Raw genomic sequence first — 55,933 nt, forward strand, 5'->3', positions numbered from 1 at the left:
CGGAAGTTAAGCTCTTCAGCGTTGATGATAGCCGGGGGTTCTCCCCCCGTGAAAGTAGATCGCTGCCGGGCTTTTTTATTATATTCCGCAGTAGCTCAGTGGTAGAGCAATCGGCTGTTAACCGATTGGTCGCAGGTTCGAATCCTGCCTGCGGAGCCACTGGAGAGCTGTCCGAGTGGCCGAAGGAGCACGATTGGAAATCGTGTAGGCGGCATTCCCGTCTCGAGGGTTCGAATCCCTCGCTCTCCGCCATACATATTCATTTCAAAGGCCCGTTGGTCAAGTGGTTAAGACACCGCCCTTTCACGGCGGTAACACGGGTTCGAATCCCGTACGGGTCACCATTTCTGGAGGATTAGCTCAGCTGGGAGAGCACCTGCCTTACAAGCAGGGGGTCGGCAGTTCGATCCTGTCATCCTCCACCATTTATTATATATCGCGGGGTAGAGCAGTCTGGTAGCTCGTCGGGCTCATAACCCGGAGGTCGTCGGTTCAAATCCGTCCCCCGCAACCAATAGGGCCTGTGGTGTAGCGGTTAACATGCCTGCCTGTCACGCAGGAGATCGCGGGTTCAAATCCCGTCAGGCCCGCCACTTTACTTTTATTCATATTGACAAACAAAATGAATAAGGTATAATTTCATTCGAGTCGTAAACATTCACTCGAAATCAATTATTCAATAGGGCTCGATAGCTCAGTCGGTAGAGCAGTGGACTGAAAATCCTCGTGTCGGCGGTTCGATTCCGTCTCGAGCCACCATTTAAAAAACGCCGGTCTAGCTCAATTGGTAGAGCAACTGACTTGTAATCAGTAGGTTGGGGGTTCAAGTCCTCTGGCCGGCACCACGTGGAGGGGTAGCGAAGTTGGCCAAACGCGGCGGACTGTAAATCCGCTCCTTCGGGTTCGGCGGTTCGAATCCGTCCCCCTCCACCACTTATACAGGGGTATAGTTTAATGGCAAAACAGCGGTCTCCAAAACCGCCAATGTGGGTTCGATTCCTACTACCCCTGCCATTTTTAATGTGTTATGTTCATATGGCGGTTGTGGCGAAGTGGTTAACGCACCGGATTGTGGTTCCGGCACGCGTGGGTTCAATTCCCACCAATCGCCCCATATTGGATAATGGGCTATAGCCAAGCGGTAAGGCATCGGGTTTTGGTCCCGTGATGCGCTGGTTCGAATCCAGCTAGCCCAGCCAATTGCGGAAGTAGTTCAGTGGTAGAACACCACCTTGCCAAGGTGGGGGTCGCGGGTTCGAATCCCGTCTTCCGCTCCATTATTAACATAAGCATTGAGCCATTCTCTGGAATGGCGGTATAGCCAAGTGGTAAGGCACGGGTCTGCAAAACCCTTATCCCCCGGTTCGAATCCGGGTACCGCCTCCATTATTAAAGAGAAGCAAACGCCTGCCGGGGTGGTGGAATTGGTAGACACACAGGACTTAAAATCCTGCGGTTGGTCATCAACCGTGCCGGTTCGAGTCCGGCCCTCGGTACCATTTTTCAATTAAACGGCGAAGTGGCGGAACCGGTAGACGCGCTTGACTCAAAATCAAGTGTCCTCTGGACGTGTGGGTTCGAGTCCCACCTTCGCTACCATTTAACGAGTCAGGAAAACGTTTCTAGAGGGAAGCGTTATTTTTATGTGTAATTTTAAATACAGAAGCTGACCATAAACAAAAAGTCTTTCCTTTTCAAAAAAGGAGAGACTTTTTTTATAATCATGAGGAGAATTCCCAAACAGGAGAAGCTGCCCGCAGCAGTCGGCTTTCTGAAGTGCCACCGTGTATTTGGGTAAACATTTCCCCGACCGCCTGGGTGAGTTCAGCAGCAGACTCTTTGGAAAGCTGCGGCCGCATAAAGGTTAATTGTATTGCTGTTGTAGTTGAACGACTGGTCCGGCTGTAAAGACTTGGCCCGCTTAATGAGCCCAATGTTTTCTTGCGGTCCTTGGCTATAATCTGTCCGTACATCGGATGGACATGGTTTTCACTGATCTTAAGCTCGTCCTGTTCAACACCGAAGCCGATTTTCAAATAATCGAAGACAGTATCTGCATCGATTAATATAATCGGGGTTTCATACTGAAGGTTAAAAAAATGAATGAGGTCTTCACCGGAATGCTCGGAGGGAGTGATATTATCTTCCTGTAGGTTTTTGTACAGCTGCTCGTGAAGAGGTGGGAGAGACCGGTCGATAAGTCCTGCCTGTTCTAATATTTGTTGCCACTGCCGAACACCTGTATAGTCATAGATAGACTGGTCAAGCAGGTCCATCTGGATTTGTTTATGAAAAAAGTCCACCCGCCCCCGAAGCATCCCCGGGGAGTCATCAATAACGATGTCACGGTAAATGTTGACGCCGCATTGAAAAGAAGGAATAATTTTAAAAATAGAAGAAGAAATAGAAATGTCTTTGATCATATACATCCCCCTTTGTGTCTAGCTCATAGTGTATCATATCACTTTTACAGACTCCGGCGAAACGATTTATAAAGGAGGGCCGTCCATGCGAACGGCAGAGGAATTAAAAGAGGAGATTCAGGTGTTTGCAGAGTCTATCGGTATTGATAAAGTAGGCTTTGCCTCAGCTTCTCCTTTTGTGACTTTGAAAGCGAGGCTGAAAGAACAGCAGCAGCTGAACTACCAGTCGGGCTTTGAAGAAGATGACATTGAAAAAAGAACGCACCCTGAGCTGCTCCTGACTGAAGCAACAACGATTATCTCTATTGCCCTCGCATATCCGACAAAGCTTCCGGAGGCTCCAAAAAACCGTCCGGGAGCACGCAGGGGCCAATTTTGCAGGGCCTCCTGGGGTAAGGATTACCATGACGTTCTGCGGGATAAATTAAACCAGCTGGAGGCCTTTATACAAGAAACGGTGCCCGGGGTCGAATGCAAATCTATGGTTGATACCGGTGAACTATCGGACCGGGCGGTTGCAGAGCGCGCCGGGATTGGATGGAGTGGGAAAAACTGCGCCATTATCACTCCTGAGTTCGGCTCGTATGTTTATTTAGGCGAAATGATTACAACACTTTACCTGCCTGAGGATAAACCGCTGATGGATCAATGCGGCACGTGCAACCGCTGTGTGGATCTATGCCCCACGGATGCTTTGATCCAGGGTGGGCAGCTGGACGCGAAAAAGTGTATCGCTTATCTGACGCAAACGAAGGAAGCACTGCCGGAGCGCTACCGCCATAAACTAGGCAATAGATTATACGGCTGTGACACCTGTCAGCAGGTGTGCCCGGAAAATAAAGGTGTGGATTTTCATAATCATCCAGAGTTTGAACCTGAGCCGGAAGTGGTTAAGCCGCTGCTTGAGCCACTATTAACCATTTCTAACAGAGAGTTCAAAGAAAAGTTCGGGTATATTGCGGGCTCCTGGAGAGGAAAGAAACCAATTCAGCGTAATGCGCTGATCGCCCTCGGCCATATGAAAGAAAAATCCTCGATACCAACGATTATCGAACTGCTCCAAAACGATCCGCGGCCGGTTATTCGTGGTGCCTGCGCCTGGGCTCTGGGAGAAATGCCTACAGAGGAAGGGCTGGAGGCCTTACACAGCGCTAGCAGCAGTGAAAAAGAAGCAGAAGTGCTTGAAGAAATCACAAAAGCATTGGATAAAACCTCCCCGCAACGAGTATAATAGAAGAAAACGTAATAAGGAGGGTCTTCATGGAGGCTTGGGCTGCATCACAAGCAATCGATGGTATTGGTGAAGTGACCGTAGTATTATATGAAGCTCGTGTCTGTATGCTGCACTTCGGTTCTGTGGAAGAAAATGAAGACCGGATAAAGCTTTGGCTGAAAAAGCATATCGGTGCTTCATGCGGACTGCGGGCAGATTTGCACCCTGTTCATAATGAAGTTTTCCGGGAGCTTAAAGAGTATGCGGCGGATGAACGAACGACGTTTACCGTACCGATCGATATGAGGGGGACGGCTTTTCAAAAGAAAGTATGGCAGGCACTTCAGAACATTCCGTATGGAACGACAAAATCATATGCAGAAATTGCTGCAGAGGCCGATTCCCCGAAAGCTTTTCGGGCGGTCGGAATGGCTAACAACAAAAATCCAGTTTCCATCATCGTTCCGTGCCACCGGGTCATTGGAAAAGATGGGAAAATGGTAGGCTTTGGCAGCGGCGTGCACGTGAAAGAAGCCCTGCTCGCATTAGAAAAAGCGCAGGCAGTTTCGCGGTAGGAAAAGAAGGAGAGAGCGACTTGGCGTTACATGTAGTATTATTTCAACCAGAAATACCGGCGAACACCGGAAATATTGCAAGGACATGTGCAGGAACAGACACGCACCTGCACCTGATACGGCCGCTTGGCTTTTCCACAGAAGACCGGATGCTGAAGCGGGCCGGCTGTGATTACTGGCCGAATGTACAGATTCACTATTATGATTCACTGGAAGAATGGATGAACACGTATCCGGAAGCGGAGTTCTTCTTTGTAGAAACAGTAGGCTCATCGTCGTATGCCGTGCATGACTATTCAGACCCTGCTAAAGATTATTTTTTTGTGTTTGGGCGTGAAACCACTGGTCTGCCGGAATATGTAACAAAAGAGTATCAGAAAAAGTGCATCCGGATACCCCAGAATGATAAAGTCCGTTCCTTGAATTTGTCCAACACGGCCGCTATTTTAGTTTATGAAGCACTCCGCCAGCAGGCATTTCCACAATTACAATAACGAAAGAGGGATCAAGATGTACGTTGTTATAAATGAACTCGAGGTACCAGCAGAAGCGAAGGAACAAATCCAGGAACGTTTTGGTGCTAGCGCTGAAAAAATGAACCAGGTACCGGGATGTCTGGAATTTTTGTTTTTAGATGAAGCGACCGAAGACGGGAAACAGCTCGTTTTCACCAAATGGGAAACCAAAGAAGATTTTGAAAACTGGCTCGAAAGTGACTCTTTTAAGTCCTCTCATCGTGCAGGAGGACAGGAGAAAAGAGAGAGTGCTGCTACCGGTAACCAGATCCGCCAGTTTCGCGTAGTCCATGCCAGTTAAACCTGGAGGCTCGTGGTGAAAAATGCATATTTAACCAGCCACTTTCCGATTCTTGCTATTTTATTTTTTTGCTTATCCTTTGGCATTTGGTCGCAGCAGTATATTGCCGCCTTTTTAGAATCAGCCGGCATTTATCAGGGAATGCTCGAATTTTTCTCAGAAAGTGGAATTAAATTGACCATGCTTTTTATGCTGATACTTGCATTTTTTATGATTATTGCTGCATTAAAATTAATTTCAGACACGATGATGGGGCTGTCACTGTTATTTTTTCTGAGTGAAGAAAAAGGGGATACCCGCTCCTATCTTCAGAGCTGCGCCTGGATTTATTTAATAGCAGGGGGCGTGTCGCTGTTCCTTACTTCTCATCTCTATGTACTCGGAGGGCTTTTCATAGGAGCGACGCTTGCGTCCTTTGTCTATTTGATTATCCGACTGGCTCCTTCCCTTCGTTTTGCCGGAGTGGCTGGTTTTTTGCTTCTTCATCTATCTTTCTGGGGGCTTTTCATTTTTGGTACAGGGTACGCCGGTTTGCGGCTGTACAATAGTTTTCTACATAGCTTGCCAGTATAAAAAAAGCGGACGGCTAAGGCTGTCCGCTTTTTTCGTAAAGCAAGGGGTACATCGTTTTCCAAAAAGAGAGGGCACTGTCCTCAGGGTTTAAAGGCCGGGGGTCGTCGTATCCTTGCCAGACTCCCATGGTATATCTGCTGTCATAGCCGGCAAACCAGCTGTCTTTAGTGTTGTTTGATGTACCGGTTTTCCCGCTGACGTCTTCAAAATCTTTCAGGGTTGAAGCCGTCCCTGAAACGGCAGTGGTGCGAAGGGCTTCACGCATCTGGTCATTTGTTTCCGGGGACCATACAATTGTTTCCTGCGTTTCCCACTCAAATAAAATCTCTCCATCTGCATCCGTAACAGAAGTGATAGCGCGTGGCGGATCATACGTGCCACCGCTGGAAAATACGGTATAAGCACTCGTTAACTCTACCGGGGAGACCCCTTGTTCAATACCACCGAGGGCGGCAGCATATTGCCTGTCTTCCGGGGTTAATTTTTTCCACTCAAATTTTTCAAGATAGTGAAAGGAAGATTCCAGTCCGGTTTGATGCATGAGACGAAGGGCGGAGGTATTGTAGGAAAAGGCAAGGGCATGCTCAATCGTTACCCTATCCTTTGCCGTCCCGCTTTCATTTGCGGGACAATAGGAATCTACACAGTACTTCTTTGTGGAAACCAGGTCGCTAATAGAGTGCTCTTTTTCTTCAAGGTATGGTCCGTAGACGAGCAGCGGCTTCCACACCGAGCCTGGCTGCCGGTAAGCCTGAAAGGCCCGGTTAAATTCATATTCCCGATAATCTGCCCCGCTGCTTATTGCTGTAATTGCATTGGCCTGGTGATCAGCAATAACAGCCGCACCTTCAATGCCCCGCTGCTGCCAGTAAGAGCGGGATTTTTCTGTGAGCATGGTCTGGAGCTCAGAATCCATGGCGGTATGGATAGTAATACCGGACTGAAGAAGTTGTTCTGTTCGTGTGTTAAGCTCTGCGGAAAGAGCTTCTTTTTCGCTTTCTGATGCCTGACTGATCCGTTCAGTCCAGCCTTCGTTTTGAGCAACTAGCTGCCTGAATTCATGTTTTACATAATCGGTGTAATCAGGGTAAGGGTTGGCTTTGGTTTTTTGTAGCTCTACAGAGACAGTGTCCTGAATGGCCCGTGAATTTTCCTCAGCAGTTACAGCACCGGTCTCTTCCATTTTATCCAGAATCCACTGCTGCCGCTCCCGGGTATGGTCCGGATGAGCCATGGGGTGGTAGTAGGACGGATTAGCTGGAATGGCAGCCAAAAAAGCTGTTTGTGCAAGCGAGAGGTCACTGCTTGGTTTGCCAAAATAAGATAGACTCGCCGTTTCAAATCCGTAAATCCCTTCGCCAAAATAAATAGTATTCATATACATTTCCAGAATTTCATTTTTTGTATAGGTTTGTTCAAGCTGATAGGCAAACAGCACTTCGGCAACCTTTCGTTCATACGTCTGCTGGTGGTTAAAATAAATATTTCTTGTTGCCTGCTGGGTAATCGTACTTGCGCCTTCTTCAATACCTCCGCTGCCGGCATTGCTTATAAGAGCCCGGACAACGCCTAAAGGATCAACGCCCTGATGCTCATAGTACTTTTGGTCTTCCGTGGCAATAAAAGCGGCTCTTGCACGTTCAGAAAAATGGCTAAGGGATACGTATCTCCGGTTTTCCCCGGACTGAAATTCAGCAATTTGAGCGCCCTTCCGGTCGATCACGTAGCTGTTTTGAGCAATTGGCACGCCGGATACATCAATCTGTTCTTCGAGGAAAGAAGAGAGAGCCTGAGTACTGTTCATTTCCTTTGCAAAGAGCCAGGAAAAGATGGTCCCGCCGATGATAAACAACAGTATCCATAGAAGCCCTAAAAGTTTTCTCATGTGTGTAATTCCTTCGCTTAAGGATATTTATTATATCGACAAAGAGAGCTGTAAGGTTTAAAAAGGAAAAGAAAGTATATAGATAAATATGATATAATGCCTCTAGTCTGCGCGGATTTTCGGTTTGCCCGCCTGCAGAAACCGTGCTAAAGTAAAAAGGCAGATAGAAACGGAGGAAGTCGGTAATGACGAATTGGTCAAAAGAATTATGGGATTGGATTAAAGTAATCGTCGTCGTCGTTTTAATCGTCGTCATTGTGCGCGGCTTCTTGTTTGCCAACTATGTGGTCAGCGGCCCTTCCATGCTTCCGACAGTGGAAGATGGGCAGCGGATGATTATTAACAAGATCGGATACGCCTTTTCGGAGCCCGAACGCTCGGATATCATTGTTTTTCATGCGAATGAAAACAGTGACTATATCAAAAGAGTGATCGGCCTTCCAGGGGATACGGTGGAGTACAGGGGCGATACGTTATACATTAACGGAGAAGTTCGGGAAGAGTCGTACTTAGAAGAATTTCAAAACGAAACGAGCGGGGAGTTCACCCAGGATTTTACGCTTGAAGAAGTGACCGGCGAAACCACCGTGCCGGAAGACAGCTATTTTGTAATGGGCGACAACCGCCCTCGTAGTGAAGACAGTAGAGCTGGCGCAGTCGGTTTTGTAGATGAGGATCAAATTGTCGGAGAAGCGAGTATCAGGTACTGGCCGCTCGATGATTTCACCTTCAGTCCATAAAAAGAGCTTCCGCAGGCAGCACCTGCGGAAGCTCTTTTTGATGGCTTATAATTTTTATTAATTTCCGGGAGAACTGTCCCAGTGCGCTTCAATAAATTTGTCCCGGCCGGAGAGGGCGCGGTCCTTTTTATAGGCTTCCCGTTCTTTCTTATAAAAGTTCTGGTGGGATTCTTCAGCCGGATAAAAAGGCTCCGCCGGCCGGATCTCCGTAACTACAGGGTCACGGAACCGGCCGCTTTTTTCTACCTGCTGCCTCGATGCTTCCGCCAGCCGGCGCTGTTCTTCGGTATGATAGAAAATGGCCGTTTGGTATTGAGGCCCTCGGTCGTGAAACTGACCATGGGGGTCTGTCGGATCAATTTGAGGCCAGTATAGATCGAGGAGCTGCTGATAGGAAAACAGTGCAGGGTCAAACTCAATCTGAACTGCTTCCCTGTGCCCTGTTGTGCCGGCTTTCACCTCGTCGTACGAAGGATGTGCGACGCTGCCGCCGGTATAGCCGGACGTAATGGATATAATGCCGGGAAGCTCGTCAAAAGGCTGCACCATACACCAAAAGCAACCGCCGGCAAAGGTTGCCAGTTCTTTATTTTTTGTCTCGTTTTGCTGGGTCATTGCGAACACCGTCCATCACCTGTATAGTATTTTTTGTATTTGTGTAAAGTATAGCACAGCAAAAAGCAGTCGTAATTCAAAAAGCCTGAACACGAAAGACAGATAAAGGAGGGAAGATATGCTTACCGGCCAAAAAATTCTGCCAGCAGCCCGCAATGAAAGGGAGTTTGAAAAAGCACTCAAAACCTCCGGGCAGTACGTCGTCATTTTGAATGTGCATCTGGCGAAGCTTAAAAGCCTGATTCAGTTAAGCAAGCGGGCAGATAAAAAAGTGCTGCTGCATGCAGATCTGGTCCAGGGACTTGCTCATGATGATTCCGCGGCCCAGTTTTTATGCCAGAATATCCGCCCGGACGGGTTAATCAGTACCCGAAGGCAGATTCTTACAACTGCTAAAAAAAATAATCTTATTACGGTGCAGCGTTTGTTTTTATTGGATTCACTGGCACTTGAAACAAGCTTTAAGCTGCTTGAAGACATTAAACCGGACATGGTAGAGCTTCTGCCGGGTATTGTACCGTCCATGATTAAGGAAGTAGCCGAAAGTAAAAATGTACCTGTTATTGCAGGCGGTCTGATTCGTTCGCAGCAAGAAGTTTCCGCCGCCTGGAACGCAGGAGCATCGGCCATATCGACGACGGAAAAATCATTATGGCCAATATAGAGAATAGACAAGTGGAGGAAACAACGATGACTGAAAAGAAATACATTCTCGCAATCGACCAGGGAACAACCAGTTCAAGAGCTATATTGTTTGACCAGGAAGGCCGGATTGCAGGCAGCGAACAGCGTGAATTGGAGCAGTACTTCCCCCGTGCCGGGTGGGTGGAGCACAATGCTAATGAAATCTGGTCCGGGGTGCTCGGCTGCATTGCCGGAGTGCTTGAAAACAATGAAGTTTCTCCAAAGCAGATCAGCGGTCTCGGTATTACTAATCAACGTGAAACTACAGTAGTGTGGGATAAGCATACGGGAAAACCGGTGTATCACGCGTTAGTATGGCAGTCGCGGCAGACCGCTTCTATCTGTGAGGAGTTAAAGCAGCAGGGATATGAAAAAATGGTAAGAAGCAAAACGGGTCTGCTTCTTGATCCTTACTTTTCGGGAACGAAAGTAAAATGGATTCTCGATAATATTCAGGGAACAAAGGAAAAAGCAGAACAGGGAGATTTGTTGTTTGGTACGATCGATACGTGGCTGATCTGGAGGTTAACCGGCGGAAAAGCTCATGTAACGGATTATTCCAATGCGTCACGTACGATGATGTTTAACATTTATGATTTAACCTGGGATGAGGAGCTTCTGAAAATGCTTGATATTCCAGAAGCGATGCTTCCTGAAGTGAAGTCGTCGTCGGAAATATACGGCTATACCGTGGATTACCACTTTTTCGGCGAAGAAATACCAATCGCTTCGGCTGCGGGAGATCAGCATGCAGCGTTGTTTGGGCAGACATGCTTTGATGAGGGCATGGTAAAAAATACTTACGGGACCGGCTGCTTTATGCTGATGCAGACAGGAGAGACTCCGATTCATTCTGACAATGGACTGCTTACCACCATCGCATGGGGGCTCGACGGAAAAGTGAAATATGCCCTCGAAGGAAGTATATTTGTAGCAGGCTCAGCTGTGCAGTGGCTGAAGGACGGCATGCGCCTGATTGACTCCTCCTCTGCTTCTGAAACCTATGCCCTGCGTGTGAACGACAGTGAGGGTGTGTACGTTGTGCCAGCCTTTACCGGCCTTGGGGCCCCTTATTGGGACAGTGAGGTCCGGGGCGCAGTATTTGGCCTTACCCGCGGCACCGAAAAAGAACATTTTATCCGGGCGACCCTTGAGGCGCTCGCATATCAGACGAAAGACGTGCTTGATGTTATGAGGGAGGACGCAGGCATGAAAGTGAAAACATTACGTGTCGACGGCGGCGTTGTACCGAATAACTTCCTCATGCAGTTTCAGTGCGATATGGCTGAAGTCCGGGTGGAGCGCCCGTACGTACTGGAAACGACGGCACTTGGGGCGGCTTATCTTGCAGGCCTTGCTACAGGCTTTTGGAAAAACAAAGAAGAGCTTATGGATAAATGGGAGCTCGAAAAATCGTTTGATGTGCATATGGAAGACGAAAAGCGGGAAGAACACTACGCAGGATGGAAAAAAGCGGTTGATGCAGCACGTGCGTTTAAGTAAACATATCGGTTGCATTTGAATGAAAGAGCGATTACAATTAGGTTAAGTTAATAAATGGTCGGAGATGCAGAGAGACCGCAGATACCCTTCACCCTAGAAGAGGAGATCTGCGGTCTTTTTTACTCTCTGATATTGTAAAAGGGGATGAAATGAATGGCAGATCAGCATTTTTCAGCACTATCACGTAAATCACGTTTGAAAAATATGACAGAGACCCACCTCGACGTGCTAGTTATCGGAGGCGGCATTACCGGAGCGGGCATTACACTGGACGCCACAGCCCGTGGCCTTAACACGGCCTGCATTGAAATGCAGGACTTTGCAGCAGGTACATCCAGCCGTTCCACTAAGCTTGTACACGGAGGACTGCGTTACCTTGAACAGTTTGAAATTAAACTTGTAGCCGAGGTAGGAAGAGAAAGGGCCATTGTGTATGAAAATGCGCCTCACGTAACCGAGCCGGAGTGGATGCTTCTCCCGATCGTGAAAGGCGGAAACCTTGGGAAAACATCTACCTCTTTCGGCCTGCAGGTGTACGATCGTCTGGCTCAGGTAAACAAGCACGAGCGCCGCTACATGCTCAACAAAAAAAGAACTCTGGAAAAAGAACCACTGCTCCGTGAAGAAAACCTTCTCGGCGGGGGCGTCTATGTTGAATACCGTACGGACGATGCAAGACTGACCCTCGAAGCAATGAAAAAAGCAGTGGAGCTCGGCGCAGACGCTGTTAACTATGCCAAAGCAACTGATCTTTTATATGACAATGGCAAGCTTGTCGGTGTCGAAGTGAAAGACTTAATCAATAATGAAACCCACCGCATTTATGCGGATCATGTTGTGAACGCTGCCGGCCCATGGGTGGATACGCTCAGAAAAGTAGACGGCTCCAACAAAGGCAAACTTCTGCATCATACAAAAGGCATCCATCTTGTGTTTGACCTCAGCCGCTTCCCGCTCCGCCAGGCTACGTATTTTGACGCTCCAGACGGACGGATGATCTTTGCCATCCCAAGGGGGAATAAAGCGTACGTAGGCACGACAGATACGGATTACGGTGCAAACCTGGAAGAGCCTCGCGTGTCCCGGGAAGACCGCGACTATATTTTAGAAGTTACAAATTATGAATTCCCAACCCTGAAGCTGAAGGCAGAGGATGTGGAATCGAGCTGGTCCGGCATTCGTCCGCTCATTCAGGAGGAAGGAAAATCAGCCTCTGAAATTTCCCGTAAAGATGAAATTTTCATTTCTGAGTCCGGACTGATTTCCATTGCAGGCGGTAAACTGACCGGCTACCGCAAAATGGCAGAGCGGATTGTCGACGTAGTAGTTGATAAGATGGGTATCCACGCACCGTGTCCAACCCAGGATATCCGGCTTTCCGGCGGTGAAGTGGGCGGGTCTTCCGGCTATGAAACCTTTGCCGTTAAAGAAGCGTACCGCGGCGAAGCGCTTGGTATGACCAGAGATGAAACAGAAGACCTGTTCCGCTTCTACGGGGCGAACGGCCTGAAAATGCTTGAACTGCTCGAAGAGAACCTTGAAGAAGCGAAAAACAGCGGTATGCCGTTAAAGCTCGCTGCACGGCTGTTGTACGCGCTCGAGTACGAAATGGCAGTTACGCCGCTTGACTTCCTGAACAGAAGAACGGCCTTCCTGTTCTTTGACATGCCGGAGCTGAAGCGCTGGAAAGAACCGGTAACGGCATTTATGAAAAAATCGTTGAACTGGTCCGAGGAAGAAACGAAAGCCTACACTGAAGAGCTTGAGTCCGAAATTGCCTATGCGACGAAGCCTTATGAAGACGTGGAGGATCAGAAAGCCAGGGAAAAACAAGCAAATTAATGAAATTGCATAAAACGCCTGCTCTTTAACCGGAGCGGGCGTTTTGTTTTGGAAAGGAGAAAAGAACGAATGCCGGAAAACCATGGTAGAAATGCGTGCTTTCTTATATACTGGTAACAGACATATTTACTGAGAAATACAATAAACGCTTCAGGAGTGATTATACATATGAGTTGGACGGACCATTGGAATCGATGGAAAAACCATGCTTTTATAGAAGAAGCATGGAAAGAAAAGCTTCACGAACTGGACGAAACAAATGCAGAGGATTACTTTTATCAATATCTTACATTTGGGACCGGGGGTATGCGCGGAGAAATCGGGCCTGGAACGAATAGGATGAATACATATACGATCCGCCGTGCAGCAGAAGGTCTTGCGCGTTATATTGAAAATGCCGGTGCTGAAGCAAAATCCAGAGGAGTGGCTATTGCGTTTGACCCGCGCCACTATTCGGAAAAATTTGCCCTTGAAACAGCACAGACGCTCGGGGCACATGGTATCCAGGTATACTTGTTTGAAGATCTGCGCCCGACCCCGGAGCTTTCATTTGCGGTGCGTAGAACCTATGCATTTGCCGGTGTAGTAATCACAGCAAGTCATAACCCACCGGAATATAATGGGTTTAAGGTCTACGGTGAAGATGGGGGCCAGTTCCCGCCGGGGCCTGCAGACGAATTGGTCACCTACGTGGAATCGGTGGAAAATGAGCTGGAAATCCGGGTGAAGGACAGTGGGAACATGCAGGAGGAAGGCCTGCTCTTAATGCTGGGCGAAGAAACTGATGCAGCTTACGACAAAGCGCTGCAGTCCATTCTGCTGCAGCCGGAGATGATCAAAGAAGGCGGAAGCGATTTGAACGTAGTGTTCACCCCGCTGCACGGCACAGCGAAGGACCCGGTGTTGCGGGCACTCGCTGCAGCTGGTTTTCACAACGTATCGACAGTGGAGGAGCAGTTAACGCCTGATCCGGAATTCTCCACCGTGCAGAGCCCGAACCCTGAAGAAAAAGAGGCTTTTGCAAAAGCTATCCAAGTAGGTGAAAACAGTAACGCAGATATACTGATTGCCACCGATCCTGATGCGGACAGGATTGGTCTGGCGGCAAAAGACAGCAGCGGTGAGTTTGCGGTGCTCACTGGAAACCAGACCGGGGCGCTTCTTCTTGATTATCTTCTCATGCAAAAGAAAAAGTCAGGGTCCCTTCCGTCAAACGGCATAGTGATGAAAACGATCGTTACCTCTGAACTGGGAAGAGCTATAGCAGAACATTACGGTCAGGCATGCAAGGATACGCTCACCGGGTTTAAATTCATTGGTGAAAAAATCAAAACCTATAATGAAACAGGGGAATACGCCTTTCAGTTTGGTTATGAGGAATCCTACGGATATTTGATCGGAGACTTTGTACGCGATAAAGATGCGGTGCAGGCGGCGCTTTTAATCTCGGAGATGGCCCTGTGGCACAAAAAGCAGGGGCGCACTGTGTATGAAGGGCTGATGGATATTTACAGTCGTTATGGATATTTCATGGAAGGGCTGGATTCTTTAACGAAAAAAGGAAAAGAAGGCGCTGTGCAAATCGATCATCTGATCGAAACGTTCCGCAAGGAGCCGCCTGAACGGGTAAGTGATGCTTCTATTCAGAAGGTGGAGGATTACAAAACGGGAGAACGTACGTATTTGCTTGAAAATGGGAAAACAGAACCTATTCAGCTTCCGTCTTCGAATGTGCTGAAGTTTTTTACAGATGATGAATCCTGGTTCTGTCTTCGTCCTTCAGGCACAGAGCCGAAAGTGAAATTTTATTTCGGTGTTAAGGGAGAGACGTTCAAACAGACAGAGGAAAAGCTTCTTCAGCTGAAAATGGACGTTATGGCAATGGTGCATGAACGTCTCGGAGATTAAAAAAGGCTGTAGAGCAAAAAGAAGGTGCCGCCTGTTTTTACCTTCTGACGAATCAAAAGGAGGTCACTTTGCATGCAGTCATGGGTAGAAGACTATTTACACATTTTGAAGCTGAAAATAGAACAGCCGGATGTTCGGTTTTTGACAAAGTTGATTCGCTCCCATCTGCAGCAGTTTCCATTTGAAAACGTAGGTAAATTAATTGAAGCAGGGGAGAACGCAGAAAACAGGGTACCGATGTCAGTTGATTCATTTTTGTACCGGCGCCAGGTATACCAGATGGGGGGAACATGCTATACGTTGAATAGCCACTTTCAACAGTTGCTGGAGGCACTGGGGTTCTCCACCCGGCTCATTTATTTGAATGAAGACCACGTGTCAGTACGGGTGGAAACAAACCAGCCAGGGTCTCCCCCTTATTTTGTAGACGTAGGCACGACCGCTCCGTTATTTGAACCGATCCCTCTTCGCAGAGGAATGGAACGCTCAAAAAAATTTGACGGCGAGCAGCTGATATTTCATTATCAGAAAGAGGCACGGCTGTACCGTTATATACGTATGAAAGACGGCAAACAGGCGGATGAGTCGTGGATGTTTGACCCTGACATAGAAGCAGGGGAGGGAGATCTGCGAGAAAAGGTCGGCAGATCTTACGGCCCGGGCGCGCCGTATATGAACCAGCTGCGTCTGCAGCTTTGGGTCCCGGAAAAATATCTGCTGCTGTCTTTGAAAAACAATAAACTTATTGCCCGAAAAGCAAATGGCGCTACTGTGACAAAGTATATACATGATTTTCCGGCTCTTCAACGAGTGGTCCAGGAGGATTTTCGTCTGCATTATCTCCCGGTTCTTCAGGCAGCTTCACAGCTCGAAAAACGTATGTCCTGGGCGTTCTAATAAAAAATGCTCCAGCTGGTCGTTCCAGCTGGAGCATTTTTTATTTAATTAGAAGCGGACGTCAAAGGACTCGTTATGGTCGACAGAATCAATGTCGGACGTTTCGAGGCGCTCCACGGTGGAAAAAGGGCTGCCTTCCTGTACTGCGACAAGAAAGCGATCCATATCCTGGGGCGTTCCTTCAGCTTCAATTTCAACAACTCCGTTTGCTTTATTGCGAACCCAGCCGTGAATGTTGTGTTTAACTGCTTCTGACTGGGTGAACTGCCGGAAGCCGACGCCCTGGACGTTCCCGTGTACTTCTACATGATAGCGTTTCATGTGCATGCTCCTTTCCGTGGTTCATACTTTTTTAAAATGCTGCTGAAACCAGTGGTCCTGTTCTGGCGAAGGATGCTCACTGATTACATGCATCACGTCTTCTTCGTCGGTAGCCATCCAGACTCCGCTTTCATCAAAAAAGCCCGGGTATATATAGCCGTGACGAAAAAGCAGCTGCGGCGGATAGATTTCGATGACATCCATTTCGACGTGCTTATAAACACTTTTCGTGCATTGAAATAGTTCCAATATGGTCACCTGCTTATTTTCGGTCTGGTAGCCGAAAACATATTTAAGCCTGGGGAGCGCGGTGGCGGTAGGCAGTGTGGTTTACAGAACCAACATGTTCGTTCAGGCGGAAGGAATCCTGAATAGAAGCTTGAATGAACTGTTTTGCTGTATGAATTGCTTCCCGTACGCTCTTTCCGTTTGCAAGCTCCGCAGTAATAGCAGCAGAAAACGTACAGCCGGCCCCGTGAGTATAATCCGTATTAATCTTTTCGGATTCGATATATTCAAAGCTGTTACCGTCATAAAGCACGTCGATTGACTTCTCTGCTCCGGTTTCTCCTCCGCCTTTAATAATAACAAAGGACGGGCCGAGCTGATAAATTTTTTCGGCAGCTGCTTTCATGTCTTCAAGTGATTGCGGCAGTGATACCTGGGCGAGCTGGGAGGCTTCAAATAAATTAGGAGTCACAATAAATGCCTTTGGCACAAGCGTATCCCGCAAATAAGCATCCATCTCCGGATTAACTGGCTCATCGGCGCCTTTACATACCATCACCGGGTCCACCACCAGCTGTTCTATCCGGTGCTCATCTAATTTTTTTGCTACCAGCTCGATGACTTCTTTTGAGCCGAGCATCCCTGTTTTTGCGGCTTGAACCCCGATCCCTTTTAACACTGTATCAAGTTGTGCCTCGAGCGTGGCCGTGTCGATAGGATAGACGCGGTGAAACCAGTCATTATCAGGGTCCTGGGCCACAATGGTAGTCAGGGAGACCATTCCGTAAGTGCCGAGCTCCTGAAATGTTTTTAAATCTGCCTGGATGCCGGCACCTCCACTTGTATCGGAGCCGGCTATCGTCAGCGTTTTAGGTAGACTCATAATAATCTCCTTTCAAAAAATGATAGAAAAGCTATTCTGCCCATTCGCCGTTCCGGAATACAGGCTCTTTCGTACCGTCGGGGAGAATGCCGTCTATATTCATGTTTTCATTTCCAATCATAAAATCAACATGGATGATACTTGTGTTTAAACCAGCCTGTTCCTTTTCCTCTTTGTTCATCTCCGGGCCATTTTCCACATTAAAAGCATATGCACTGCCGAGCGCAATATGGTTGGAGGCATTCTCATCAAACAACGTATTGAAAAATAAAATGCCGGACTGTGAGATAGGGGAGCTGTGAGGAACGAGGGCTACCTCCCCAAGACGGGCGGCACCTTCATCTGAATTGATCAGGTGACGGAGAGTTTCTTCTCCTTCGCCGGCTTCCATATCCGTGACAGCACCGTTCTTGAAATGCAGCGTAAATCGGTCAATAACGCTGCCGCCGTAGTTCAATGGTTTAGTATTGGTTACGTGGCCGTTAACGAAATCCTTATGCGGAGCAGTAAATACTTCTTCTGTCGGCATATTCGGAATGAACGAAACGCCCGAAGTATTGGTACTGCCGCCGCCGGCCCAAACGTGTCCTTCCGGGAGGCCGATTTCAAGGTCTGTGCCTGGAGCAGTATAATGAAGTGATTTATATTTTTTAGCATTAAGCCAATCAACCTTAGCCCGCAGAATACGGTTGTGGTCGTCCCACGCCTGTACCGGGTCTTCTGTGTCCGCCCGCACAGCGCTGAAAATTCGTTCCCAAAGCAGATCGATAGCCCGGTCTTCTGGTTCGTCCGGGAAAACTTTTTTTGCCCATCCTGCAGAAGGGGTAGAAATCACAAGCCAGCTGACGCGGTCAGCCTGAATATAATCCCGGAACCCTTCCATGGCAGCACCGGCTGCGTTGTTCGCATTGGCAATTTTATCAGGGTCAACGCCCTTCAGAAGATCGGGATCGGTGGATTTGACCGTGATAAAAGCTGCTCCTTCACGGGCCAGCTGTTCCCTGCTTTCAGCACGCCAGGAAGGGAATTCATGAAAGGCTTCTTCGGGCGCTTTCTCGTATTTAATTTTCGTTAATTCATCGTCTGCCCATTCAGGGTAAACATGTTTTGCACCGGCATCGTATGCTGCCTCGGCCAGTCTTCTGACAAAAGGAGCAGCATCAATCGGAGCTGCGATAACTAAAGTCTGCCCCGGCTGGATATTAACCCCTTTTTCCACGGCAAGTTTTGCGTAGTTGTGAAGTTTTTGTTCGAACGTTTTCATGTCTGAAGCTTCCTTTCTGATACAGTACTGGTTAGACGAAGACAGTGGTCTCAAATGTCTTTCATCATTATAACACGTGAGGATTCATCATTCTTTTGCCGTGTACTGCTTTTTTTAAACAGACTGAAGATATAAAAAAGCCCTGCCGGAATATCCGGGCAGGGTACAAAAGGTATCGTACAGGTAAAGATGCATTCATCTAAGGAGAACCTGCCTGTTCAGAGTAGCACAGAATGAATAATAGCCTAATGCCGATGAGAGCTTGTCTCCGCCTGTTTTCAGGGATAAGCGGAAAAGAAACAAACTCAACTCAAAAAATATAATTATATGCATATTTAAATTATACAGACGTTTCCGCCTTTGTTTCAGCACTGCTCCCGGGAGCAGAACTCTGTCCTGGAAGAGGATTGCGGGTTTTAAAATGATGCAGCTCTGCTACAAACCTGACCGGAAACGATGATATTTTTGTATTGTATTTATCAATCGTATTATTGTAAACGCTTGAAGAATGAATGATCTTATTTTGCGCATCGTCAAACTGCTCACGCATCGACTTCAGCTCGGACTGCAGCTGCCTATCATCAGGCATGGAAGCGTCAAACACCTCGTGAAGAGTGTCTTCAATGCGGGAGTTAATGTACAGCTGCTCTTGTCTGCTCGATTCCGGGGATAACGCTTCGCTTCTGTATTGTACTAGCGTTTCCAGTTCATCCTGCTTGTGACGCCATGCTTTTTGGGCAGATTCCACAAAGTCAGGAATTAAGTTCATCCGTCGGTGCAGTTGAAATTCCACCTGGGTCCAGGATTCTTCCACCCAGTTTAAATATTTTATTAAGGCATTGTAGCCGATAATCCAGCTTATAATAGCAGTAACAATAACAATACCGAGAATGATACCGAATATACTCATATCGCCGCCCTCCTTCTTTCGGGGTTTTTACTTAGATAATGGTAATTAGTATAGCATGTTTGTACCGTCAATTACACAGCCTTACTCACAAACACCTATCCTTTTTTTACAGAATTGAGAGTGATTTTCCAATACGTGTATTAAAAAATCAGCAGTGTTTCCTGTCGAGATCCGGGTGCCGTTTTCCGGCAGATAGTCTTTTTCATAGCGCCAGGAAGCAGTATTTTCTCCATCCGGCAGAAAAGTCGGACAGACAACGGTCCAGCAATAGGACGTCTCCTTAATGTATTCATAGGAGGCCTTATGATCCTCTGCGGCCATAGTGCTCCGGCGTTTGGATTCTGACGACTCGAACCGGTAAAGGTGCGGTTCTGTCCGCGACTGAAGAATTCCGGCAGTTCCTACGGTAATTAAACGGGTAATGCTTAAGTCGTTCATTTCTTTCAATAAAAGAGGCGTGAAACTGCTCAATACGTTCTGTTTATCCGTGCCCAGGGCACTAACGACTACATCCGCGCCCTGCATTGTTTTTCTAATTTTCGCCTGATCCAGGGCATCGCCTTGTATCTGCTCCGCAGAAGCAGGGAGGCTGCCTGCTTTTTCCGGTGAGCGGACAAGTATTTTTAATTCGTGTCCGGCAGCGTCAGCCATAGATGCAAATTGGGAACCGGTGCGGCCGGTTCCGCCAAATAAAGCTATTTTCATTTGAAGCACTCCTTTTTGTTTCACATATCTAAAAGCTATGTAAAAATAGATATACACCCCTATTCCCATTCTATAAAAGGAAAAACGTCGGGAGGCTATGAGAGATGCAGTGGACTACGTGGGAACCCCCTATTGTTCAATGGAGAACTAACGCGCTTTATCACTGGACTAAAGCACTTGGACTGAGTGATACGGAAGAACTGAAAACACATGCCGCCATTGATGTTTCCTGGTTTTGGCAGCAGGCATCTAAACGACTTGAAACCCGGTGGTTCAAACGGTATAAGGAAGTGGTTGAGCTTTCGCAAGGAAGACGGAAAGCTGGCTGGTTTTACAAAGGTAAAATGAATGCTGCAGAGCAGCTGACAAATAAATCAAAAGAAGTAATGGAGCAGACTGCTTTCATTGACGAAAGCGGAGAGTGGACATATGAGAGGCTGGCCGAGGAAGTGCAGGAAGCTGCAGGAAGGCTGAGAAAAGCCGGTGTGCAAAAGGGTGGACGGGCAGCTGTACTGGCCCGGGTTGATAAACAGTCGGCGGTGGTTTACATGGCATTGCTGTATATCGGTGCTGCTGCTGCTCCGTATAATCCCTGCTGGACAACGGCAATAGCTGATGAGGCTCATGCGCAGTTCCAGCCGGAATGGCTCATTGTTGGTGCAGGGAGTTCTACGGCTGAAGCTGAAGAAAGGTTCAGTATGGAATCTTCGCAAATTATTCAATTGAGCGGGGAGGTGTCCTCAAGACATAAGCAATGGGAAACTATGCCGGCTGGAAAGAAAAAGGAGAAGCCTGAAAAAACAGATGGAGCTGATGCTGCACTTATCCTCTTTGGTGAGAGTCCGGGAGAGCCTGTACAGGGGTACGTCCTCAGTCATACCAGTTTGTTTATAAAGTCAGGAACCGAAATTGGTTTAGTATGGGACATCCGTCCCGGCGACCGAGTCTGGTGGCTCGCCCGGGAGTGGGGATTTGAGCAGCTGTTTGCTATGGTTGGAACGCTTGCAAATAACGGCCAATACGGCCTGTTTTCCTGGGACGATAAGAGCACTGATGCCGGCAGTACGATTGAAGCATATGGAATTACACATATCGGCGTGGATTCGCTGTCAGCCCAGACGGCTTCCTCCCAGACGCAAAGTAAGTGGAAGGAATACCATCTCCATTCGCTGCGATACGTACTGACGTGGGAAGCAGATTGGATGCGGCGTGACCTGCAATGGGTAATGGATGTATTAACCCGGGGGAGAATTCCGCTTTTAAAAGCCTTCGGGGGCGCGCATGCCTCTGGAATGATTATTGCAGATTTGCCTGACCGCAGGGTGCATCCTGAAAAATACAACAGCCGTCTTCCAGGGATGGTGATGGATACCTGGGACAGCGAAGGATATGCGGTGCGTCATACTCCCGGCAGAGTAGTGGTAAAAAAACCATGGCCGAACAGCCTGGAGGTGATGGTTGATGGGCAGGTGCAGTACGACAGCTCTCCGTGGTCCTTGTGGAAAGACGTATGGGCCGACGACGGATTTTTAATAGCTGACGGAGAGTGGTATACGTATGCAGGGGAGTATTCAGACATTAATAAGGTGGAACAGCAGAATGTTTCTTTGCTGCCGCTTGAAAAATGGCTTGAGGGCATGGACTCAGTGGAAACGGCGCTTTTGCGCTGGAGCGGGGGAAGTGCGGAGGCGGTCATAGCGCCTGCTGAAGGCTGGAGCGGTACTATAGGCTGGAAGCAGGATCTTTCGGAAAGGTGGCTCGAAGCGCAAAAGTTTCCCTTGAAAAGCATACAAATAGTTTCAATACCTCCGGATAATGTGAATAAACGGATATGGAGAAGTGCATTCAAACGCGGGAAATTCATCATAGAACGCGAGGAATTTATTTTTATCGAAGAGAAATAACGTTTAACTAATAGACGACTGCCAAAGGAGCAATCACCATGAACGCAGTTATTACAATTATCATTATGATCGCTATTGGGGCAGCCATCGGGGGAGTAACGAATTCACTTGCGATCCGGATGCTGTTCAGGCCGTATAAGCCAGTGTACATAGGCTCTGTACGGGTGCCGTTCACCCCGGGGCTGATCCCAAAAAGACGTAATGAGCTCGCCGGGCAGCTCGGACGGGTCGTTACAGACCATCTGTTGACCCCGGAAGGCCTGCAGACAAAAATCCGCAGCGACATGTTTTCCCGCCAGCTAAATGACTGGGTCACATTGGAGATGAAAGAGTATCTTTATTCTGAGAAAAGCTTATCCGATTATGTGGAGAAATGGACAGGGCTGAGCGATGTTCGCGGCTTTCTCCGCGAAACGTTAAGAGAAACGCTCGACATAAAATGGGAAGAGGCTAAGCACCGTCATGCTGATACTCCAATTAAAGAACTGCTGCCCCCAGGAGCGGTCCGTCAATCGGAAGTGATGACTAAAGAGCTTACACAGCTAATAATGGTGAAGGCCGGTGATTATTTTCGGTCAAGTGCAGGCAAGCAGCAGCTGGCGCTTTTGCTCGAACGTTTTTTAGAAGGTAAAGGCTCGATGATGAACTTTTTTGGTACAATGATCGGTAATGACCGGCTCGTTGACCGTATTCAACCAGAGGTACTCCGTTTTTTTGAAGACCCTGGAACAGAAAAAATGATTTCCGGACTGCTGCAGCAGGAGCGAAAAGCGCTGTTTGAAAAACCGGCAGCGGCGGCTTTTGCCTATGTGGATTCCCGGGCAGCGGTGGATTACATTGTGGAAACAGTTGATAAACATGTACCCGTGATGGAGAGGCTCGAGCAGCCTTTAAAGGAATGGGCTCCCGCATATGAGACGAAATTGCTGGAGGAGTGGATTCCAAAAGCAGTAAAAAAAGGCCAGGGCTCCATTGCGAAGAGACTTCCGAATTTGTTTGAACAGCTTCATCTTCATGATGTAGTTAAAGAGCAGGTGGATACGTTTTCGACAGACCGGATGGAAGCTATGCTGCTTACAATTTCCGGAAGGGAGTTTAAGCTGATCACATATCTGGGGGCACTGATTGGCGGTTTTGTAGGCTGTGTACAGGGAATAGTTGTGCTGTGGATAGTGTGAATAAAAAAATGCCATTGATTCTTCCGGAATGGATGAATTCTGCTGGCGGTTCATGTTATGCTCATACAGACAATCTTAAAGGAGGACTTATATATGTCCAATATTCATGACAAGGCTTACGAATTATCAGGTGCGCTTCGTGACAGCGAAGAATTCCAGCAACTTAAAGAGCTTCATAACGAAGTAGAGCAGGACGAAGTCGCAAAGCGTATGCTCGATAACTTCCGCAATGTACAGCTTGAACTGCAGCAAAAACAAATGCAGGGAGAGCAGCCTTCGGAAGAAGAAATTACTCAGGCTCAAAAACAGTTTGAAATGGTGCAGCAGCACGAAGTTATTTCGAAGCTGATGCAGCAGGAGCAGCAGCTCAGCACAGTCATTTCTGACTTGAATAAAATTATTACGGAGCCGCTTGAAGAACTCTACGGTGTACCGGAAGAGAATAACGGCCAGCAGTAATAACAAAAACTTTCCCCGCCATGGGGAAAGTTTTTTATTTGCCTTCTCGTTATAGATTCTGGCTGAAACGTGCTACAATAAATATGGCGGTATTCGTCTTTAGCCACTAGTTATGTTAACAGGAGGGGACGCTGTGCGCCCGCAGACCAAGCGTTATCGATACGTTTACTTAATTACAGCAGTGACAGCTCTACTCACAGCAGCTATTGTTTTTATTGCCTCATCAGTGCAGGACGGGAGCACACCGACATACAATTCTCAGGAAGACTTTGCGGAAAATGAAGTTCCAAAAGAATATATTTCTGTTTACAAACAGGCGGGAGAAGATTATGATATTCCGTGGACCCTATTAGCAGCGGTTCATCGGGTGGAAACTGTTTTTTCCACGATGGAAAACCTGGAAAGCCCGGTTGGAGCGATAGGACATATGCAGTTTATGCCATGCACATTTGTAGGATGGAATTATCCAGGCTGCGGTGGAAATGGCAGTACTGATATACCGGAACAGGAATTAACCGATCCGGAAACGATTAATGAATACGGCGGCTACGGTGTTGACGCTGACGGCGATGGCACAGCCGATCCATATGTTCTTGAAGATGCGGTTTACTCGGCAGCGAACTTTCTTGCGTCTAACGGAGCAGCGGGCGGTGAGGTGCGGCCGGCAATATATCAATATAACCAGGCGGACTGGTATGTAGACGATATTCTTAATTATTACAACACATATGATGAAGAAGTGGAACTGGTAAGTCTTGAAGAAAATCGCTTAGCAGAGGAGGGGGGATAAGTTGTTTTTTATTGAAACGTTCGCAGAAATAAACTGGGTGGAATGGCTGCTTCTTGTAAGCGTGCTCATTACAACACTTTGGATCGTCAGCCAGCATCTTACGAGTACGAATGCTTATTCCCTCCATCATGAGGAAGCAAATGTCTGCTATGACGATTACAGCCGGGTGCCGGAAATGGCTGCTCTTCGCTTTGTTACTGTACAAAAGAAGATCCCGGACCGCTCAGACAGCAGGCATGATGATGAAGACTCTTCTTATTTTTCATCATAAATTTAAAGCATGAAAAATAAGAAGGAGTGAATGTAGTGAATAGTAAGTGGAAATTAATAGCAATGCTAAGTATTTTAATGCTGGTGCTCGCCGGTTGTGGAGGCGAACAGGAAGCTATATCAGAAGACAGTGAGGGAATTTGGAATCGTTTCTTTGTATACCCGTTTTCATGGCTTTTAATCACGATCGCCCAATTTTTTAATGGGGACTATGGTCTTTCAATTATTGTAGTGACGATTATCATCCGTATTGTGCTGCTTCCATTATTTATAAAACAGCAGAACAGCGCGGTGGCGATGAAACGGCTGCAGCCGAGAATGAAAGAGCTGCAGGAAAAATACAGCTCTAAAAACCAGGCGGAAGCACAGAAGCTTCAGCAGGAGATGATGAAGCTGTACCGGGATGAAGGCGTAAACCCAATGATGGGTTGTCTGCCTATTCTGCTGCAGATGCCGATTTTAATGGCTTTTTATTTCGCCATTCAGCGGACAGAAGAGCTCGCAGCCCACAGCTTCTTATGGGTAGACCTTGGAGAGCCGGATCCATTTTTCATCTTCCCGATCCTCGCCGGGCTAATGATGTTTTTGCAAACAAAAATCACGGCGAAGGATATGCCTGAAAACATGCGACCAATTATGATGCTGATGCCGGTGATGATGATTGTAGCCGGAATCTTTCTGCCGTCTGCCCTTTCTCTTTACTGGGCGACAGGCGGTGTGTTTATGATTTTCCAAACCCTCGTGTTCACTAAGCGCAAAGAAAAACTGGAACAGAGCCAGCAGGAAAAAACTACAACGTAACCACGAAGAAAAGCCGCCTGCAGGTAAGCAGTGCGGCTTTCTTTATAGAAACATTGATGTATAAATACCGTCTAACACAGAGGAAAGTGGAAACTGAGTAATAATACTGCTACGATAATAGCAGATGAATACGTATCTTCAGAGGAAGGAACGAGATAAATGACGACTGCATATACAATTTATTTAGTGGAAGATGAAGAAAACCTTTCCGGAGTTTTGAAGCCATACATGGAGAAGGAAGGGTGGGAAGTGACCGTCTTCGATAACGGTACGGATGCCCTTGAGGCTAAAGAAGAGCCCCCTCACCTGTGGGTGCTAGATATTATGCTGCCTGGAACGGATGGGTACCAGATATTAAAAGAAATTCGGTCTTCAAAAAAAGGGGAAGTGCCGGTGATTTTTATTTCCGCGAGAGATCAGGATCTTGACCGGGTGCTCGGTCTTGAAATGGGAAGCGATGACTACCTGGCGAAACCATTTCTTCCCCAGGAGCTGATTATCCGTGCTAAAAAACTGTTATCTAGGGTTTACGGCGAATCGCAGACCGAATCAAAAAAGACAGAAGTAAATAATTACTACATCGACCCGGAAGCACGTACTGTAACGGATGCTGAAAATAATGATGCCCATATCGAACTGACGACAAAGGAGATGGACTTAATTCTGCTTTTAACCGAAGAAGTAGGCAAAGCCCTGTCGAGGGAAGATATCATTGAACATGTGTGGGGCGAAAACTATTTTGGCTCGGAGCGGGCCGTAGATGACGTTGTGCGGAGAGTCCGTAAAAAAATGCCCAGAATTCATCTGGAGACCCTGTACGGATACGGATATCGTGTTCTGCCGTCATGATGAAAGTGAATTTAACCCAGCGCATTTGGCTCTCTTTCATTGCCATTATTGTTCTGGTCGGTCTGACAGTCATTATCGTCTATCCTATTTCGATCCGTGGAACGCTGACGGAAGAAACGTACCGGATTATAGAAGAAGAACAGGCACAGCTCGTTAATCCGCTGAGTGATTATTTCACGCCTCCGGAGTCAGATGATCTGGATTTCATTGAAAGACGGGAAGCAGAGCGATCGGTTGGCCACGTTTTTGTTACTGAAAATGAAACGGTAAGCGGGGAGCCTCGTCCGCCGGCCGAGGTGGAAAAAGAAATGCTTGAAAATGCCGGCAATCAAAATGCGGAACGGGAGAGGTATGAGCTCACTTTTAATGATGCTACACTTTTTTATGTGATCACAAAAGTAGAGTCGGACGGAGAAGAAGCGTTCCAGATTTCCTACATGTGGGATACGTATAGAGACACAATGGTGAACCGTTTATGGACCCGTCTGGTGTACATACTGCTCATCACAAGCGTCGTAAGCCTGCTGCCGGCGATCTGGCTGAAACGCTACCTAAGACAGCCGCTGCGGGTGCTCGGTAACCGCTTTGAGCAGATTGCTGAAAGAAATTGGCGGGAGCCCTTTAACTGGAAAGGGGACCAGGACTTTCAGAAGCTTTCCGAGCAGTTTGAACGAATGCGGCAGAATTTAATCCGTTATGATAATTCACAAAAAACATTTATCCAGCATGCTTCCCATGAGCTTAAAACACCAATTATGGTGGTTAAATCCTACGCGCAGTCTGTTAAAGACGGGATATTGCCGAAAAAAGACATGGAAAAAACGATGGATGTCATTATCGATGAAGCAAACCGTATGGATAAAAGGGTCAGGGATATGCTGTATTATACAAAGCTTGATTCGTTGAAAACAGAGGCGATTGAATACGAAGAAATCATATTCGGTAAACTTGCTTATGCGATTGAAGAACGTTTCCGTCTGCAGCGCAGCGATATCCGCTTTTATATTGAAGGGGCAAGCGTACGTATGTACGCGGACGCTGAGCATATGCGGGTGCTGCTCGAAAACTTAGTGGAAAATGCGCTGCGCTACGCAGAAGACAGTATTTGGATTAAAGCAGTAAAGCATCCGGACGGCCGGGTGGAAATTACTGTCGAAAATAACGGTGAAAATATTAATGAAGAAGAACTGGAATACATTTTTACGCCGTTTAGAAAAGGGAATAAGGGCCAATTCGGGCTTGGTCTTGCGATTGTAAGCCAAATCGCTGAACTGCACGAAGCGTCAAAAGAGGCTGCTAATACGGATACAGGAGTTCGGTTTACGATCACGCTCCCCGCAGAAAACGAAATAGATACACAAAAAACCGAGGCGTAATCGCCCCGGTTTTTTATATAAAAATGTCAGCTGCCTTAGCTCTCTTCACTTGCCTCAGTGAATGTCTGCACCCAGTCCTCGTAATCTTCGTTTTCGACGTTAATGTCAGCGTCCTGCCTAAGTTCATTCAGCACCTGCTGGCCGTCCTGCTGCTCTTCAGCTTCAAGCGTCTCTTTAATATCGTCTTTTAATTCTTTATAGCTTTCTTTTTTGCCGGTGACATTGATAACGTGAAAGCCGTGCTCCGTTTCGACAGGTTCTTCAGAAATGGAGTCCGTATCCATGTTAAAGGCAGCTTCTTCGAAAGCCTCTGTCATTTTACCTTTACCAAAATAACCAAGCTCTCCGCCGCTTTCACCAGAAGCAGTATCGATAGACTTTTCTTTTGCAAGCTCAGCAAAATCCGCGCCGCCTTCGAGTTCTTTGATTATTTCGCCTGCTTCTTTTTCACTTTCAACAAGAATATGGCTTGCTTCGACCTGCACAAGATCGTCTTTATTTTCTTCGTAGTAATTTTTCATTTCTTTTTCGGTGACGTCAACATCCTGGGAGCTCAGCTCATCAACCACGATCTGCGGCTTTACGTACTGCTCCTTGAAAGCTTTAACGCTCTCCAACTGGACACCCATATTTTCCTGTACAGTCTGAAGGAATTGTTCATTATCGTCTACGCCGTACTGTTCTTTCATAGATTTAAATTCCTGAGTTACCTGTTTATCTGAAATACCTAGATCCTCGGCTTTATCATTTAATACTTTTTGTTGAATGAGATTGTTTAAGGCACCTTCACCGTAGTTGTCCTTTAAATCATCCATTAACTCCTGCTCAGAGATACTCTCGCCGTTCACTTCAACAATCGCGCCGTCTCCCGCTGCGTTTCCTTCATTGCTGCAGGATGCAAGTAGAAGGGCTCCGCTGATCCCTGCGGCTGTAAAAATATATTTTTTCATTTCTCCAGCTCCCTATGTATGTTCATGGTACTCAAATAGTATACCATATTAAAAAATTAAAAATGTCGATAAATGTAAAAATCCTATTGCATTATACAATAGGATCGAAATTCTCAGCTTCAGGCTGCCAAAAGAAGTTCAACATACGATGAAATCAACAGGATGGTCACAAGTATGTTGATAGTGTTGAAGACCTTCGGCTGTTTTTCATCCGGGACTTCCCGCTGGGTTACAAACTTATTGGTCATGGAGTTCATGATAAACAGATAAGCAACAGCGAATACAATAAAGAAAAGAATAAACATAAAATTCCCCCATTCCTAACGATACTACCATAACAAATCCTGGGGCAAAAAGATAGGAAGAACCCGGAGGAGTAAAGAAAAAAAGATATTATATCTATAACGTTTTTGCCTGACATGATATAGTGAAAAAGCAGTTGTTACAAGAAAAAAGGAGTGGATCTGCTTGGCGCGGAACATATGGAAAATTTTATTCATTCTGCTTTTAGTTATCAACGTTATTATCATCGGTGCTGTAGTCTTCTGGTGGGCCTCTCTGGACCAGGAGAGCGGGTCGAACGAAACAGAACCGCAGAGTTCTGAAGAGGAAGAATTTCAACCGTACTTTACCGGGGAAACAAATTCTGCCCAGGTGAATAATATTTTGGAAGCAGAAATGGAAAACGAAAGAGCCGACTTAGTGGTAGAAGACGGTCAGTTTAAAATTATTTCTGCGCTCGAGCTTCTCGGCCGCGAAATTGATATTGAGCTGAGCTTTGTGCCGGAGGCCTTGGAGAACGGAAATGTCGAACTGCAGAAGGATGATTTCTCTATTGCAGGGCTTCCGCTGCCGGGTCCCGAAGTGCTGACAGTTGTACAGGAGCAGTCGGAATTTCCGGAGTTTGTCCAGATCAATCCGGAGGAAGAAACGATCAGAATACGCCTTGATCAGTGGAGTGAAGATGAAGAGTATACTGTACGGGCGGAAAGAGTCAACCTGGAGGAAGACGATATTGTCTTTGTCGTAGGAAGATAAAAGAATCCCGGTGCCAATCCGGCACCGGGATTCTTTTTACTTAAGAAGGCTGCTTCAGTACAATATCCATGCCGTCAAGCTTACGTTCCACTGTACAGTGTTTTGGAGCTCTTACCAGCTGGCGGATAAAAGCAAAATCGTGAAGGGCCATGCCGCTGTTTAATGAAAAAATAATAAGAAAATAATGCATATAGCCGGGCATCAGTACGACCCCTGCAATACTTGCGGCCCCAAGAATTATAAACGGACTGAGCATAGCGGTAACGTACATATTTCGCGATACTGGTTTACTGAAGCTGTATTTAATCACAGGAAGCTGCTTCCTGCGGTCTCTGTCGAATTTCCAGGTTGTGGCGATACCAATCATCCAAAGTGGTACGGCGTGCAAAATAGAATGCAGGGGGTAGATCATAAGCAATATTAAAAGAAGAACTTCCAAGCCGATGCCTTTTAGCTGTGTTTCCGGCTGCAGCGAACTAAAGATTAAAAAAGTAAACATAAAAGTTAAAAAGGAAAATCCTACCGACATGATTGTCATTTTTGTTGTGTTGTTTTCTTTTCGTAGATTTACTGATTTCCAGCAATTCATGCGACGGCCTCCTCTCTCTCCAAACCCCAACTTTGAATAATGTAATACCAACAGAAGAAAAAATCAATAGGGTTATAAAAAAAATATATAGAACGAAATTTCTAACAATTCGCTCTACAGAAGAGAAAAGAAGCCAATATGCTGATGCAGGAAGCCTGAGCATAGCAGGTGGTCTGTAAAAGGTTTATTTGGCAGATCTGTCCGCTGGAAGGAGGGTTCCGTCTTTATCCATAAAATCATTTTCAAACGACTGGAGGGACTCTTCAAACAGATGCATAAATTCTTCTCCATAAATGTAGCGTACGATGGTCATAAGTTCAGAAAACTCGGGAAACTTTCCGTACAGCTCTTTGATGGGAAGGGCTCCTTCAGAAACCTGAAACGTTTCTTTTTCATAGGACTCGAGGATGGAGAGAAGCAGGCTTTCGCCGTCTTCTGTCAGTTCGATATACGTATTGCGCTTATCATTCGTTTTCTTTGAAAATTTTAATAGGCCACGGTCTTCCAGCTTTTTCGAAAAATTAAAGGCTGTTGATACATGCATAACCCCGAACTTCGCAATCCCGGAAACAGAAGCGCCCTCTAACTGGTGCGCGACCCAGAGAATTTGAAATTCATTAATATTTAAATTATAGGGTTTAACCCATTCCTGCCAATCTTTTTCCACCGATTTCCATAATGCTTTAGACAGCTGTGCAGCACGGAGACTGAATAGTATCGACTGCTTGGCATCAAATGAAGAGTCCAATTAAAGAACCCCCTCTCTTATAAGCTGGGTCATCAGTGACTAGGAACGCCTGGTTTCTTTTTTGATTTGCTTATTTAATTGAGAAATGGAATCAGAAATTTCTTTTACCTGTTCCTGAATAGAGGCGACCTCGGGTTCAACTTCCTGCTTGTACCGTTTATAGGTTTTTTTCATTTCTTTGGTCAGCACATCAAATGCCTGGAAACCTTCTGTAGCAGCATACTGCCAGTCTTCCATGGCTGATTTCTTTGTCGAGGATTTCAAGCCGGGGCGACTCCATTCCGAGTGCTTAATGGAATGTCGTACAGCAGGACCGGAAGCAGGCGTAGTAAAAAGTATAATTAAACTGCTAGCTAACGATCCTGTGAATATACCGGCAAAAAGAGATTTCAAATCCATCCGCCTCATTCCTTCCTTGAAATACATTTTTAATATATTATTCTTTAATAGTAGTATAGGCGAATTCAGTGAAAAAATAAACAATTTCAAACAATTTCGGGTATCTCAAACGAAAAGACGCCTATAAATTTTTATTTTATAAAAATAATCAGCGGATAATTCCGCTGATTAAAAACTACTGATGATTTTTTTGAAAGGTAAGCATAAAGTCCTGTAGAGCCTGGCAGCTCTCCTTGGAAACAGCGTTATAAATGGAAGCCCGGCATCCGCCGACAGAGCGGTGGCCGTTTAATCCGACAAAGCCGGCCTGCTTAGCTTCAGCTAAAAACTGTTTGTTCAAATCTTCCGTAGGAAGATTAAATGTGACGTTCATGGAGGATCGGCTGTCTGTTTCAGCATGACCCCGGTAAAACCCATCGCTGCCATCAATAGTGTCATACAGGAGAGCGGCTTTTTCCTTGTTGCGCTGCTGCATGCCAAGGACGCCCCCGCGTTCTTCCACCCAGCCGAGCACTTCATTCAGAAGGTAAACAGCAAATGTTGGCGGGGTATGAAAAAGCGAATTCTTTTCCGCATGGGTGTCATAGCGGAGCATGGTTGGGGTGTGTTCAGGAGCCTGGTCGACCCAGTCTTTTTTGACGATAACGACGGTAACGCCGGACGGGCCGAGATTTTTTTGAGCGCCCGCGTAAATCGCTCCAAACGATGAGACCGGGACCGGACGGCTTAAAATATCGCTCGACATATCGGCGACCACGGGGGAAAGCCAGTTATAATCAAGCTCCTGCCACTGCGTGCCGAAAATAGTGTTGTTTGTGGTAATGTGTACGTACTTGTCCCGGCTGTCGAGCTGAAGGGCGTCAACATCAGGAATATGAGTGAAATTTTGCTCTTTTGCCGAAGCCCCGACCCGGGTCTGTCCGATCATCTGGGCTTCTTTTAACGCTTTTTCCGACCAGGAGCCTGTTAAAATATAGTTAGCCGTTTCCCCGGATCGGAGCACGTTCATCGGAAGCATTGAAAACTGCAGACTCGCTCCTCCCTGCAGAAGCAATACGTCATAATCATCCGGAATATCGAGTAGATGCCGGAGCCTTTCCTGGGCCTGGTTATGCACTTGTTCGTAATCAGAACTCCGGTGGCTGAGCTCCATGACGCTCATGCCTGTATTGTTGAAATCAAGCATTTCCTTCTGGGCTTTTTCCAAAACTTCGTCCGGCAGGGCGGCCGGCCCTGCGTTAAAATTATATGCGCGTGACATATGATCTCTCCTTTAGCCATCCATATTTATTTATCTATAAACGATCGGCAATCCCTTTAGCCATATCGGCTAAATCAGCGCTTGTATACTGTTCATTATTATCGGTAAATGTAAAAGAGAACCCATCGTTTTCTGTATAACGTGGAATGAAGTGAAGATGATAATGAAAAACGGATTGCGATGCCACGCTGTTATTATTGTTTAGAAGGTTCATGCCTGCTGGTTGAAAGGCTTCTTTTATAGCGTTCGCAATTTCCGGGGCTTTTTTAAAAAGTGCCGCCGCAGTTTCGGGACGCAGTTCATAAATATTTTCCTGATGATCCTTCGGGATTAAGAGGGTGTGGCCTTTCGTGGTCTGCCCCAGGTCCATAAATGCCAAAAGGTCCTCATCCTCATAGACGACAGAAGCAGGAATCTCCCCGGCTGCTATCTTGCAGAAAATGCATTCATCATTGTGTGCCATAGTGTTGCTCTCCTTTCTAAACGTAAGTATATCTACTCTCCTATTATACGGAGTTACAGTTTAGAGTTAAATGGAAATGTAAGAAGAAATGAATTCCCTGCAAAAATATACAAAATACAGTGAAACTGTGTAGAATATAAAAAGACTATATTTTACTTAGCTGAAGGAGCGTTTGTATGACAGCATTACTTACTATCGATCATATTACCGGCGGTTACAATATTCATAAGCCGGTGCTCCATGACTTGGAATTTGATGTGGGCCCCGGGGAAATTGTCGGCTTAATCGGTTTGAACGGCGCCGGGAAAAGCACAACAATCAAGCATGTTCTTGGACTGATGGAACCGGCGGAGGGCGAAATTTATATTAATGGTAAAACCATTCATGAGGATGCGGAAGCTTACCGGAAACAGCTGGCATACATTCCTGAATCGCCTATATTATACGAAGAAATGACGCTCTGGGAGCATTTGCGCCTGACAGCAATGGCTTACGGGGTGCCAGAAGGCGTATGGGAAGAACGAAGTGAAAAGCTGATGGAAACCTATCAGATGAGCCGGCGGAAAAACTGGTTCCCCAATCATTTTTCCAAAGGAATGAGGCAGAAGGTGATGATCATGTGCGCCTTTTTGGTAGAGCCGAAGCTGTACGTCGTCGATGAACCGTTTGTTGGGCTCGACCCGGTAGCCATTAAATCACTGCTCGATATGATGGTGGAAATGAAAGAAAACGGAGCGGGAATTTTAATGTCGACGCATATTCTGGCGACCGCAGAACGCTATTGTAATCGTTTTGTACTGCTGCATGAAGGCCGGGTCGCTTTGAAGGGAACTATGAAGGAAATACAGGAGCAGGCGGGTATGCCGGGAGCGAACCTTGATGATTTGTATATTGAAGTAACCAAAGGAGAAATTACATCATGACCGGGCAATGGTGGAACGAGCGGGCAGGGGCTTTCTGGGGGAAGGCCGGCCGTTACCTGCGGTTAATCGGAAACAGCGGGTTTATGTTTGCATTGTATATTCTCCTGTTTGCCGGAGCAGTATTTTACCCGGCTTTTCTGGACTGGCTCCCGCAGTCTCCGTGGGTGGTGATTGCTCTCTGGCTGATTTTTTCTGTATTAACGCTTCGCGGACCGATTCGGCCGTTTGTCCAATCCGGAGACCTTGTATTTCTGCTTCCGCTTGAAAAACGGATGGCGCCATTTTTTAAAAAGTCCATTCGCTACTCAGCGGCTCTGCAGGGAGTGGAAGTACTGGCTGTGTATATCGTTCTCGGCCCGGTTATTCAGGAGCGTACCGCCGCCGGGGGCGCTGGTTATATCGGCATGCTGCTGCTTTTGCTCGTAATAACCTTTTTGACAACATTCATTAAATGGGAAGAATGGAAATGGCACAACCATACTCATCGTTACATATCCACAGCGGTCCGCTGGGGCTGGCCGGCTCTTTTAATGCTCGCTGCCTGGTGGGGGAACATTTTTCTGGCCGGAGCTGGTCTCCTTGGTTTGATCGGGCACTGGCAGCTGGTAAAGAGGCGTTCTGCTTCCCTGCTGCTGCGCTGGGAAGTACTTCTCGAAGCCGAGAATCATCAGCTGGCGAAGTTTTACCGGTTTGTTCAGTCGTTTGCGGAAGTCCCCCATATTGAAGTGAAAATTAAACGCCGACGCTGGCTGGCATCACTCGTGGATAAATTTTCCCACAAGCAGGAAAATACGTATTTGTATTTGTACGGAAAAGCTTTTGTTCGTTCAGGAGAATACGCAGGTATGTTTATCCGTTTGCTTGTCGTATGCGGATTGATTATGTACGCCTTTGCTCCGGAATGGATGCGGCTTGGGATTGGCGGATTGTTTCTTTATATGACTGCTGTACAGCTGCAGGCTCTGAAAAGCCACTATGCCACCATTGACTGGCCGGATCTGTATCCCGTCCCTGGCAAGTGGAAGGAAAAGGCATTTATTACGTTTACGAGGGCTCTTTTAACGGTGCAGGGAGCGGGAATCGTTCTGCTTCACGCCTGGATCGGGCAGTCGCTTTTAGTAACGGCAGCACTTGTTTTATTTGTGGCGCTGCTTCTTCTGTACTATCCCCGGTGGGTTTCCCGGAGAAAGCAAAAAGAGATGGTATAAAAGACGACAGGCCCCCTTTCCGCGAGGAGAAAGGGGGCCTGTGATTATGAAGAAGTGTCGGGGTATTCCAAAACGGCTCTTCCGATGACCTGGGCTGCGGTGAGCATAGCTCGTTCATCAATGTCGAATTTCGAATGGTGGTGCGGATACGTCGTTTCCCAGTCCGGATGGCCGGCTCCTGTGAAGAAATAGGTTCCTTTCACATGCTGGAGATAATGCGCATAATCCTCTCCAGCCATCGAGGGGCTCATATATTCTGTCTTCTGCACCGATTCCGTTTTTTCAGCACATTCAGCAATAAACTGAGCTTCATTATGGTGGTTGTCTACCGGGGGATAGCCGCGCAAATATTCATAGTCGGCTTCGGCTCCGGCGGCCTCACAGGTGCCGTGGACAATTTTTCCGATTTCTTCTTCGAACACGTCCCGCACGTTTTCATCAAAGCAGCGGGTAGTGCCGGTAAGCTTCGCGCTGTCGGCAATCACGTTAAAGGCGTTGACAGCTTCAAAAGAGCCGACGGACAGGACTCCGGAATGAAGCGGATCAAGGCGGCGGCTCACAATCTGCTGAAGGCTGGTGACCACCTGGGAGCCGATTACGATGGCGTCTTTGGTAAGGTGCGGCTGGGCACCGTGTCCGCCCTTGCCGCGAATCGTAATATGAAAACGGTCAGAAGCAGCCATCATCGGTCCTTTGCAGTACTGCACAGTCCCGTAGGGCACCGTTGCCCATAAGTGCGTGCCAAAGATGACATCCACCCCTTCAAGGCAGCCGTCCTGGATCATCTCAATCGCACCGCCGGGAGCATATTCCTCTGCGTGCTGGTGGATGAAAACAATGGTGCCGCTTAAGCTGTGCTTTTCTTCCTGAAGGGCTTTAGCCAGGACAAGCAGATACGCGGTATGGCCGTCATGACCGCAGGCATGCATCACGCCTTCCGTCTTTGAAGCGAAAGGAAGACCAGTGTCCTCCTGGATGGGCAGGGCGTCAAAATCCGCCCGGAGAGCAATAACGGGACCGGGTTTTTCGCCACGGAGCACTGCGGTGACACCGCGCCCTCCTACATTGGTACGCACCTCGTGCCCCAGCTTCCGGTGATAATCGGCTATGTAGGCTGGCGTCTGTTCTTCCTCGAAAGACAGCTCAGGGTACTGATGCAGATACCTGCGAATCTCGACCATTTCTGGGTAAAGCTCTTCTAATCTGCTGAATAAATTATCCACAAAGGTTCACATCCTTTATTGAAGCGTAATGAACAGAATGAAAATAGGTGTGTCTCCATTCAGGAGTAGCGTATAATGGGTATACAAGCTGTATAGTATTTTCTTATCATACATGATCCTTTCAGGAAAATAAAACAAGGAAAACTGGAACGGGCGGACATCCTGCTGCGTATATTTATAAATAAACAGAAGAAGGGCGGAAAGAAAGCATGAGCCAAAGAACTGGTTTTATAGGACTGGGTATTATTATTGCCGGCGTAAGTATCGTGTCCTCCCAGCTCGGTTTTGACGCGAGTTTATTCATATGGCCTATCATAGCATTAAGCCTTGCCTGCTTTTTTGTCTACCAGCGGAATTACTGGCTCAGCGCCATGTTTGTCGGTCTCGCCCTGCTGCACGTATCCAACCGGGCGGATGTGCCTTTTATATTTACAGCGGTCATCACTGTGCTCTTCCTTACGGGTATTATTCTGTTTTATTTCTGGTGGAGCAGCTCCCGCAGAGAAATAGATATCGATAAAGACCTGAATACGTCTGAGGAAAAAAGCCGGAACCAAAGAAGCACCTCCTATGCACATGAGGTGCGCCAGGCCGGGCAGGAACGGGAGCTTCCGTCACAGCACCGCTTTTTGGCAGGGCAGTGTGTTTATATAAAGAAACCTTTCAGACTCCGTGAAGCTGCCGTCCAGTACGGAGCAGGCGAAGTGATTATAGATTTTTCGAAAGCTAAAACAGAGGAAGAGACAGTGCCTGTACGAATCAGCGGCATGGTTGGGAGCATTAAGCTTTTTGTCCCGGAGAACTGGGACGTTAACGTCGACGCAAAAACACTTGTTGGCGAAACGAAGGTACTTGGCTATAAGGAAGAGGGCCTGAAGGCAGCGATGAAGGTCGAGCATAAGGCGAAAGAGCAGACACAGGTAACATTAAATATTGAGGCAGAGCTTGTCGTCGGCAGCATTCAGGTGAAGTATGCAAAACATCCCGCTGTTTCCGTGTAACTTAACGAAATGTCTGCCGACTAAAGCAGGATAGAATATTTGTGTAAAAAGCGAGGGTGGCAGAGCTCATGAATAAACGGAAATGGGGAAAACGGCTGCTGATAGCTGCGGCGGCTTTTCTTCTGATTTTTGGCATATATTTATCCTCCGTTGTTATCGGCGCTGCTGCGATCAGTGAAAAGCAGCTGACGATGAATGAAACAACGACAATAGTTGATGACAGCGGGGAACAGTTAGCGGAGCTGTATTCAGAGGATAGGGAAGTTATCGAGGAAGAACAGATACCGGATCATGTAAAAGAAGCATTTATTTCCATTGAAGATATTAGGTTTTATGATCACCGCGGCATTGATCCGAGGGCGATTGCGCGTGCGCTGTATCGTGATATTTTAGCCGGCGGAATTGTTGAGGGAGGAAGTACGATTACCCAGCAGCTGGCGAAAAATGCTTTTCTCTCGAGTGACCAGACCTTCTTACGTAAAACGAAGGAAGTGCTGATTGCTATGGGGCTTGAAAAGAAATTCTCCAAGGATGAAGTAATGGGCTACTATTTAAACCAGATTTACTTCGGTCACGGAGCTTACGGAATCCAGTCTGCCTCTCAGCAGTATTTCGGGAAAGACGCTTCCGAATTGAACGTTGAAGAAGGCGCTATGCTTGCGGCTATGGTAAAAGGGCCGAGCAACTATTCACCGGTGGATGAGCCGGAGGAGGCCAAAGAACGAAGAGATACTGTCATTGCTATTATGGAACGTGAAGGGTACATATCAGAAGAAGAAAAAGCGACAGCAACTTCTGCGTCTCTTCCTTCCGGGCTTCAGGAGCAGCAGACCCATCCGGAGTACTACACGTATGTGGATATGCTCATGAAGGAAGCTCAGGAGAAATACAACATTGAACCCGAAGAAATTTACAAAGGCGGCTATACGATCCAGGTACCGATGAATGAAGATATGCAAAAAGCTTCCTACAGCCTGATGCAGGAAGATACGTATTACCCGGACGGATCGGAGGATGCGGAAAGTGCCTTCTTTATGATGGATCACAGCAGCGGCGGAGTTGTCGCGGTGCAGGGCGGCAGGGATTACGAACGCCAGGGGATGAACCGGGCGGAAGTGCAGCGGCAGCCGGGATCTGCTTTTAAGCCGCTGGCCGTATACGCACCTGCGCTCGAATCCGGGGACTATGAGCCTTATTCGACGCTCCAGGATGAACAATCCGATTACGATGGCTATTCCCCGAAAAATAACAGCGGAGAATATCAGGGCGAAGTGACGATGAGCGAAGCGATGGAGCAGTCCATCAATACATCAGCAGTATGGCTCTATGACAAGCTTGACCGCAGCACCACGAATGATTTTTTAGAGGAAACAGGTATCGAGTCCCAGGGGAACGGACTGGCAACGGCTCTTGGCGGTCTTGAAAACGGGGTTACCCCGGCGCAGTTAACTGAAGCATATACGACGTTTTCAAATAATGGAACAAAAACAGAACCGTACTTTATTACAAACATTAAAGATCGTAACGGAAATATTATTGTGGAAAATGAAACAAAAGAGCAGGAGGTGATGGACCCGCAGAATGCATGGTACATGACCCGTATGCTCGAAAACGTAGTGGAAAACGGAACAGCATCAGCTGGGAGCACCTCCTACGATTTAGCTGGCAAAACAGGGACCACTTCCTTTGAAGCAGTCGAAGACGGGGCGAGAGACGCCTGGTTCACCGGCTACACGCCGCAATGGACAGGCACGCTTTGGATGGGGTATGACCAGACAACCGAAGACAATTATTTAACCGGCGGCAGTTCCCATGCGGTAGAGCTGTTTAAATCCATTTTGAACGAAACCCCTGCTGGAAGCAGTGCTGTAGAATTTGAAAAACCCGAAGGAGTACGTGATTTGGAGGAGCCTGTGGAGCTTCCGGAAATTGATTCGCTTGAAGGGGATCTTACATTTGCCGGTGATGGTTTCTTAAACGTGGAGCTTACGTGGGAAGCATCTGAAGACGATCGCGTTAATTACACGATTTACGAAGTGACAGACGGAGAGCGCGAAGAAATCGATCAGGTCCGCGGAAAGGGAAGCTACACGATCCAAAATGCAAACCCATTTAATTTAAGAGAGTATATTGTCGTTCCTTCCTATGAACCGACAAATCAGGAGGGGGTAGAGTCGAACACGGCAGAGGTAAAGGCCCGTTCTATTTTTGGAATAGGAGGGTAACAAAGAAATGGAGGCAGCCTAGGCGGGCTGCCTTATTTGCGCTGGACGTTCATGAATTTTTTATGAATGTTGTCGAAATGCACTATACATGACAGGATCGGGCAGGTTATGGTAAAAACAGAAAAGGTGATTGTGCGAACTTGAGTGGTGAGCAGGCAGAGAGGAAGTGCCCAAAAATGAAAGAAACCTTATACAATAATACTTTTTTAGAAGCAGCAGAAGGGAACTATACTGGACACGTGCCGGTATGGTACATGCGTCAGGCAGGCAGGTCACAGCCTGAATACCGTAAATTAAAAGAGAAGTATTCGCTGGTGGAAATTACTCATGACCCTGAATTGTGTGCATATGTAACACGGCTTCCGGTGGAGCAGTATCAAAACGACGCGGCTATTTTATATAAAGACATTATGACACCGCTGCCGTCTATCGGCGTAGATGTAGAAATAAAGCCAGGCATCGGTCCGGTGATTGACCGCCCGATTGAAACGCTGGCCGATGTAAAACAGCTTGGAACGCTTGAACCGGAAAAGGATATCGACTACGTGCTTGAAACAATCAAGCTTTTGCGTCAGCAGCTGAATGTGCCGTTAATCAGCTTTAGCGGGGCCCCATTCACCCTGGCGAGCTACATGATTGAAGGCGGCCCGTCGAAAAACTACCATCGGACGAAAAGCTTTATGTACTCGCAGCCGGACGCCTGGTTTGCCTTGATGGAAACGCTTGGCGATATGGTGATTCGGTACGCCGGTGCCCAAATAGAGGCCGGTGCCCAGGCTATTCAAATCTTTGACTCCTGGGTCGGTGCTTTAAACACCGCCGACTACCGGCAGTACGTGAAGCCGGTCATGAGCAGAATTTTTGCGGCTTTAGAAGAAAAGAACGTGCCGGTGTCCATGTTTGGAGTCGGTGCCGGCCATCTGCTTGAAGACTGGAACGACCTGCCTCTCTCTATTATTGGACTGGACTGGAGGACCTCCGTTCTTGAAGCAAGAAACCGGGGCATCACTAAAACGCTGCAGGGCAACCTGGATCCGAGCCTGCTGCTTGCTCCGTGGCCGGAAATAGAGAAAAGAGCTGCCGCTATTATTGATGAAGGCATTCAGTATCCTGGCTTTATTTTTAATTTGGGGCACGGTGTATTCCCGGATGTGAAGCCTGATACGTTGAAACGTTTAACAGCTTTCGTTCACGAATATTCGAAAGAACAGTTGGAGGGAAGACGATGAAAAAGAAAACCGGCCTTTTGGTGATGGCTTACGGAACTCCGAGAAGCCTCGACGAAGTAGAAAGCTATTACACCCATATCCGGCGCGGAAAAAAACCGTCCGAAGAAGCTTTGGAGGATCTTGTCTCCCGTTATAAAGCAATCGGCGGGGTGTCCCCGCTTGCAAAAATTACGGAGGATCAGGCCTATGGCCTGGGCGAGGTGATGAACGAGCGTCACCCGGAACGGGAATTTCACGTCTATATCGGTTTAAAGCATATTGACCCGTTTATCGAGGATGCTGTTGCTGAAATGAAAGAGGACGGCATCGAAGAGGCGTACAGTATCGTCCTCGCGCCGCATTTTTCAACATTCAGCGTAAAGTCTTATAATGGACGGGCTCAGGAAGAATCCTCCCGCATCCATGGCCCGGCGATTCACAGTGTAGAAAGCTGGTATGACCAGCCGAAGTTTCTGCACTACTGGGCAGAACGGGTGCGTACTATGCTTGACGGGCTCGATGAAGAGAAAACGTGTGTTATTTTTTCTGCTCACAGCCTGCCGGAAAAAATCATCGCCAAAGGAGACCCGTATCCGGAACAGCTGAAAGAAACCGCCGAATGGATCGCAGATCGTGCCAATGTTCAGCACTATGATATTGGCTGGCAGAGTGAAGGGAACACCCCGGATCCATGGCTTGGACCGGATGTGCAGGACTTAACAAAGGACTTGCATCATCAATACGGCTATGAGTCATTCGTTTACTGTCCGGTAGGATTTGTAGCTGATCATCTTGAAGTATTGTTTGATAATGATGTTGAATGTAAAGACGCCTGCGACAGTGTAGGAGCGGCATACTACCGGCCGGAAATGCCAAATAGCCAGCGTGAATTTTTAGAGGCGCTTGGTGATGCGATTGATGCTTTAGTGGAACAGAAGGTTTCCTCGTAATATAAAAAGGGCGTCCTTTCAAAGATGAAAGGACGCCCTTTTGTATGGCTATGCTTTTCCTTCCTGCTTTAATCTGCCGGCGAGTACATAGAGTACAGCCAGTGTGACAAAATGGGAGGAAAAATCATTATGGTCCTGCTGCGGATAGACTTCCACAAAATCCATGCCGCAGACTCCGTGTATACCGAATTCATGAATGAGAGTCAGCAGCTGCTCGGGATGGAGACCGTTGGCGTCCGCCGGGCCGCCCGGATTGTAGGCATAATCTAAAATATCGCTGCAGATACTTAAATATACTTCGTCGGTTCCCTCAGAAGCGGTGTCATAGACTTCTTTGGCAAATGCCTTTAAATCCGGGGCATTGCGAATTTTATCGATGGTAATCGTAACAGCGCCCGCTTCTTTGGCGGATCTGCCATTGACAGCTTTATTGCGCGGGCCGTGAATGCCAAGGTGCACGAGGCTTTCATTTCTCACCTGTTCATATTCATACAGGCGGGCAAACGGGGAACCGCGCCCGAACTCGTCGCCCATCGATTCGTCGTTATTATCAAAATGGGCATCGATATGAATAATACCGATTTTTTTTCCGGTAGTTTCACCAAGCGCCCGCACGACCGGGTAGGTGATGCCGTGGTCGCCTCCTAGGCCGACAGGAAAAGTACCGGATTCCCATAAAGAAGAAGCGAAGGACTGAATTGTTTCCATCGTGGCCGGGACGTCGGCCGGCGTGGTGGAAACGTCGCCGGCATCTGCGAGGCTGTAGTGGCTGAGTACATCGATGCCGTCAAGCTCAGGCAGATAGCCGCTGTAGCGCTCGGAGCACTGGCGAATCACCTTCGGGCCAAGCTCACAGCCTGTATAAGCTCCCCAGGTTACCGCTCCCTCCCATGGCACGCCGTAAATAGTTGCCTGATAGTCTGCTGCTTTCGATAAATCCTTTGCTACTGAAGAAGCGTGAAGGAAGGTCGGTGTATTTCCGTAAATGAGTGGTCGATTCATATGTCAGCACCCTCTCTGTGTATGATTTTTAATGTATAGGGAGTGAAGAAGTGTACATGCCCGGATACGTTTACCACGTGACATGTGATACAATAAAGTGTACCATATGTGAGTAGTTTTACGTTTGAAGCAGTGTAACAAACTGTACGGCAGCGGCGCAGTGAAGTGGAAAGGCGGTAATTCCTATGAACGCTGAAGAGAAATTGGACGTATTGAAGCATTCCCGTCATGACTGGATGAATGTCCTGCAGCTTCTGAAAACACACGCTGCGCTTGGTAAAGTGGAAGAGCTTCAGAAAGTGATCGAAAAAACGACCTTTAAAGCTTCCCATGAAGCCAAGCTTTCAAATGTCCAGGCTCCAACGTTCGCTGTCGAACTGATAACGTTCCACTGGCAGGAACACTGGTTTTCCATTGATTTTGAGGTGGAGGATACGTTCAGTGCCAAACTGAACGATCAAAAATGGACTGGTTTTTTTCAAGGGCTGGCAGCGTGCATTGATGAACAGGCCGAGCGAACGAGAAGTAACCATCTCGAAATTTCCATCAACCAGAACGATGGTGGGCTTCCGTGTCTGGAGCTCGATTTTGAAGGTGAATTAAAGAGTCCCGAGAGGCTTGAACAGTGGATACGAAAAGAGTCCGTAATGATAGATATGATTGAGTATATAGAAGTAAGCACAGAACACCTATATTGCGTCATTGTCGATCAAGCAGGCGGTCAGTAAGAATACTAATGAGGTGAAAGAGTTGTTTGTAGATCACGTAAATTTATATGTAAAAGGCGGCGATGGCGGAGATGGCATGGTCGCCTTTCGTCGGGAAAAGTATGTCCCGGACGGCGGACCGGCCGGAGGCGACGGAGGCAGAGGCGCAGATGTAGTTTTTGAAGTGGATGAAGGGCTTAGAACATTGATGGACTTCCGGTATCAGCGCCATTTTAAGGCAAAGCGCGGAGACAATGGAAGGTCCAAAAACCAGCACGGCAGAGGCGGCGAAGATTTAATTGTCCGTGTACCGCCGGGTACTATTATCCGTGACCGCAGCTCTGATGTTATGATTGCGGATTTAACAGAGCATAAACAACGTGTGGTAGTGGCAAAGGGCGGCCGTGGCGGCCGTGGGAACACACGATTTGCTTCTCCTTCCAACCCGGCCCCGGAAATCAGCGAAAAGGGTGAGCCGGCGGAGGAAAAAGATATTCAGCTTGAGCTGAAGGTGCTGGCAGATGTTGGTCTCGTCGGTTTTCCGAGCGTTGGTAAATCCACGCTGCTTTCTATTGTATCAGCGGCACGGCCGAAAATTGCCGATTATCCATTTACTACACTAAAGCCGAACCTCGGCGTTGTGGATGCAGGAGAAGGAAAAAGCTTTGTCATGGCGGACCTCCCGGGACTTATTGCCGGAGCCCATGAGGGCGTCGGGCTCGGAGCCCAATTCTTACGGCATATTGAACGGACAAGGGTGCTTGTGCATATCGTGGATATGGCCGGCGAACTTGAAGGCCGTGACCCGTTTGAGGATTTCCAGCAGATCAATTCGGAGCTGCGGGAGCACAACCTTCGTCTGCTTGAACGTCCAATGGTGGTAATGGCTAACAAGATGGACATGCCGGGCACGGAGGAACAGCTTGAAGAGTTTAAAAAGAAGCTTCCGGAAGGTATTGAAGTGTTTCCTGTATCTACCCTTAGAAAGCAGGGAATTCAGCCGCTTCTGCAAAGAGTGGCGGATCTGGTGGAAACGACCCCTGCCTTTCATTTATATGATGAAGAAGATCAGGAAGAAAAAGTGGTGTACACGCTCGATGAAAAAGAAGCTCCGTTTTATATCGGCCGTGCCGATGACGGCGCTTATGTACTGTACGGACCGGACATCGAAAAACACTATAGAATGGCAGATCTCTCCCACGAAGATTCGATGCAGCGCTTTTCAAGGAAAATGCGCAACATGGGCGTCGATGAAGCACTGCGCGAGCGCGGAGCTAAGCACGGGGATACAGTGAGGCTGCTGGACTTTGAGTTTGAATTTGTTGATGGGTAATCAGTCAGTGTAAATCAGAGTATAAAAGAGTGTGGTGAAAGCAGTGGCAGACAGAATTGATCATTTCTATCTTGTACGGGAAGATCTGTTAACAGATGCAATGCAGAAAACGTTGGAAGCAAAAGCACTGCTCGAAAGCGGGAAGGTGCACAAGGTGGCAGAAGCGGTACAGCATGTGGATCTGAGCCGCAGCGCATTTTACAAATACCGGGATGCTATTTTTCCGTTCCATACGATGATACAGGAGCAGATTATTACATTATCGATCCAGCTTGCCGATCGTTCAGGCTCCCTCTCAGAGCTGCTTCGTATTGTAGCGGCAGCGAATTCAAATGTGCTGACTATTAATCAGACGATCCCGCTGCAGGGACGGGCAAATATTACGTTAACTGTTGATACATCGGCGCTCAGTCTGGAAATCCGTGACTTTGTGCGCAAAATTCAGGGAATGGAATTTGTGGAAAAGGCTGAAATAGTCGGGTCGGGATCACTGTAAAGAGTAGAAACGCAAAGGAGTGTAGAGAGTGAAGCGAGTGGGATATCTTGGCCCGAGGGGGACTTTTACAGAAATGGCGGCCCGGGTGCTTTTTCATGAGCAGGTGCTCGAGCCATTTGATACGATTGCAGAAGGGATGAAGCTGACGGAGCAGCAGGAGATAGATATTGCTGTCGTACCGCTTGAAAATGCGATCGAGGGCTCGGTGAATGTTACCCTGGACTATTTAATTCATAAGCATGAACTGCCGATCATTGGGGAAGTGACCGTACCGATTGAGCAGCACCTGCTGGCTCGTCCGGAGGAAAGGGAACAATGGCAGCAGGCGGAATTTGTACATTCTCACCCTCATGCCATCGCCCAGTGCCATGAATTTTTAAACCGGTGGATGCCGGAAACAAAAGCGCAGTTCACCAATTCCACCAGCGCCGCTGCGAAAAAGGTGAGCGAGGGTTCTGCTGAAGGTGTGGTTATTGCGACGAGGCTTGCTGCGGAGCAGTACGGTCTGGAAATCGTGAAGGAAAACATTCATGACTATACGAACAACCACACCCGCTTTGTAGTGCTTGCAGGCAGTGAAGAGCGCGCGGAAAGTCTTTCGGAGGATAAGAAAGTAACGGAAAGGACGACTATGGTCATTACGCTGCCCTCCGACTATCCAGGGGCTCTGCATCAAGTACTCGCAGCCTTTTCATGGCGGAAATTAAATTTAACAAAAATTGAATCCCGGCCGATGAAGACCGGGATTGGAAATTACTTTTTTGTCATGGACGTGGAACAGCCGGAGGACGATATTTTGATTCCAGGCGTTATTGCGGAACTGGAAGCGCTTGGCTTCGGTGTCCGGGTTCTCGGGCATTACCCGTGCTTTGAACTCTCTATAGCTGAGGCTAAAGTAGACAGCCGGACATCAGGCTAATTGTCTTCGTTGATCAGGTAGGCATGATTTTTTAAAGCTTCAAGCAGAATGTTGAACTGAGCGTGCGAAGAAATTTCAATGGTATGAAGATGAACGCCGGCGGTCAGCTCTGAGAGCATGGAAGCATTTGTCTTTTTCATATTCTCAATAAAATGGTCCGCGTCGATCCGGCTTTCAATCATTAAGGATGCGGTGATGTCTCCGTAGACGGGATGCTCGACGGAAACATCAATAATTTTCCCCCCGTGATCTACGATCAAGTACAGTTCCTCGAGGGTACTGTCCGGATCGGAAGGGTGGGAGACGGCTACGCGCTTTCGTACTGTCTGTCCCGTCTCTTTATTTTTTATAATAATGTAGCCCTGGGACGTAGCGAGAATAGGGTGACCCTGGGCTTTCAGTAAAGACATGTCCTGGACGATGACCTGGCGGCTGACGCTAGCCCTTGAAGCAAGAGAGCCCCCGGTCAGCGGCCGGGTGGACATTTCAAGCCATTCGAGCAGTTGACTGCGCCGGTCGGCTCCAAGCATTTTTTTAGAAGAATGATTAGGCATAATAATACCTCACTTTGTTAGTTGCTACTCTATATCATAGCGGTAAAGTGTTTTTATTGTAAATTAAAAACTGCCGCCGTTTTATTCAATATCGGGCGGTGAAGACAGGAAGGGGAAACGTAATGGCAGGACATTCAAAATGGAATAATATTAAGCGTCGCAAAGAAGCTCAGGATTCCAAGCGGGCAAAGATATTCACGAAATTGTCGAAGGAGATTTTCGCCGCTGTCCGGGAGGCAGGGGATGATCCCGACCAGAATCTTCGTTTGCGTATGGCGATTACAAAAGCACGGGCAGCGAATATTCCAAATGAAAATATTACGCGGACCATAAAAAAAGCAAAAGGACAGGGCGCGGAACTTCAGTATGAAGAAATGACGTATGAAGGTTACGGTCCCGGTGGAGCGGCTGTAATGGTAAAAACGTTAACTGATAATAAAAACCGGACTGTGGCGGATATTCGCGCCGCTTTTAACAAAAACGGAGGAAACCTGGGGGAGAACGGCTGTGTCTCGTTTCTTTTCAATAAAGAAGGTTTTCTGGCCGTAGACCGTGAAAATGTTGAAGCTGATGAAGACACGTTCATGCTTGAAGCGGTGGAAGCCGGAGCGAATGATGTGGAATACGATGACCACGGCTTTTACATTTATACGGAGCCCGATGATTTTGAAGCTGTAAAAGGAGCTATGGAGCAAACGTATCATTTTTCCACAGCGGAGGTTACAATGATTCCGGAGACGAAAGCCCATTTAGAAGATGAGCATGCCCGGAAAATGCTCAAATTGATCGACACGCTTGAAGATAATGACGATGTGCAGAGCGTATACCATAACTTTGAAGCAGAAGAAGAGCAGATGGAACGTCTCGAAGTTTCCTCTTAAACCTTTCACCCCGCCGGTGGAAGGTTTTTAACGCGCAGGCGTTTGGCAGACTGGGCGAATAGTCATTTTTCAACGGGGACGATCTTTGCTATGATATAGGAAAGCATGTTCGCATTTCAATAAGGCGAGGAGAGGACCGCAGTGATCGAATTCGTAAAGGGACGCGTGGACCATATAAAAGGAGACACCATCACGATTGAAAACAACGGCATCGGCTATTTAATATATTGTTCCAATCCTTTTGTATTTAACGGCCAGCAGACAGATGAAGAAACGGTAGTGTATACATATCAGTATGTAAAAGAGGACGTGAACCGTCTGTACGGCTTTCGTTCAAGAAAAGAGCGCGAGCTGTTTGAACAGCTGCTGCAGGTTTCGGGGATAGGGCCTAAAGGAGCCCAGGCGATTCTGGCCTCCGGGGATCCCGGGCAGGTGGTAGGAGCTATTGAAAACGAGGACGAAACGTTTCTAACGAAATTCCCGGGAGTCGGTAAAAAAACAGCAAAGCAGATGATAATCGACCTGAAAGGAAAATTGACCGGCGTTTATGATGCGGTAACAGTAGCAGGAGCACCGGTGTCTCTACTGGATGAGCAGCAGCCGGAGGGAGACCTCGAGGAAGCGCTTAAGGCGCTGACGGCTCTGGGTTACGGAGAAAAAGAAATCAAAAAAGTGCGTCCTCATTTGGAGAAGGAACAGCTGAGTGCAGATGAATATGTAAGAAAAGCCCTGCAGTGGATGCTCACATAGCAGAAAACGGAGGAGGAAAAATTCTTGGAGGACAGAATTGTTTCTCAGGAAGCAGAATCAGGAGAAGATTTGGTGGAACAAAGTATCCGTCCGGACCGGCTTCGGGAATATATCGGCCAGCGTAAAGTGAAGGAAAACCTGGAAGTGTTTATTGAAGCGGCAAAGCTCCGGGAAGAACCGCTTGATCATACATTGCTGTATGGGCCGCCCGGTCTTGGAAAAACGACGCTCGCTATGATTATCGCGCGCGAGATGGACGTAAATATCCGGACGACGAGCGGCCCTGCTATTGAGCGCCCCGGGGATCTGGCCGCGGTCATGACAGCTCTCGAGCCCGGTGACGTACTTTTTATCGATGAGATACACCGACTCCCCCGGGCGGTGGAGGAAGTTCTATACCCGGCGATGGAGGATTTTTGCATTGATATCGTGATTGGCAAGGACAGCTCTGCGCGTTCTGTGCGCCTTGATCTTCCCCCGTTCACATTGATCGGTGCGACTACGAGAGCGGGGCTGCTCTCCGCACCGCTCAGAGATCGTTTCGGGGTGCATGCGCGCCTGGAGTACTACGTGGAGGAGGACCTGGCTGAAATCGTCCGGCGTTCGGGGGATTTATTCCAACTCGATATTGATAAAGGGGCAGCCTACGAGCTCGCCAGAAGATCCCGTGGGACCCCCCGGGTGGTCAACCGGCTGCTGCGCCGGGTACGTGATTTTGCGCAGGTGCAGGGAGACGGAAGCATTACGATGGAACTGGCGAATCATGCACTCGAGCGGCTGCAGGTGGATAAGCTCGGTCTTGACCATATTGACCATAAATACCTGCTCGGCTTGATTGAAACCTTCCGGGGCGGTCCGGCCGGCGTGGAGGCAATAGCGGCAAAGATCGGGGAGGAGGCCCATACGCTTGAAGACGTGTATGAGCCGTATTTAATGCAGATCGGATTTTTACAGCGGACCCCGCGAGGAAGAAAAGCAGCTCCGCTTGCGTACGAGCATTTCGGTTATCCGTATCAGGAAGAAAATACATGAGCCGTATTTAAGGGGCCAGCACTTTGCGGTGCTGGATTTCTTTCGTGCATAAAACAGTAAACTCCTATATAATAGCTTTTGGTTTTACGTGATTGAACGAATAGGAAGGGTTAGCCATGAATATAAATGAATTTGATTTTGAACTGCCGGAGGAGCTGATCGCACAGCAGCCGCTGAAAGAACGGGATCAGTCGCGGCTGCTTGTGATGAATACGAAGGAAGAGACAATTGCGCATGAACGCTTTCATCAAATTGAAGATCACCTTGAGGCCGGCGACTGTTTAGTGCTTAACAACACAAAAGTATGGCCGGCAAGACTCATCGGGGAAAAGCAAGAGACAGGTGCCGGGATTGAAGTACTCCTGCTGCAGCAGGAGGGCGACACGTGGGAGACGCTTGTGAAGCCGGCGAAACGAGTGAAACCTGGAACCGTAGTCACCTTTGGAGACGGACGGTTAACTGCAGAATGCACGAAGGTGCTTGAGCATGGGGGCCGGCAGATGGTGTTTACCTATGACGGTATTTTTCTTGAGATTCTTCAGGAGCTTGGCGAAATGCCGCTGCCTCCGTATATCAAAGAAAGGCTTGAAGACCAGGACCGGTACCAGACTGTGTATGCTGAGCATTACGGATCCGCTGCAGCCCCTACGGCAGGTCTTCACTTTACGTCGGAGCTGCTTGAACGGCTGAAAGCAAAAGGAGTTCGTACGGCGCATGTGACGCTGCATGTTGGGCTCGGAACGTTTCGCCCGGTATCCGCCGAAACGGTGGAGGAGCATGATATGCACGCGGAATTTTATCATCTGCCTCAGGAAACAGCTGATATTTTAAATGAAACGAAATCGGCAGGTAAACGTATAATTGCAGTGGGGACGACGTCAGCGCGTACGCTCGAAACCGTGGCAGGCAAACAGGAAAATAAATTTATGGAAGCGAGAGGCTGGACGGATATTTTCATTTATCCCGGCTACACGTTTCGTGGAATCGACGGACTTTTAACCAATTTCCATCTGCCAAAATCTACTCTTGTGATGCTTGTGAGCGCTCTTGCCGGGAAGGAATTTCTTTTCCGGGCATACGGGGAAGCCATACGCGAAAGATACCGCTTTTTTAGTTTTGGAGATGCAATGCTTATACACTCGGGAGGAAATAACGGATGACCGCAGTAACATATGAACATATTAAAACGTGCCGGCAGTCAGGGGCGCGGCTCGGCAAAGTGCACACACCACACGGATCGTTTGAAACTCCTGCTTTTATGCCAGTGGGAACACTTGCCACCGTAAAAACTTTGAGCCCGGAGGAACTGGAGTCGATGGGCGCAGGGATGATTTTAAGCAACACGTATCATTTATGGATACGGCCCGGCGAAGATATTGTAGAAGAAGCCGGCGGTCTGCATAAATTCATGAACTGGAATAAGCCAATTCTCACCGATTCCGGAGGTTTTCAGGTCTTCAGCCTGAGCAAGCTTCGGGATATTAAAGAAGAAGGCGTTCATTTCCGGAACCATATTTCCGGAGCCAAATTATTTCTCTCCCCGGAAAAAGCGATGCAGATTCAAAACTCTCTTGGCGCCGACGTGATGATGGCATTTGACGAGTGCCCGCCTTATCCGGCCGAGGAAGACTACATGAAAGCATCTGTTGAGCGGACGACTAGATGGGCTGAACGGTGCCTTGAGGCACATACGCGTCCGAAGGATCAGGCGTTATTTGGAATCGTGCAGGGCGGAGATTACCGGCATTTGCGTGAAAAATCTGCAAAAGAGTTGATTTCAATGGACTTTCCGGGTTACGCTATAGGCGGATTATCTGTTGGAGAGCCGAAGGAAACGATGAACCGAGTGCTGGAATACACCGCCCCGCTTCTTCCTCAAAACAAACCACGCTATTTGATGGGAGTCGGGTCGGCAGATGCGTTAATTGACGGATCTATCCGTGGGATAGATATGTTTGATTGCGTTCTTCCAACAAGAATCGGACGAAACGGTACGTGTATGACAAGCAAAGGCAGACTGGTCGTAAGAAACGCTTCAAATGCCAGAGACTTCCGCCCGATCGATGAGGAATGCGGGTGCTATACCTGCCGCAATTACTCCAGGGCTTACATCCGGCATTTGATTAAAAGTGAAGAAACGTTCGGCGTCCGGCTTACTTCGTACCATAACTTGTATTTCCTGCTGTCTTTAATGCAGCAAGTACGCGAGGCTATCCAGCAAGATCGTCTGCTCGATTTTCGGGAAACTTTTTTTGAACAATACGGCTTTAACCGTCCGGATGCTAAAAATTTCTAGATCGGGGAAGCTAAAGGGACAAGGGGTGAAACAGTGAGTACAATTATCGTATTAGTTTTGATGTTTCTCATATTCTATTTCCTTTTGATTCGTCCGCAGCAAAAGCAGCAGAAGCGGATCAAGGAAATGCATGCGAATTTGCAGAAGGGTGACCGTATCGTTACTATCGGCGGTATACACGGCACCATTGATGCTATTGATGAAAACAAACTCATCGTGGACGTAGACGGCAACATTAAATTGACGTTTGACCGTAACGCAGTCCGCGAAACAGTAAATGAATAGTTTGTACAGAATTCCCGTTTATTCATAAACGGGAATTTTTTCATCCTGTGAAAAAAGTATGTTTGCCACATCTTCATGGTTAAGTATAATGAAAAGCAGGAGGTGTTCTGATGGAAAAAGCCTGGGAAGAATGGAAACCTGTTGTTTATCCGGTGCTTGAGAGTAAAGTGAAGGAGTTTGAAACTTTGGGATACAAAAACATACATATAGATGAAATCTGGGAAATGAGTGTAAGCCAAATGAAAAAGCGTCAGACAGAGCCGGCATTACATACAATTGTGCAAACAATACTGCATATGAAAATGCACGATTACATGCAGCAGAAAACGATCGAATCGTACAAAAAAATCGAACAAAAGAAAAACTATGATGAAGCACTGGAGGAAATACTAGCCCAGGTCAGCGGTAATGTAGCAGAAAAGGTCGATTGACATTTAATTCTGCGCATACGTATAATTGCTCTTGTTTGAGAAACATTGAATGGGACGGATACAAAAGAGATGGACCAGACGGCACGCTCCGTTCTGGTTTATTTATGGGAGCAGAAGCATCATATAACGGAGGATCGAAGCACGGAAGGATGAACCTGTAATGGTAAAGAAATCAAGGATTGTTTATTTCTTTTTAATTATTTTTGCGCTGGCGGCATTAATGATCCCAACGTCGGAGAAAATTGTGAACGGTATTGACCTCGGGCTTGATCTTCAAGGCGGATTTGAAGTGCTCTATGAAGTAGAGCCACGGGAAGAAGGACAGGAAATTACAGATGAAACTCTGCAGAACACGGTAGCTGCGCTGACGCAGCGGGTGGATATTTTAGGTGTCTCCGAGCCGAATATTACCATTGAAGGTGATGACCGTATACGTGTGCAGCTCGCTGGTGTTGAAGATCAGCAGTCCGCACGGGAGCTCCTTTCTACAGAAGCGAACCTTAGCATCAGGGATGTAGACGATAACGAACGGCTATCCGGAAGTGACATTCAGGAAAACAGCGCTTCGGTAAACTTTGACGATTCAAACAACCCAATCGTCACGGTTTCCTTAAGAGACGGGGACCAGTTTGGCGAGGTGACGGAAAATATTATTAACGAATACTCGCCTCCAAACAATCGGCTCGTCATCTGGCTGGATTACGAAGAAGGAGATTCCTACGAAGAAGAAGCAACGAAAGAGGATCCGAAATTTATTTCTGCTCCGGCAGTAGATGAGCCGCTGTATACACAGGACATTCAGATTGAAGGCGACTTTAGTGTCGAAGAAGCAGAAAACATTGCGGACATTTTAAATTCAGGGTCGCTGCCGGTAGAACTCGAAGAAGTGTATTCGAATTCAGTCGGTGCCTCTCTCGGTGAACAGGCAATGGATAAAACCATTTTTGCGACGATTATCGGTGTCGGGCTTATTTTCTTATTCATGCTCGTATTCTACCGCTTTACTGGGTTTATCGCTGTGTTGACACTCAGTACCTACATCTATTTTGTGTTGGCCATGTTTAACTTTATCCAGGGCGTATTGACGCTGCCGGGGATAGCGGCACTTGTCCTTGGGGTCGGCATGGCTGTTGATGCGAATATTATTACGTATGAACGGATTAAAGAAGAGATCAAATACGGAAGATCCATTTTATCGGCGTACCGTTCAGGAGCAAGAAGGTCTCTCGGTACAATTATCGACGCGAACGTCACAACCCTGATTGCTGCCGGCGTGCTTTTCTACTTCGGAACAAGCTCGGTGCAGGGCTTTGCCCTGATGCTGATCGTGAGTATACTGGTAAGCTTCATTACGGCAGTGCTTGGTACAAGGCTGCTTCTCGGCCTATGGGTGAACAGCCGGATCTTTAATAAAAAACCGAAGGTGTTTGGCGTAAAGGAGCGTGACATCCATGAACCTTAATAACAGCAGGAAGATCTTAAAACGGGTGATTCCTTTCGTCAAATTCCGTAATGTCTTTTTTCTGATTACTCTCGCATATATTCTTGCCGGAGGCATACTTTTATCAACAATTGGTTTAAATCTGGGCATCGATTTTCAGAGCGGATCTAGAGTAGAGGTTTCCGCGGAGGAGCCATTGACCGAAGAACAGGTACGCTCGGATTTTGAAGAAGTGGAAGGGAATTTGGAGCCGGACGATATTACACTTGGCGGAGACAATAATACAATTGCTTCCGCACGCTTTATCGGAGAGCTTTCCCAGGAGGAAATAGCTGCGGTGCAAACGTATTTTGAAGAAGAATACGGAAGCGTTCCAAATACGGGCACTGTCTCTCCTCAGGTCGGCCAGGAGCTGGCGCAGAATGCATTTATATCTGTGCTGATTGCTTCGCTCGGACTGATAATTTATATCACGATCCGCTTTCAGTTTTTATACGGAGTTGCTTCGATCATTGCCCTTCTTCACGATGCCTTCTTTATTATTGGCTTTTTCAGCCTGCTACAGGTGGAAGTGAACGTACCGTTTATTGCAGCGGTCCTCACAATTGTAGGTTATTCCATTAACGATACGATTGTGACGTTTGACCGGATCCGGGAAAACATGCCCCCGACAGAGGAAATTGAATCGTTTGAAGACCTCGCAGAAGTGGTGGATGTCAGCCTGAATCAGACGCTCACGCGCTCCATCAATACTGTACTGACAGTAGTATTCGCGGCAGCGGCACTGTTTATTTTCGGAGGCGAAGGCATACGGTCATTTTCTCTGGCACTGCTTGTTGGTCTGGTAGCTGGAACGTATTCCTCCATTTTCCTGGCTGCCCAGTTGTGGGTGATCTGGAACTGGAAAAAAATTAAACGGGCCCGTGAAAAGGCGCCGGCAGAGGAAGAGCCGGAAGCCTGAAAAGAAAGCTTCCCTTTTTGAAAGGGAGGCTTTTTATGGTTATTTTTGCAATTATACGGGTATAATAAAGGAGAACACAGATTGTGAAAGGAGTGAAAAAATGAAAGCACAAACAGGTTTAATCATGGGACTTATTTTAGCACTTATTATCGCCATTTTTGCCGTGATTAATGTAAATAGCGTCGAAGTAAATTTATTGTTTGGCACAGGGGAATGGCCTCTGATTATTGTCATTTTGGTTTCGGTATTGCTTGGGGCTATGGTGGCAGGATTTCTCAGCATGTTCCGTATCTATAAGCTGAAAGCAGAGGTACGCCGTCTTCGGAAAGCCTCGGACGATCACAGCGCTTCTGTCGGTTCGAGAACAACCGGCACCACGCACGAAAATGATGATAAAGGAAAAACCAGCCGTTCATCATAAATGCAGTAATTTTCGCTTCTTTTCCCTTTTGCGGGAGAAGAAGCTTTTTTACGAAGATGTATGGAGATAAAATAGCTTTTATCCCGTAAGTATTTTCGATACAATAGTGAATGCAGACAAGGATCATTTGAAACGCTAAAGCAAGAAAAGAGGAAGAGATATATGCTGCAGTCACGAACAAGATGGCATCAGCCCGAAGTGGACGAACGTCTTGCAGAACAGCTTAAAAAAGAGCTGAATGTGAGTGTAATATCTGCGCGGCTTCTTGCTGCAAGAGGATTTGAATCAGCAGAGAAAGTTCGGCAGATGATTCATAATGACTGGTCTATTGTACATAATCCGTATTTGCTTGATGGAATGGAAGAAGCTGTCCGCCGTATCCAGCAGGCGGTTGAAAATAAAGAACGGATTCTCGTTTTCGGAGATTATGATGCGGACGGAGTGTCGAGTACCACCATTATGATCCGGCTCTTAACCGAACTTGGAGCTTCGTTTGGCTGGTATATTCCTAACCGGTTTACGGAAGGGTATGGACCGAATGTTCCGGCTTTTCAGTCGGCTCATGATGAAGGAGCTTCACTCATTATTACCGTGGATACGGGCATCGCGGCGGTTAATGAAATCCA

The 55,933-nt window shown here is 47.5% G+C and carries 60 protein-coding genes and 16 tRNA genes (1 of these 76 cut by a window edge); 57 read left to right on the forward strand and 19 right to left on the reverse strand.

The genetic code is table 11. The annotated features are described in order from the left end of the window. Positions 1–84 precede the first annotated feature (84 nt). The 16 genes from Q9M42_RS06160 to Q9M42_RS06235 all read left to right on the forward strand — a co-directional run bounded on the left by Q9M42_RS06160 (position 85) and on the right by Q9M42_RS06235 (position 1,599). A tRNA-Asn gene (locus Q9M42_RS06160) sits at positions 85–159 on the forward strand. A gap of 2 nt (positions 160–161) precedes the next feature. Further along, positions 162–252, forward strand: a tRNA-Ser gene (locus Q9M42_RS06165). Between the two features lie 17 nt (positions 253–269). Then, positions 270–344 (forward strand) — tRNA-Glu (locus tag Q9M42_RS06170). 5 nt (positions 345–349) lie between these two features. Continuing rightward, positions 350–425: transfer RNA gene (locus Q9M42_RS06175), tRNA-Val, on the forward strand. 12 nt (positions 426–437) lie between these two features. After that, a tRNA-Met gene (locus Q9M42_RS06180) sits at positions 438–514 on the forward strand. A 3-nt stretch (positions 515–517) separates the two neighbouring features. Beyond that, a tRNA-Asp gene (locus tag Q9M42_RS06185) sits at positions 518–593 on the forward strand. 90 nt (positions 594–683) lie between these two features. Further along, positions 684–759, forward strand: a tRNA-Phe gene (locus Q9M42_RS06190). A gap of 10 nt (positions 760–769) precedes the next feature. Further along, positions 770–845, forward strand: a tRNA-Thr gene (locus Q9M42_RS06195). Positions 846–848: 3 nt separating this feature from the next. Beyond that, a tRNA-Tyr gene (locus Q9M42_RS06200) sits at positions 849–933 on the forward strand. Between the two features lie 7 nt (positions 934–940). Beyond that, positions 941–1,014: transfer RNA gene (locus tag Q9M42_RS06205), tRNA-Trp, on the forward strand. A 24-nt stretch (positions 1,015–1,038) separates the two neighbouring features. Next, positions 1,039–1,114 (forward strand) — tRNA-His (locus tag Q9M42_RS06210). 10 nt (positions 1,115–1,124) lie between these two features. Then, positions 1,125–1,199 (forward strand) — tRNA-Gln (locus Q9M42_RS06215). 3 nt (positions 1,200–1,202) lie between these two features. After that, a tRNA-Gly gene (locus tag Q9M42_RS06220) sits at positions 1,203–1,277 on the forward strand. Between the two features lie 34 nt (positions 1,278–1,311). After that, positions 1,312–1,386, forward strand: a tRNA-Cys gene (locus tag Q9M42_RS06225). A gap of 23 nt (positions 1,387–1,409) precedes the next feature. Continuing rightward, positions 1,410–1,499, forward strand: a tRNA-Leu gene (locus Q9M42_RS06230). A gap of 14 nt (positions 1,500–1,513) precedes the next feature. After that, positions 1,514–1,599, forward strand: a tRNA-Leu gene (locus Q9M42_RS06235). A 122-nt stretch (positions 1,600–1,721) separates the two neighbouring features. Here the strand turns inward: Q9M42_RS06235 and Q9M42_RS06240 are convergent. Next, positions 1,722–2,423 (reverse strand): hypothetical protein, encoded by a 702-nt coding sequence (locus Q9M42_RS06240; protein ID WP_322525650.1) that lies wholly within the window; start codon positions 2,421–2,423, stop codon positions 1,722–1,724. An 85-nt stretch (positions 2,424–2,508) separates the two neighbouring features. Here Q9M42_RS06240 and queG point away from each other — a divergent pair, with 85 nt between their 5' ends. Genes queG through Q9M42_RS06265 form a run of 5 tightly spaced genes read left to right on the forward strand, consistent with a single transcriptional unit; the run spans position 2,509 to position 5,600 of the window. Further along, on the forward strand, positions 2,509–3,654 hold the full coding sequence (queG, locus tag Q9M42_RS06245; protein WP_322525651.1) for a tRNA epoxyqueuosine(34) reductase QueG: 1,146 nt from the start codon (positions 2,509–2,511) through the stop codon (positions 3,652–3,654). Between the two features lie 29 nt (positions 3,655–3,683). Next, positions 3,684–4,211 (forward strand): methylated-DNA--[protein]-cysteine S-methyltransferase, encoded by a 528-nt coding sequence (locus Q9M42_RS06250; RefSeq protein ID WP_322525652.1) that lies wholly within the window; start codon positions 3,684–3,686, stop codon positions 4,209–4,211. A gap of 20 nt (positions 4,212–4,231) precedes the next feature. Continuing rightward, the gene (gene trmL, locus Q9M42_RS06255) at positions 4,232–4,705 is read left to right on the forward strand and encodes a tRNA (uridine(34)/cytosine(34)/5-carboxymethylaminomethyluridine(34)-2'-O)-methyltransferase TrmL (RefSeq protein WP_322525653.1); all 474 of its coding nucleotides are present in this window, start codon (positions 4,232–4,234) and stop codon (positions 4,703–4,705) included. Positions 4,706–4,721: 16 nt separating this feature from the next. Further along, on the forward strand, positions 4,722–5,027 hold the full coding sequence (locus Q9M42_RS06260) for an antibiotic biosynthesis monooxygenase family protein (protein WP_322525654.1): 306 nt from the start codon (positions 4,722–4,724) through the stop codon (positions 5,025–5,027). A 15-nt stretch (positions 5,028–5,042) separates the two neighbouring features. Next, positions 5,043–5,600, forward strand: coding sequence for a DUF5366 family protein (locus Q9M42_RS06265; protein WP_322525655.1), 558 nt, complete (start codon positions 5,043–5,045; stop codon positions 5,598–5,600). A 13-nt stretch (positions 5,601–5,613) separates the two neighbouring features. On the opposite strand, the gene Q9M42_RS06270 is transcribed toward Q9M42_RS06265, so the two are convergent. Continuing rightward, on the reverse strand, positions 5,614–7,485 hold the full coding sequence (locus Q9M42_RS06270) for a transglycosylase domain-containing protein (RefSeq protein WP_322525656.1): 1,872 nt from the start codon (positions 7,483–7,485) through the stop codon (positions 5,614–5,616). Positions 7,486–7,670: 185 nt separating this feature from the next. Here Q9M42_RS06270 and lepB point away from each other — a divergent pair, with 185 nt between their 5' ends. Next, positions 7,671–8,225: a signal peptidase I gene (gene lepB, locus Q9M42_RS06275; RefSeq protein ID WP_322525657.1), complete on the forward strand. Its 555-nt coding sequence runs from the start codon at positions 7,671–7,673 to the stop codon at positions 8,223–8,225. A 57-nt stretch (positions 8,226–8,282) separates the two neighbouring features. Here the strand turns inward: lepB and msrA are convergent, their stop codons facing one another. Further along, the gene (gene msrA, locus Q9M42_RS06280; RefSeq protein WP_322525658.1) at positions 8,283–8,840 is read right to left on the reverse strand and encodes a peptide-methionine (S)-S-oxide reductase MsrA; all 558 of its coding nucleotides are present in this window, start codon (positions 8,838–8,840) and stop codon (positions 8,283–8,285) included. A gap of 118 nt (positions 8,841–8,958) precedes the next feature. Between msrA and Q9M42_RS06285 the strand changes: the two genes are divergently transcribed. The 5 genes from Q9M42_RS06285 to Q9M42_RS06305 all read left to right on the forward strand — a co-directional run bounded on the left by Q9M42_RS06285 (position 8,959) and on the right by Q9M42_RS06305 (position 15,674). Beyond that, positions 8,959–9,504, forward strand: coding sequence for a glycerol-3-phosphate responsive antiterminator (locus Q9M42_RS06285; RefSeq protein ID WP_322525659.1), 546 nt, complete (start codon positions 8,959–8,961; stop codon positions 9,502–9,504). 26 nt (positions 9,505–9,530) lie between these two features. Beyond that, entirely contained in the window at positions 9,531–11,027 is a 1,497-nt protein-coding gene (glpK, locus tag Q9M42_RS06290) for a glycerol kinase GlpK (RefSeq protein ID WP_322525660.1), read from the forward strand. 153 nt (positions 11,028–11,180) lie between these two features. Beyond that, on the forward strand, positions 11,181–12,869 hold the full coding sequence (locus tag Q9M42_RS06295) for a glycerol-3-phosphate dehydrogenase/oxidase (RefSeq protein ID WP_322525661.1): 1,689 nt from the start codon (positions 11,181–11,183) through the stop codon (positions 12,867–12,869). Positions 12,870–13,037: 168 nt separating this feature from the next. Beyond that, on the forward strand, positions 13,038–14,777 hold the full coding sequence (locus Q9M42_RS06300) for a phospho-sugar mutase (RefSeq protein ID WP_322525662.1): 1,740 nt from the start codon (positions 13,038–13,040) through the stop codon (positions 14,775–14,777). Positions 14,778–14,849: 72 nt separating this feature from the next. Beyond that, positions 14,850–15,674 (forward strand): arylamine N-acetyltransferase, encoded by an 825-nt coding sequence (locus Q9M42_RS06305; protein ID WP_322525663.1) that lies wholly within the window; start codon positions 14,850–14,852, stop codon positions 15,672–15,674. A 48-nt stretch (positions 15,675–15,722) separates the two neighbouring features. Here Q9M42_RS06305 and Q9M42_RS06310 read toward each other — a convergent pair whose 3' ends face one another. The 6 genes from Q9M42_RS06310 to Q9M42_RS06335 all read right to left on the reverse strand — a co-directional run bounded on the left by Q9M42_RS06310 (position 15,723) and on the right by Q9M42_RS06335 (position 19,985). Next, entirely contained in the window at positions 15,723–15,995 is a 273-nt protein-coding gene (locus tag Q9M42_RS06310) for an acylphosphatase (protein WP_322525664.1), read from the reverse strand. A 21-nt stretch (positions 15,996–16,016) separates the two neighbouring features. Next, complete coding sequence (locus tag Q9M42_RS06315; RefSeq protein WP_322525665.1) at positions 16,017–16,244, reverse strand: hypothetical protein; 228 nt, start codon at positions 16,242–16,244, stop codon at positions 16,017–16,019. 43 nt (positions 16,245–16,287) lie between these two features. Beyond that, positions 16,288–17,106 carry a pyridoxine/pyridoxal/pyridoxamine kinase gene (pdxK, locus tag Q9M42_RS06320; protein ID WP_322525666.1) on the reverse strand — a complete coding sequence of 273 codons (819 nt, stop codon included), beginning with the start codon at positions 17,104–17,106 and terminating at the stop codon, positions 16,288–16,290. A 31-nt stretch (positions 17,107–17,137) separates the two neighbouring features. Beyond that, positions 17,138–18,370 carry an aminopeptidase gene (locus Q9M42_RS06325; RefSeq protein WP_322525667.1) on the reverse strand — a complete coding sequence of 411 codons (1,233 nt, stop codon included), beginning with the start codon at positions 18,368–18,370 and terminating at the stop codon, positions 17,138–17,140. A 340-nt stretch (positions 18,371–18,710) separates the two neighbouring features. After that, on the reverse strand, positions 18,711–19,280 hold the full coding sequence (locus tag Q9M42_RS06330) for a LemA family protein (RefSeq protein ID WP_322525668.1): 570 nt from the start codon (positions 19,278–19,280) through the stop codon (positions 18,711–18,713). Positions 19,281–19,361: 81 nt separating this feature from the next. Next, positions 19,362–19,985 (reverse strand): NAD(P)-dependent oxidoreductase, encoded by a 624-nt coding sequence (locus Q9M42_RS06335; protein ID WP_322525669.1) that lies wholly within the window; start codon positions 19,983–19,985, stop codon positions 19,362–19,364. A gap of 104 nt (positions 19,986–20,089) precedes the next feature. On the opposite strand from Q9M42_RS06335, the gene Q9M42_RS06340 reads away from it, so the two are divergent. The 8 genes from Q9M42_RS06340 (at position 20,090) to Q9M42_RS06375 (ending at position 27,612) form a co-directional block, all read left to right on the forward strand. After that, positions 20,090–21,889 carry an AMP-binding protein gene (locus Q9M42_RS06340; protein WP_322525670.1) on the forward strand — a complete coding sequence of 600 codons (1,800 nt, stop codon included), beginning with the start codon at positions 20,090–20,092 and terminating at the stop codon, positions 21,887–21,889. 38 nt (positions 21,890–21,927) lie between these two features. Then, the gene (locus Q9M42_RS06345) at positions 21,928–23,067 is read left to right on the forward strand and encodes a DUF445 domain-containing protein (protein ID WP_322525671.1); all 1,140 of its coding nucleotides are present in this window, start codon (positions 21,928–21,930) and stop codon (positions 23,065–23,067) included. Positions 23,068–23,160: 93 nt separating this feature from the next. Further along, positions 23,161–23,526 (forward strand): YlbF family regulator, encoded by a 366-nt coding sequence (locus Q9M42_RS06350; RefSeq protein WP_322525672.1) that lies wholly within the window; start codon positions 23,161–23,163, stop codon positions 23,524–23,526. 133 nt (positions 23,527–23,659) lie between these two features. Further along, positions 23,660–24,316, forward strand: a complete 657-nt coding sequence (locus Q9M42_RS06355) for a lytic transglycosylase domain-containing protein (protein WP_322525673.1) — start codon at positions 23,660–23,662, stop codon at positions 24,314–24,316. Between the two features lies 1 nt (position 24,317). Beyond that, on the forward strand, positions 24,318–24,587 hold the full coding sequence (locus tag Q9M42_RS06360) for a hypothetical protein (RefSeq protein WP_322525674.1): 270 nt from the start codon (positions 24,318–24,320) through the stop codon (positions 24,585–24,587). Positions 24,588–24,622: 35 nt separating this feature from the next. Then, the gene (gene yidC, locus Q9M42_RS06365) at positions 24,623–25,387 is read left to right on the forward strand and encodes a membrane protein insertase YidC (protein WP_322525675.1); all 765 of its coding nucleotides are present in this window, start codon (positions 24,623–24,625) and stop codon (positions 25,385–25,387) included. A gap of 159 nt (positions 25,388–25,546) precedes the next feature. Then, the gene (locus Q9M42_RS06370) at positions 25,547–26,236 is read left to right on the forward strand and encodes a response regulator transcription factor (protein WP_322525676.1); all 690 of its coding nucleotides are present in this window, start codon (positions 25,547–25,549) and stop codon (positions 26,234–26,236) included. After that, the gene (locus tag Q9M42_RS06375) at positions 26,233–27,612 is read left to right on the forward strand and encodes a sensor histidine kinase (protein ID WP_322525677.1); all 1,380 of its coding nucleotides are present in this window, start codon (positions 26,233–26,235) and stop codon (positions 27,610–27,612) included. Before Q9M42_RS06370 ends, Q9M42_RS06375 begins: the two co-directional genes overlap by 4 nt. A 35-nt stretch (positions 27,613–27,647) precedes the next feature. On the opposite strand, the gene Q9M42_RS06380 is transcribed toward Q9M42_RS06375, so the two are convergent. Then, complete coding sequence (locus Q9M42_RS06380) at positions 27,648–28,562, reverse strand: peptidylprolyl isomerase (RefSeq protein ID WP_322525678.1); 915 nt, start codon at positions 28,560–28,562, stop codon at positions 27,648–27,650. A 119-nt stretch (positions 28,563–28,681) separates the two neighbouring features. Continuing rightward, positions 28,682–28,867, reverse strand: a complete 186-nt coding sequence (locus Q9M42_RS06385) for a hypothetical protein (protein ID WP_022793771.1) — start codon at positions 28,865–28,867, stop codon at positions 28,682–28,684. 163 nt (positions 28,868–29,030) lie between these two features. Here Q9M42_RS06385 and Q9M42_RS06390 point away from each other — a divergent pair, with 163 nt between their 5' ends. Continuing rightward, on the forward strand, positions 29,031–29,600 hold the full coding sequence (locus Q9M42_RS06390; RefSeq protein WP_322525679.1) for a YpmS family protein: 570 nt from the start codon (positions 29,031–29,033) through the stop codon (positions 29,598–29,600). Between the two features lie 40 nt (positions 29,601–29,640). Here the strand turns inward: Q9M42_RS06390 and Q9M42_RS06395 are convergent, their stop codons facing one another. The 5 genes from Q9M42_RS06395 to Q9M42_RS06415 form a co-directional block, all read right to left on the reverse strand. Further along, positions 29,641–30,189 carry a DUF3267 domain-containing protein gene (locus tag Q9M42_RS06395; protein ID WP_322525680.1) on the reverse strand — a complete coding sequence of 183 codons (549 nt, stop codon included), beginning with the start codon at positions 30,187–30,189 and terminating at the stop codon, positions 29,641–29,643. 184 nt (positions 30,190–30,373) lie between these two features. Further along, positions 30,374–30,937, reverse strand: coding sequence for an HTH-type transcriptional regulator Hpr (locus Q9M42_RS06400; RefSeq protein WP_322525681.1), 564 nt, complete (start codon positions 30,935–30,937; stop codon positions 30,374–30,376). A gap of 39 nt (positions 30,938–30,976) precedes the next feature. Then, entirely contained in the window at positions 30,977–31,174 is a 198-nt protein-coding gene (locus Q9M42_RS06405; protein WP_322525682.1) for a hypothetical protein, read from the reverse strand. 337 nt (positions 31,175–31,511) lie between these two features. After that, complete coding sequence (gene serC / locus Q9M42_RS06410) at positions 31,512–32,597, reverse strand: 3-phosphoserine/phosphohydroxythreonine transaminase (protein WP_322525683.1); 1,086 nt, start codon at positions 32,595–32,597, stop codon at positions 31,512–31,514. 34 nt (positions 32,598–32,631) lie between these two features. Continuing rightward, positions 32,632–33,060, reverse strand: coding sequence for an HIT family protein (locus Q9M42_RS06415; RefSeq protein ID WP_322525684.1), 429 nt, complete (start codon positions 33,058–33,060; stop codon positions 32,632–32,634). Between the two features lie 176 nt (positions 33,061–33,236). Between Q9M42_RS06415 and Q9M42_RS06420 the strand changes: the two genes are divergently transcribed. Together Q9M42_RS06420 and Q9M42_RS06425 are read left to right on the forward strand one after the other, a co-directional pair. After that, on the forward strand, positions 33,237–33,983 hold the full coding sequence (locus tag Q9M42_RS06420) for an ABC transporter ATP-binding protein (RefSeq protein WP_322525685.1): 747 nt from the start codon (positions 33,237–33,239) through the stop codon (positions 33,981–33,983). Continuing rightward, positions 33,980–35,191 carry an ABC transporter permease gene (locus Q9M42_RS06425; protein ID WP_322525686.1) on the forward strand — a complete coding sequence of 404 codons (1,212 nt, stop codon included), beginning with the start codon at positions 33,980–33,982 and terminating at the stop codon, positions 35,189–35,191. The genes Q9M42_RS06420 and Q9M42_RS06425 overlap by 4 nt, the downstream gene beginning before the upstream one ends. A gap of 44 nt (positions 35,192–35,235) precedes the next feature. Here Q9M42_RS06425 and Q9M42_RS06430 read toward each other — a convergent pair whose 3' ends face one another. Further along, on the reverse strand, positions 35,236–36,414 hold the full coding sequence (locus Q9M42_RS06430; protein ID WP_322525687.1) for a M20 family metallopeptidase: 1,179 nt from the start codon (positions 36,412–36,414) through the stop codon (positions 35,236–35,238). Between the two features lie 209 nt (positions 36,415–36,623). Between Q9M42_RS06430 and liaF the strand changes: the two genes are divergently transcribed. The 4 genes from liaF (at position 36,624) to hemH (ending at position 41,798) form a co-directional block, all read left to right on the forward strand. Next, complete coding sequence (gene liaF, locus Q9M42_RS06435; RefSeq protein ID WP_322525688.1) at positions 36,624–37,415, forward strand: cell wall-active antibiotics response protein LiaF; 792 nt, start codon at positions 36,624–36,626, stop codon at positions 37,413–37,415. A 68-nt stretch (positions 37,416–37,483) separates the two neighbouring features. Continuing rightward, on the forward strand, positions 37,484–39,640 hold the full coding sequence (locus Q9M42_RS06440; RefSeq protein ID WP_322525689.1) for a transglycosylase domain-containing protein: 2,157 nt from the start codon (positions 37,484–37,486) through the stop codon (positions 39,638–39,640). 176 nt (positions 39,641–39,816) lie between these two features. Beyond that, a complete protein-coding gene (gene hemE, locus Q9M42_RS06445) occupies positions 39,817–40,869 on the forward strand; it encodes a uroporphyrinogen decarboxylase (RefSeq protein WP_322525690.1) in 1,053 nt (350 codons plus the stop codon). Next, complete coding sequence (hemH, locus tag Q9M42_RS06450) at positions 40,866–41,798, forward strand: ferrochelatase (RefSeq protein ID WP_322525691.1); 933 nt, start codon at positions 40,866–40,868, stop codon at positions 41,796–41,798. Before hemE ends, hemH begins: the two co-directional genes overlap by 4 nt. Positions 41,799–41,846: 48 nt before the next feature. Here hemH and Q9M42_RS06455 read toward each other — a convergent pair whose 3' ends face one another. Further along, on the reverse strand, positions 41,847–42,800 hold the full coding sequence (locus Q9M42_RS06455; protein WP_322525692.1) for an agmatinase family protein: 954 nt from the start codon (positions 42,798–42,800) through the stop codon (positions 41,847–41,849). A gap of 185 nt (positions 42,801–42,985) precedes the next feature. Between Q9M42_RS06455 and Q9M42_RS06460 the strand changes: the two genes are divergently transcribed. From Q9M42_RS06460 to pheA, 4 genes are read left to right on the forward strand one after another with little or no spacing between them, the layout of a single operon-like run. Continuing rightward, entirely contained in the window at positions 42,986–43,528 is a 543-nt protein-coding gene (locus Q9M42_RS06460) for a Spo0B C-terminal domain-containing protein (protein WP_322525693.1), read from the forward strand. Positions 43,529–43,550: 22 nt separating this feature from the next. Next, positions 43,551–44,840, forward strand: a complete 1,290-nt coding sequence (gene obgE, locus Q9M42_RS06465) for a GTPase ObgE (RefSeq protein WP_322525935.1) — start codon at positions 43,551–43,553, stop codon at positions 44,838–44,840. 55 nt (positions 44,841–44,895) lie between these two features. Further along, a complete protein-coding gene (locus Q9M42_RS06470) occupies positions 44,896–45,336 on the forward strand; it encodes an ACT domain-containing protein (RefSeq protein ID WP_440972315.1) in 441 nt (146 codons plus the stop codon). Positions 45,337–45,364: 28 nt separating this feature from the next. Continuing rightward, the gene (gene pheA / locus Q9M42_RS06475) at positions 45,365–46,255 is read left to right on the forward strand and encodes a prephenate dehydratase (protein ID WP_322525695.1); all 891 of its coding nucleotides are present in this window, start codon (positions 45,365–45,367) and stop codon (positions 46,253–46,255) included. On the opposite strand, the gene Q9M42_RS06480 is transcribed toward pheA, so the two are convergent. Further along, positions 46,252–46,809 (reverse strand): transcription repressor NadR, encoded by a 558-nt coding sequence (locus Q9M42_RS06480; protein ID WP_322525696.1) that lies wholly within the window; start codon positions 46,807–46,809, stop codon positions 46,252–46,254. The genes pheA and Q9M42_RS06480 overlap by 4 nt on opposite strands. Positions 46,810–46,931: 122 nt before the next feature. Between Q9M42_RS06480 and Q9M42_RS06485 the strand changes: the two genes are divergently transcribed. From Q9M42_RS06485 to recJ, 11 genes are all read left to right on the forward strand, one after another. Next, a complete protein-coding gene (locus Q9M42_RS06485; protein ID WP_322525697.1) occupies positions 46,932–47,690 on the forward strand; it encodes a YebC/PmpR family DNA-binding transcriptional regulator in 759 nt (252 codons plus the stop codon). A gap of 141 nt (positions 47,691–47,831) precedes the next feature. Next, a complete protein-coding gene (gene ruvA, locus Q9M42_RS06490) occupies positions 47,832–48,440 on the forward strand; it encodes a Holliday junction branch migration protein RuvA (protein WP_322525698.1) in 609 nt (202 codons plus the stop codon). Positions 48,441–48,464: 24 nt separating this feature from the next. Then, the gene (ruvB, locus tag Q9M42_RS06495; protein ID WP_322525699.1) at positions 48,465–49,472 is read left to right on the forward strand and encodes a Holliday junction branch migration DNA helicase RuvB; all 1,008 of its coding nucleotides are present in this window, start codon (positions 48,465–48,467) and stop codon (positions 49,470–49,472) included. A 116-nt stretch (positions 49,473–49,588) separates the two neighbouring features. Beyond that, positions 49,589–50,632 (forward strand): tRNA preQ1(34) S-adenosylmethionine ribosyltransferase-isomerase QueA, encoded by a 1,044-nt coding sequence (queA, locus tag Q9M42_RS06500; protein WP_322525700.1) that lies wholly within the window; start codon positions 49,589–49,591, stop codon positions 50,630–50,632. Beyond that, entirely contained in the window at positions 50,629–51,768 is a 1,140-nt protein-coding gene (gene tgt / locus Q9M42_RS06505) for a tRNA guanosine(34) transglycosylase Tgt (RefSeq protein WP_322525701.1), read from the forward strand. The genes queA and tgt overlap by 4 nt, the downstream gene beginning before the upstream one ends. A gap of 33 nt (positions 51,769–51,801) precedes the next feature. Next, entirely contained in the window at positions 51,802–52,053 is a 252-nt protein-coding gene (yajC, locus tag Q9M42_RS06510) for a preprotein translocase subunit YajC (RefSeq protein ID WP_322525702.1), read from the forward strand. 110 nt (positions 52,054–52,163) lie between these two features. Further along, positions 52,164–52,484 (forward strand): post-transcriptional regulator, encoded by a 321-nt coding sequence (locus Q9M42_RS06515; RefSeq protein WP_322525703.1) that lies wholly within the window; start codon positions 52,164–52,166, stop codon positions 52,482–52,484. A gap of 160 nt (positions 52,485–52,644) precedes the next feature. After that, complete coding sequence (gene secD, locus Q9M42_RS06520; protein WP_322525704.1) at positions 52,645–53,946, forward strand: protein translocase subunit SecD; 1,302 nt, start codon at positions 52,645–52,647, stop codon at positions 53,944–53,946. Beyond that, a complete protein-coding gene (gene secF, locus Q9M42_RS06525; protein ID WP_322525705.1) occupies positions 53,936–54,886 on the forward strand; it encodes a protein translocase subunit SecF in 951 nt (316 codons plus the stop codon). Before secD ends, secF begins: the two co-directional genes overlap by 11 nt. Before the next feature lie 100 nt (positions 54,887–54,986). Beyond that, a complete protein-coding gene (locus Q9M42_RS06530; protein WP_322525706.1) occupies positions 54,987–55,307 on the forward strand; it encodes a LapA family protein in 321 nt (106 codons plus the stop codon). A gap of 162 nt (positions 55,308–55,469) precedes the next feature. Further along, on the forward strand, positions 55,470–55,933 hold the start of the coding sequence (gene recJ / locus Q9M42_RS06535) for a single-stranded-DNA-specific exonuclease RecJ (protein WP_322525707.1). It continues 1,900 nt past the right edge of the window; the window shows 464 of its 2,364 coding nt (coding positions 1–464); it begins with the start codon at positions 55,470–55,472; the stop codon falls past the right edge of the window.

Source organism: Marinococcus luteus, assembly GCF_034497705.1.
Taxonomy (GTDB): Bacteria; Bacillota; Bacilli; order Bacillales; family Marinococcaceae; genus Marinococcus; species Marinococcus luteus_A.

Excerpts from the sequence above, each read along its gene's own strand:
- Q9M42_RS06240 (WP_322525650.1), bottom strand. The coding sequence starts at position 2,423 with ATGATCAAAGACATTTCTATTTCTTCTTCTATTTTTAAAATTATTCCT.
- queG (WP_322525651.1), top strand. The coding sequence starts at position 2,509 with ATGCGAACGGCAGAGGAATTAAAAGAGGAGATTCAGGTGTTTGCAGAG.
- Q9M42_RS06250 (WP_322525652.1), top strand. The coding sequence starts at position 3,684 with ATGGAGGCTTGGGCTGCATCACAAGCAATCGATGGTATTGGTGAAGTG.
- Q9M42_RS06260 (WP_322525654.1), top strand. The coding sequence starts at position 4,722 with ATGTACGTTGTTATAAATGAACTCGAGGTACCAGCAGAAGCGAAGGAA.
- Q9M42_RS06270 (WP_322525656.1), bottom strand. The coding sequence starts at position 7,485 with ATGAGAAAACTTTTAGGGCTTCTATGGATACTGTTGTTTATCATCGGC.
- lepB (WP_322525657.1), top strand. The coding sequence starts at position 7,671 with ATGACGAATTGGTCAAAAGAATTATGGGATTGGATTAAAGTAATCGTC.
- msrA (WP_322525658.1), bottom strand. The coding sequence starts at position 8,840 with ATGACCCAGCAAAACGAGACAAAAAATAAAGAACTGGCAACCTTTGCC.
- Q9M42_RS06285 (WP_322525659.1), top strand. The coding sequence starts at position 8,959 with ATGCTTACCGGCCAAAAAATTCTGCCAGCAGCCCGCAATGAAAGGGAG.
- glpK (WP_322525660.1), top strand. The coding sequence starts at position 9,531 with ATGACTGAAAAGAAATACATTCTCGCAATCGACCAGGGAACAACCAGT.
- Q9M42_RS06295 (WP_322525661.1), top strand. The coding sequence starts at position 11,181 with ATGGCAGATCAGCATTTTTCAGCACTATCACGTAAATCACGTTTGAAA.
- Q9M42_RS06300 (WP_322525662.1), top strand. The coding sequence starts at position 13,038 with ATGAGTTGGACGGACCATTGGAATCGATGGAAAAACCATGCTTTTATA.
- Q9M42_RS06305 (WP_322525663.1), top strand. The coding sequence starts at position 14,850 with ATGCAGTCATGGGTAGAAGACTATTTACACATTTTGAAGCTGAAAATA.
- Q9M42_RS06310 (WP_322525664.1), bottom strand. The coding sequence starts at position 15,995 with ATGAAACGCTATCATGTAGAAGTACACGGGAACGTCCAGGGCGTCGGC.
- pdxK (WP_322525666.1), bottom strand. The coding sequence starts at position 17,106 with ATGAGTCTACCTAAAACGCTGACGATAGCCGGCTCCGATACAAGTGGA.
- Q9M42_RS06325 (WP_322525667.1), bottom strand. The coding sequence starts at position 18,370 with ATGAAAACGTTCGAACAAAAACTTCACAACTACGCAAAACTTGCCGTG.
- Q9M42_RS06330 (WP_322525668.1), bottom strand. The coding sequence starts at position 19,280 with ATGAGTATATTCGGTATCATTCTCGGTATTGTTATTGTTACTGCTATT.
- Q9M42_RS06335 (WP_322525669.1), bottom strand. The coding sequence starts at position 19,985 with ATGAAAATAGCTTTATTTGGCGGAACCGGCCGCACCGGTTCCCAATTT.
- Q9M42_RS06340 (WP_322525670.1), top strand. The coding sequence starts at position 20,090 with ATGCAGTGGACTACGTGGGAACCCCCTATTGTTCAATGGAGAACTAAC.
- Q9M42_RS06345 (WP_322525671.1), top strand. The coding sequence starts at position 21,928 with ATGAACGCAGTTATTACAATTATCATTATGATCGCTATTGGGGCAGCC.
- Q9M42_RS06350 (WP_322525672.1), top strand. The coding sequence starts at position 23,161 with ATGTCCAATATTCATGACAAGGCTTACGAATTATCAGGTGCGCTTCGT.
- Q9M42_RS06370 (WP_322525676.1), top strand. The coding sequence starts at position 25,547 with ATGACGACTGCATATACAATTTATTTAGTGGAAGATGAAGAAAACCTT.
- Q9M42_RS06375 (WP_322525677.1), top strand. The coding sequence starts at position 26,233 with ATGATGAAAGTGAATTTAACCCAGCGCATTTGGCTCTCTTTCATTGCC.
- Q9M42_RS06380 (WP_322525678.1), bottom strand. The coding sequence starts at position 28,562 with ATGAAAAAATATATTTTTACAGCCGCAGGGATCAGCGGAGCCCTTCTA.
- Q9M42_RS06385 (WP_022793771.1), bottom strand. The coding sequence starts at position 28,867 with ATGTTTATTCTTTTCTTTATTGTATTCGCTGTTGCTTATCTGTTTATC.
- Q9M42_RS06395 (WP_322525680.1), bottom strand. The coding sequence starts at position 30,189 with ATGAATTGCTGGAAATCAGTAAATCTACGAAAAGAAAACAACACAACA.
- Q9M42_RS06405 (WP_322525682.1), bottom strand. The coding sequence starts at position 31,174 with ATGGAAGACTGGCAGTATGCTGCTACAGAAGGTTTCCAGGCATTTGAT.
- serC (WP_322525683.1), bottom strand. The coding sequence starts at position 32,597 with ATGTCACGCGCATATAATTTTAACGCAGGGCCGGCCGCCCTGCCGGAC.
- Q9M42_RS06415 (WP_322525684.1), bottom strand. The coding sequence starts at position 33,060 with ATGGCACACAATGATGAATGCATTTTCTGCAAGATAGCAGCCGGGGAG.
- Q9M42_RS06420 (WP_322525685.1), top strand. The coding sequence starts at position 33,237 with ATGACAGCATTACTTACTATCGATCATATTACCGGCGGTTACAATATT.
- Q9M42_RS06425 (WP_322525686.1), top strand. The coding sequence starts at position 33,980 with ATGACCGGGCAATGGTGGAACGAGCGGGCAGGGGCTTTCTGGGGGAAG.
- liaF (WP_322525688.1), top strand. The coding sequence starts at position 36,624 with ATGAGCCAAAGAACTGGTTTTATAGGACTGGGTATTATTATTGCCGGC.
- Q9M42_RS06440 (WP_322525689.1), top strand. The coding sequence starts at position 37,484 with ATGAATAAACGGAAATGGGGAAAACGGCTGCTGATAGCTGCGGCGGCT.
- hemE (WP_322525690.1), top strand. The coding sequence starts at position 39,817 with ATGAAAGAAACCTTATACAATAATACTTTTTTAGAAGCAGCAGAAGGG.
- hemH (WP_322525691.1), top strand. The coding sequence starts at position 40,866 with ATGAAAAAGAAAACCGGCCTTTTGGTGATGGCTTACGGAACTCCGAGA.
- Q9M42_RS06455 (WP_322525692.1), bottom strand. The coding sequence starts at position 42,800 with ATGAATCGACCACTCATTTACGGAAATACACCGACCTTCCTTCACGCT.
- Q9M42_RS06460 (WP_322525693.1), top strand. The coding sequence starts at position 42,986 with ATGAACGCTGAAGAGAAATTGGACGTATTGAAGCATTCCCGTCATGAC.
- Q9M42_RS06480 (WP_322525696.1), bottom strand. The coding sequence starts at position 46,809 with ATGCCTAATCATTCTTCTAAAAAAATGCTTGGAGCCGACCGGCGCAGT.
- Q9M42_RS06485 (WP_322525697.1), top strand. The coding sequence starts at position 46,932 with ATGGCAGGACATTCAAAATGGAATAATATTAAGCGTCGCAAAGAAGCT.
- queA (WP_322525700.1), top strand. The coding sequence starts at position 49,589 with ATGAATATAAATGAATTTGATTTTGAACTGCCGGAGGAGCTGATCGCA.
- tgt (WP_322525701.1), top strand. The coding sequence starts at position 50,629 with ATGACCGCAGTAACATATGAACATATTAAAACGTGCCGGCAGTCAGGG.
- Q9M42_RS06515 (WP_322525703.1), top strand. The coding sequence starts at position 52,164 with ATGGAAAAAGCCTGGGAAGAATGGAAACCTGTTGTTTATCCGGTGCTT.
- secD (WP_322525704.1), top strand. The coding sequence starts at position 52,645 with ATGGTAAAGAAATCAAGGATTGTTTATTTCTTTTTAATTATTTTTGCG.
- secF (WP_322525705.1), top strand. The coding sequence starts at position 53,936 with ATGAACCTTAATAACAGCAGGAAGATCTTAAAACGGGTGATTCCTTTC.
- Q9M42_RS06530 (WP_322525706.1), top strand. The coding sequence starts at position 54,987 with ATGAAAGCACAAACAGGTTTAATCATGGGACTTATTTTAGCACTTATT.